The sequence below is a fragment of the Micromonospora sp. LZ37 genome, from assembly GCF_059359015.1.
Window position 1 is genome coordinate 54797 of sequence record NZ_JCADBL010000015.1, and the last position, 57671, is coordinate 112467.

Here is a 57671-nt window from a genome sequence, read left to right on the forward strand (position 1 = left end):
GGTACGGCGAGGCGCAGGTGCTGCGGGAGGTGAGTCTGGACGTCGCCGCCGGCGAGGTGGTCACCCTGGTCGGCCGCAACGGCGCCGGCAAGTCCACGCTGCTGCGCTGCGTGATGGGCCTGCACCCCGGCCGGCGCGGCACGGTGGAGCTGGACGGCCGGGACATCGGCCGGCTGCCGGCGTACAAGCGGGCGCGGCTCGGGCTCGGCTGGGTCCCCGACGACCGCGGCGCGTACGCCACCCTGACCGTCACCGAGAACCTCACCCTGCCGCCCCGGGTCGGCCCCGACCCGTGGCCGCTGGAGCGGGTGTACGAGGCGTTCCCCGCCCTCTGGGAGCGCCGCGACTCGGCGGCGACCATGCTCTCCGGCGGCGAGCAGCAGATGCTCGCGCTGGCCCGGGTGCTGCGGATGGGCGCCCGGCTGCTGCTCTGCGACGAGCCCACCGAGGGGCTCTCCCCACTGCTCGTGCAGCAGGTCGGTGACCTGCTGCGGGAGGCCAAGAAGCACGGGGTGACCGTGCTGCTGGTCGAGCAGAACCTGCACTTCGCCACCGGCGTCGCCGACCGGCACTACCTGCTGGCCGAGGGGCGCGTCGTGGAGGCGATGGCCAACTCCGAGGTGCGCTCCCGGGAGCGCGAGCTGCTGGCGTACCTCGGGATCTGAATCATTTCGACGGCTGACCCGCGCGGTGCCCGCGCGGATGAAGGGGATGGACATGCGTAGGAGCGTGGGTGTGGCCGCCGCGTCGGCGGCGGTGGTCTTCGCGGCCGGTTGCGGCGGCGGTGGTCCGCAGTCCGGCGGCGACCAGAAGCTGACCGGCGACAAGATCGTCCTCGGAGTGCTCAACGACCAGTCCGGGGCCTACTCGGAGCTGTCCGGGAAGAACTCGGTGAAGGCCGTCGAGATGGCCATCGCCGACTTCAAGGCCCGGCACGGCGACAAGGCGGTGACCAAGGACGTCACCGTGGAGACCGTCGACCACCAGAACAAGCCCGACGTCGCCAACAGCAAGGCCGCCGAGATGTACGACCGCAAGGGCGTCGACCTCATCCTCGACGTGCCGACCTCCTCGGCCGCCCTGAAGGTCGCCGACGTGGCGAAGGAGAAGAAGAAGCTCTACTTCAACATCGGCGCGGCGACCACCGACCTGACCGGCAAGAGCTGCAACAAGTACACGTTCCACTACGCGTACGACACGTACATGCTGGCCAACGGCACCGGAAAGACCACCACCGAGCAGATCGGCAAGAACTGGTACATCCTCTACCCGAACTACGCCTTCGGCCAGGACATGGAGAAGAGCTTCTCCGCGGCCATCACCGCCGCCGGCGGGAAGGTCGTCGGCAAGGACGGCGCGCCGTTCCCGAACACCAGCGGGGACTTCTCCACGTTCCTGCTCAAGGCTCCGACGTTGACCCCGAAGCCGGAGGTGCTCGGCACCATGCAGGCCGGCGCCGAGCTGGTCAACGTGGTCAAGCAGTACAACGAGTTCAAGCTCCGGGACAAGGGCGTCGGGCTGGCCGTCGGCCTGATGTTCCTCACCGATATCCACTCGCTCACCCCGGCCGCGCTCGCCGGCACCACCTACACCGACGCCTGGTACTGGAACTTCGACCAGCAGAACCGGGAGTTCGCCGACCGGTTCCAGAAGGAGACCGGCACCCGGCCCACCTTCGCGCACGCGGCCAACTACTCCGCCGCCACCCAGTACCTGGAGGCCGTGCAGGCCGCCGGCACCGACGACGCCGACACCGTCGTCAAGGGGCTGGAGGGCAAGGAGGTCAACGACGTCTTCCTGCGCAACGGCAAGATCCGCGCCGAGGACCACCGGGTGGTGCACGACGCCTACCTGGCCCAGGTGAAGCCGCAGGCCGAGGTCTCCGAGCCGTGGGACTACGTCAAGGTGCTCAAGACCATCCCGGCCGCGGAGGCGTTCCGCGCCCCCTCCCCGGACTGCAAGCTGTGACCGGCTTCCTCCAGAACACGTTCAACGGGTTGGTGAGCGGGGCGTTCTACGCCCTGCTCGCCCTCGGGCTCGCGGTCATCTTCGGCATGCTGCGGGTGGTGAACTTCGCCCACGGAGCGTTCTACATGCTCGGCGCGTTCGGGGCGTACGTGCTGCTCACCGAGGCGGGCGTGCCGTTCTGGGCGGCGCTGGTGATCATGCCGGTGGGGCTGGCCCTGCTCGGCATGGCGCTGGAACGGGCGGTCATCCACCGGCTCACCCGGCTCGACCCGCTGTACAACTTCCTGCTCACCTTCGGCCTGACGCTGATCCTGCAGGACCTGGTGAAGACCCGCTACGGCGTGCAGTCCAGCCCGTACGCCACCCCGTCGGCGCTGAGCGGTTCGGTCGACTTCGGAATCTTCGAGTTCCCCACCTACCGGGTGTTCATCCTGGGCTTCGCGGTGCTGCTCTGCGTCACCGTGTGGTGGGTGCTCAGCCGGACCCGGATCGGCATGGTGGTCCGGGCGGCCACCGAGCGACCCGAGCTGACCCGGGCCTTCGGCATCGACGTCGGACGCTGGGTCACGCCGGTCTTCGGCTTCGGCATCGGACTGGCCGGGCTCGCCGGGGTGCTCGCCGCGCCGATGCGGGCGGTCAACCCGCTGATGGGCGCCGACCTGATCATCGTGGTCTTCGCGGTGGTGGTGATCGGCGGCCTCGGCTCGATCTTCGGGTCGGTCGCCGCCGGCTTCGGCATCGGCCTGGTCCAGGCGTGGGGCGAGGCGTACCTCTCCGACTTCCCGATCGTGTCGCAGACGATCGTCTTCATCGTGATGGCCGTCGTGCTGCTCTGGCGGCCGGCCGGGCTGTTCGGCCGTGAGGAGGCACCGGCATGACCGCAGTGGTGGACACCGAGGCCGCTCCCGGGCCGGCCCGGTCAGGGCTGGTCGCCGTCGCCCGCGCCCCCGGCTGGGTGCGCTACGCGCTGCTCGCCGCCGGCCTGCTCGCCGCGTTCTGGCTGCCCAACGGGCTCTACCCGGCGGTGGCGGTGGACATCCTCTGCTGGGCGCTCTTCGCCGTCGCGGTGGACCTGCTGCTCGGCTTCACCGGGCTGATGTCCTTCGGGCACGCCGCGTTCTGGGGCACCTCCGCGTACGTCACCGGGCTGGTGGCGATCCACGCCGGCCTGCCGTTCCCGCTCGCCGTACTGGCCGGGGCGCTCGCGGCGGCGGTGCTCGCGGTGCCGATCGGCTACCTCGCGGTGAAGCGGACCGGCATCTACTTCGCGATGGTGACCCTGGCGTTCGCGCAGATGGTCTACTACGTGGCCAACGAGTGGCGCTCGGTCACCCGGGGCGAGAACGGCCTGCAGGGCGTGCCGCGCGAGCTGTTCGGCCTGGATCTGACCGACGACTACTACTTCTACTACGCGATCCTGCCGATCGTGCTGCTCGGGCTCGCCGCCGCCTGGCGGATCGTGCACTCGCCCTTCGGCCGGGTGCTGGTGGGCATCCGGGACAACCCGGCCCGCGCGCGGGCGCTCGGCTACCCGGTGCACCGCTACAAGCTCACCGCGTTCGTGCTCTCCGGCTTCATCGCGGGACTCGGTGGTGGGCTCTTCGCCGTCGGCCACCGCTTCGTCTCCCTGGACGTGCTGCACTGGACCACCTCCGGCAAGGCGGTCATCGTGGTGGTGCTCGGCGGCATCGGCACCCTCTGGGGCGGCGTGCTCGGCGCGGCCATCGTGGTCCGGCTGGAGGACTGGCTGTCGTTCTCCGGATTCGAGTCCATCGGCCTGGTCACCGGCGGTATCTTCGTCCTCGTCGTGCTGCTGTTCCGGCGCGGCGTGTGGGGCAGCGTCGCCGCGCTCGCGCTCCGCTGGATGGCCGCCCGGCGCAGATGAATTCCCGCGGCGCTGCATCCGAACCGCGCCGTCCCGACGAACCCCCTGGTAGGTGAACGCATACCTGGGGGTACGTCTGGTGCTGACAGAACCTGTGCCGGCCGGGCCGACGCCGGCCGACCCGATGTCGGCCGAGGCGCAGCCGGCTGGACCGATGTCGGCTGGACCGATGTCGGTCGAGGTCGTCGAGGCGGGCCGCAAGCGGCTCGGCGCGGCAGCCGAGGACCTCGACGCCAACCAGGTCGCCGCGCTGGTGCTGGAGCTGGCCGCCGAAGCCAGCGTGGCGGCCGTCTGGCAGCAGGTCTGCGTACCGCTGCTGGGCGCCTTCCACGGGCGGAGCGCCGCCGAGATCGCCATTGAGCACGCCCTCTCCGAGGGGGTGCGGATCGGCCTGGACGTGCACGGCCGGGAACGCGGTCGGCAGCTGCCGCCGGACGGCGTGCTGCTCGCCGGCGCGGAACACGAGGCGCACTGCCTCGGGCTGCACGCCCTCGCCGCCGCGCTGCGCGAACAGGGCCGGGGCTGCCTGCTGCTCGGGCCGGCACTGCCCTGGGCCGCCCTCGCCTCCGCCGTGGCCCGGGCCCGTCCGCACACCGTCCTGGTCTGGTCGCAGAGCCCGCACACCGGCCGCGCGCACCGCCTGGTCCGCTTCGGCCGGGACCTGCCGGGGGTACGCGTCTTCGGTGCCGGCCCGGGCTGGATCGAACCCATCCCGCCACCCTCGGTCCGCCTCACCACCTTCGCCGCCGCCCTCACCGTCTGCCGCACCCCACCCCGCCTGACCCACCCCACCTGACCCACCCCGGCCCGGCGTTAGCACCCCACCCCGGCCCGGCTCGTCAGCGCGTGCGTCGATCATGAAGTTGGCGCCGGTGTGGATCTCTGTACCTGCCACCAACTTCATGATCAGCATGGTGTGGTGGAGGTTTGGGGAGAGTTGTTGTCGTCCTAGCGACAACAACTGTTCACGATCCGGTTGGCGGGTGGGCAGACGGCGCTGGCCGGCACCCCAGGTTCGGGTGCCGGCCAGCGGTCGGTTCGTGTGCGTCAGTTCCAGTGCTTGGCGACGAGGTCGGCGGCCTGCTGCTCCCACTGTGCGTAGTGGAAGGGGTAGGCCGAGACCTGCACGGTCTGGGCGGCCTCGGTCAGCGGCATGTCCTGCCACCCGTCGACCTGCTTCAGACCCTTCAGGAAGGCGAGGGTCGAGTACTCCGGGTCGGTGATCTGCTCGACCGTGCCCCAACCCGAGCTCGGGCGCTGCTGGAACAGGCCCTGCGAGTCGTGGTCGTTGCGCTCACCCAGGTGACCCAGGTTCTCCAGCTTCGACTCCTGCAGCGCCGTGGCGATCGCCACGACGGCGGCGCGCTCGTCCATGTCGGCCTTCTTCGTCGCGGCGATGATCGCCTTGACATTCTTGGTCTGCTCGTCGCCGAGGTCGATGTGCGACTGCTTGCCCTGCACACCGTGCGGGATCAGCTTGCTCTTGTCGGCCTTGTCGGCCTGCACCACGGCGACGGCCTTGGCCTCGACCGGGGCGGCGTGGGCCTCGGTCACCGGGCCGGCGAAGATGCCACCGGCGAAGGCCAGACCCGCGATGCTCAGCATGCTCTTACGCAGAATGTTCGTGTTCATCAGAGAAGCTCCATTCGGGGGTTGGCGACGCGTCCCAATGGGGGTCGGAACACGACGCAAGCACCACGATCAGGCGCCCAAAGATCAGAGGAAAAGAAAGTCTTCGACCGGCGGGCCAGCAAGCCGGGGGGCTCGCGGCACCGGGACTGTGTGTAACGACTACCGGCCGGGTGTCATTCCGCCCGACGGGCGGAGGCTCTCGCTCGTGCCGGGGATGTAACGACCACCGGCCTGCCGTCATTCCGCCAAGGGGCGGGGCTGCTCGTGCGATCGTCCAGGGGATGTAACGACCGGGGACCTGCGGTCATTCCGCCGGGGGACGGGTCCATCGGGCGGCAGCGCAAGTCACCGACTGCTGCGGTCGTACGGGAGATGTAACGACCCCGGCCCCGCCACGATTCCAGCCTGAGCGTGCCGTCGGTCACCGCGAACCACCCGTGGCGGGTACATCCGGACATTGGACCCACGGGGGCCGCGCCTGCGGAAACGGACACCTCGCGCGAAGAAGCCGAGGTGACGCAAGGCCGCGGGAAGCCGACCGGAGGTGACGGCCGCCACATACGATACGAGCCGGTTCCGTATCGGAATCGGGGGCCGTACGCTCAGCACATTACGAGTCTGCTCCGTATCGTATTTCGCGACGCGGGTGAGCCGGGGGGAGAACCGGACGCATGGAACCGCACGAGAACACCGGGCATCCGAGGCGCTGGGCGATCCTCGGCGTGCTGGTGATCAGCCTGCTGGTGGTCGTCCTCGACAACACCATCCTCAACGTGGCGCTGCGGACCCTCGCCGACCCGGTGCACGGCCTCGGCGCCACCCAGGGTGAGCTGGAGTGGTCCATCAACTCCTACACGCTCGTCTTCGCCGGGCTGCTCTTCACCTTCGGCGTGCTCGGCGACCGCTCCGGGCGGCGCCGGTTCCTGCTGATCGGGCTGGTCCTCTTCGGACTGTCGTCCCTGCTCTCGGCGTACGCGCAGAGCCCCGGCCAGCTGATCGCGGCCCGCGCCCTGATGGGGGTCGGCGGCGCGGCGATCATGCCGGTGACCCTGTCGATCATCTCGAACGTCTTCGACCCGCGTGAGCGGGGCCGGGCGATCGGCGTCTGGGCCGGCGCGGTCGGGCTCGCGGTCGCCATCGGCCCGATCCTCGGTGGCGCGCTGCTGGAGCACTACTGGTGGGGCTCGGTCTTCCTGATCAACGTGCCGGTGGTGGCGCTCGGCGTGGTGCTGGTCGCGCTGCTGGTGCCCGAGTCGCGCGATCCCTCCCCGGGCCGGGTCGACCTGCTCGGCGTGCTGCTCTCGGTCGTCGGCCTGGTGGCCCTGACCTACGGCATCATCGACGGCGGCGAGCACGGCTTCGACCGTCCGGTGGTCTGGGCCGCCGTCGGCGGCGGCCTCGCGGTGCTGGCCTGGTTCGTCCTGCACGAGCTGCGCAGCGACCACCCGTCGCTGGACGTCCGGCTGTTCCGGGTGCCGCGCTTCGCGGCGCCGGTGGCGATGGTCGGTCTCATCTTCTTCGCCGCCATGGGCGTGATGTTCTTCAGCTCGTTCTACCTGCAACTGGTCCGGGACTACAGCCCGCTGCAGACCGGCCTGCTCTTCCTGCCCTTCGCGGGCGCGCAGCTGATCTTCGCCCCGCGCAGCGCGGCGATGGTCCGCCGGTACGGGGGCCGGGCCGTCTCCGTGGTCGGCCTCGTGCTGACCGTCGCCGCCCTCGGCGCCTTCGTCTTCGTCGACGCCACCACCCCGATCTGGGTGGTGCTGGTCTTCTTCTTCCTCCAGGGCGCCGGCATGGCCAACATCATGCCGCCGGCCACCGAGTCGATCATGTCCGCGCTGCCCCGGGAGAAGGCGGGCGTGGGCTCCGCGGTCAGCAACACGGTGCGCCAGGTGGCCGGCGCGCTCGGGGTGGCCGTCCTGGGCTCGATCCTCTCCGCCGTCTACCGGGCCGACGTCGCCGCCGCCGTCGACCGCCTGCCGCCGCCGGCCCGCGAGGCGGCCACCGAGTCCGTCTCCGGCGCGTACGCCGCGGCGGGTCAGCTTGGTCCGGCGGGGCCGCAGCTGATCGCGGCGGCCAACGACGCCTTCGTCTCGGCCATGCACTGGGCGGCGGCCTTCGCCACGGTGGTGGCCGCCCTCGGCATCCTGGTGGTGCTGCGGTGGATGCCCGGCCGGGACGCCGCCGACCCCGTCGCCCCGGCGGTGGGCGAGCCCGAACTGGCCGGCACCGCCTGACCTCGGCGACAATGTCCGACGTGACTTCCACCGCCGACGCCCCGCGGTCGCCCGGCCGGCCGCGGAGCGTCCGCGCCGACGAGGCGATCATCGAGGCCACCCTCGACCTGCTCGCCGAGGGCAGCACCGTCGAAGCCCTCTCGATCGAGGCGATCGCCACCCGGGCCGGCGTCGGCAAGGCGACCATCTACCGTCGCTGGTCCGGCAAGGACGCGCTGCTGCTGGACGCGCTGCGCCGGCTCAAGGGCGTGCAGCCGCAGCCGGCCGGCCACTCCGTCCGGGACGACCTGGTGCTGCTGGTCGGGGCGGTGGGGCGCAACATCGACCCGCGCGCGGCCCGGATCATGCCCTGCCTCGTGCCGGAGGTGAACCGCAGCCCGGACCACTACCAGCTCTACCAGAACATCATCGAGCCCCGCCGGAAACTGATGCGCGAGGTGCTCCAGCGCGGCATCCGCGACGGCGAACTCCGGGCCGACCTCGACGTCGAGGTGGCGATGGCGCTGCTCACCGGGCCGATGCTGATGCAGCGGATGCTGCGCTGGCACCCCGAGCTGGACGACCAACTCCTTCCCGAGCGGGTCGTCGACGGCGTGCTGGACGGCATCCGGGCCCGCTGACGCTCGGCCCGCCGACGCTCGGCCCGCTGACGCTCGGCCCGCCGGCGCTCAGCCCGCCGACGTGCGCAGCCGGTGCAGGCGCAGCGCCAGCTGCACCTCCAACGCCCGCTCCGGCTTCTGCCAGTCCGCGCCGAGCAGCTGACCGACCCGTTCCAGCCGCTGGGTCACCGTGTTGACGTGCACGTGCAGCTGCTCGGCGGCCCGGGCCAGGCTGCCGCCCACCCCGAAGTACGCCTCCAACGTCCTCACCAGCGCGGTGCCGCGCCGGGCGTCGTAGTCGACCACCGGCCCGACCGTCGCGGACAGGAACCGGGCGACGTCCTGCTCGCCCTGGTCACCGACGGTGCCGAGGAGCAGCCCGACGAAGCCCAGCTCGGCGGTGCTGGCCCCCTGGCCGGCCCGGCCCAGCGCACCCAGCGCGGTCAGGCAGCGGTCCGCCTCGGTGAACGTGGTGGCCAGCGCCGCCGGCCCCGACGCCGGACCGCTCGCCCCGGCGGTCACCGGGCGGCCGGTCACCCGGGACAGGTCCCGGGCCACCGCGCGGGCGCTGCCACCGGCGTCCCGGCCCGGCAGCATCAGCACCACCCGACCGTCGCGGGCCGCGGCCAGTCCGCCGCGGGTCGAGGCGTACGTGGTGGCCCAGGAGAGCACCCGCTGCCGGGCGGACCCGGTCGCGGCGATCGCGTCCTCGCCGACCGCCACGAGCACGTGCGGGGCGTTCAGGTCGACCCCGAGCCGGCGGGCCCGGCTGCGCAGCGCGTCGGTGTCGCGCAGCGGCCGGGCGATCAGGTCGTCGAGCAGCTCGCCCCGGACCCGCCCCTCGGCCTCGGCGACGGTCCGCCGGAACAGCAGCAGCAGCGCGGTCACCAGCGCCGCCCGCTCCAGGATCCGCTGGTCGGCGTCGACCAGCTCGTCGTCCGGGCGCAGCACCAGCGCGCCCAGGTTCTCCGCCCCGGCCACCACCGCGGCGTACCAGAGCGCGCCGCGCCGTACGCTGCGTCCCTCGGTGCGCGAGGCCGCCACCGCCTCCACCAGGTCCGCCCGGTCCGGCTCGCCGATCTCACCGACCCGGGCCAGCAGCCGACCCTCGGCGTCCAGCGCCAGCAGCGCCCCGCCCAGCACCTCGGTGACCGCCGCGGCGACGTCCTCCATGCCGCCGCCGCGCAGCACCAGCGCGGTCATCCGGTCGTGCGCCGCCGCGGCCCGCTCCACCGAGGTGCTGTGCGCCCGGATGGTGGTGTTGGCCGCGGAGAGCTCGGCCAGCGCCGAGCGGGTCTCGGCCAGCAGCCGGGCGGTGTCGATCGCCACCGCCGCGTGCGCGGCCAGGGACACCAGCAGCGACACCTCCTCGCGGGCGAACGGCCGGGCCGACCGGTTCGCCGCGTAGAGCACCCCGATCACGCTCGACCCGAGCCGCAGCGGCACCCCGAGGATCGCCACCAGGCCCTCCTCACCGACCCCGGCGTCGATGTCGCCGGTGTGGTGGAAGCGCTCGTCCTCCTGGTAGTTCGCGGTGACGTACGGGGTGCCCGACTGGGCCACCAGGCCGCCCAGCCCGTCGCCCATCTCCAGCCGCAGGCGCTGGAACTTCGCCGAGATCGAACCGTCGGTCACCCGCATGTAGGTGTCGCCGCGCTCGTCGTCGTTGAGGGTCATGTAGGCCACGTCGGCGCCGAGCAGGTGCCGGGCGCGGTGCACGATGGCGCGCAGCACGTCGTCCAGGTCGCGCAGGCCGGCCAGGTCGCTGGCCGTGTCGTACAGGCCGGAGAGCTCGGTCTCCCGGCGGCGGCGCCGCTCCAGCAGTCCGCGCACCCGCAGCGCGACGAGCTTGGCCTGCTCCAGCTCGGCCAGCCGGTCGGGGGGCAGCCCGGCGGCCCGCGCGGCCACCAACGGGCCCTCGAACTCGACCGCCGCCGCCTCCCGGGCGAGCAGCTCCAGAAACTCGACCGGCGACGACATGAGGCTCATTGTGCGGGCAGCCACTAGTTCGCCGTCCAGCCCCCGTCGAGGGCGATCGAGGCGCCGGTGATGAAGGCCGCGGGCGGGGAGCAGAGGTACGCCAGCAGCTCGGCGACCTCCTCCGGCTCGATCAGCCGCTTGATCGCGGCCCGGGCCAGCATGATCTTCTCGATCACCTCGTCCTCGCCGATGCCGTGGGTGGCGGCCTGGTCGGCGATCTGGGCCTCCACCAGCGCGGTGCGCACGTACGCCGGGTTGATGCAGTTGGCGGTGACGCCGTGCGCGGCGCCCTCCAGCGCGACCACCTTGGAGAGCCCCTCCAGGGCGTGCTTGGCCGACACGTACGCCACCTTGTACGGCGAGGCGCGCAGCCCGTGCACCGAGGAGATGTTGACGATCCGGCCCCAGCCCTGGGCGTACATGTGCGGCAGCGCCCGCCGGATGATCTGGAACGGCGCCTCCACCATCACCTTGTGCAGGTGGGAGAAGCGCTCGGTGGGGAAGTCCTGCACCGGCGCGACGTGCTGGAGCCCGGCGTTGTTGACCACGATGTCCACGTCCGCGTCGAGCCGCTGCACCGCGGCCAGGTCGGACAGGTCCACCCCCTCGGCCCGGGCGCCGGCCTCGGCGGCCACCGCCTTGGCCGCCTCGACGTTGCGGTCCACCACCAGCACCGCCGCACCGGCCGCGGCCAACCGCAGCGCGCAGGCCCGGCCGATGCCGCTGCCACCACCGGTCACCAGGGCGCTACGACCGGAGAGGTCGACGCGTACGACGTGGGGGACCGCCACGGGTTCTGCCGTCATGGCGCAAGAAGTTACGAGCTGTGTGGCCGGCGGCACATGGGGCGGCGACACATACTCGACCGCCGGTCTGTGTGGGAGCACCCGGACCGGCCGGTGTCACCGTGGACGGCCGCAGCGGGTCCACCAGCGTGCGGCGGGCGGTGTGGCCGGCGGCACGCGCCGCGCCGGCAGGGCCCGGCGTGTCCCCCGGGGCGGCGTGCCGGGCCGACCAGTAGGGTGTCGAACACACGTACTGCTGGCGGCTGGGGGAGGAGGCGGCGTGCGGGTGCTCGGCGTCGACCCGGGGCTGACCCGGTGCGGAGTCGGCGTGGTCGAGGGCGTGCCGGGGAGGCCCTGCACCCTGGTCGCCTACTACGTCGTCTACACCGACCCGGCCGACGACCTGCCGCTGCGCCTGCTGCACCTGGACCGGTCGCTCACCGACCTGGTCGCCGAGCACCGGCCGGACGCCGTCGCCGTCGAGCGGGTCTTCAGCCAGCACAACGTTCGCACGGTGATGGGCACCGCCCAGGCCAGCGGGATCGCCGTGCTCGCCGGGGCGCGCGCCGGGCTGCCGGTGCAGACCTACACGCCGAGCGAGGTGAAGGCGGCGGTGACCGGTTCCGGTCAGGCCGACAAGAAGCAGATGACCAGCATGGTGACCCGCCTGCTGCGGCTGCCCGAGCCACCCAGACCGGCCGACGCGGCCGACGCACTCGCCCTGGCCATCTGCCACATCTGGCGGGGCGGCACCCGCTCGAAGCTCGCCGCCGCGGCCGAGCGGGTACGACGAGGAGGAGCACGATGATCGCCAGCGTGCGCGGCACGGTGACCGCGACCGGCCCGGACCACGCGGTGGTGGAGGTGGGCGGGATCGGCCTGGCGGTGCAGTGCGCCCCGGGCACGCTCGCCGACCTGCGGGTCGGTCAGCCGGCCCGGCTCGCCACCAGCCTGGTCGTGCGGGAGGACTCCCTCACCCTCTACGGCTTCGCCGACGACGACGCCAAGCAGCTCTTCGAGCTGCTCCAGACGGCCAGCGGGGTGGGTCCCCGGCTGGCCCAGGCGGTGCTCGCCGTGCACACCCCGGACGCGGTCCGCAAGGCCATCGCCAACGCCGACACGGCCGCGCTGACGCGGGTGCCGGGCATCGGCAAGAAGGGCGCCGAACGACTGGTCCTGGAGCTGCGCGACCGGATCGGCCCGGTGCCCGTCGGCGCCGACGGCGCGGCCGGGATCACCGCCGGCGCCTGGCCCGAGCAGGTCCGCCAGGCGCTGGTCGGGCTCGGCTGGACGGCCGGGCAGGCCGACCAGGCGGTGGCGGCGGTCGCGGAGACCGTCGACGGACCGACCCCGCCCGTGCCCGTCCTGCTGAAGCAGGCGATCCGACTGCTGGGCCGCACCCGATGACGGCTCCGGACGGCGGTCTGGTCTCGGCGTACGTCAGCGACGCGGAGCTGGACGCGGAGGCCAGCGTCCGGCCGAAGCGGCTGGCGGAGTTCATCGCCCAGCACCGGGTCCGCGACCAGCTCGACCTGCTGTTGCAGGGCGCGATGCGGCGCGGCTCCCCGCCGGACCACATCCTCCTGTCAGGGCCGCCAGGCCTCGGGAAGACGACGCTCGCCAACATCGTCGCCGCGGAGCTGGGCGCCGGCATCCGGGTGACCAGCGGCCCGGCGATCGAGCGCTCCGGCGACCTGGCGGCGATCCTGACCAGCCTGGCCGAGGGCGACGTGCTCTTCATCGACGAGATCCACCGGATCGCCAAGCCGGCGGAGGAGCTGCTCTACAGCGCGATGGAGGACTTCCGGGTCGACGTGGTGGTCGGCAAGGGTCCCGGCGCGACCGCCATCCCGCTGGACGTCGAGCCGTTCACCCTGGTCGGCGCGACCACCCGGTCCGGCCTGCTGACCGGCCCGATGCGGGACCGGTTCGGCTTCGTCGCGCACCTGGACTTCTACGCCCCGGCCGACCTGGAGGCGCTGCTGCACCGGTCGGCGCGGATCCTCGGCGTGCCGATCACCGACGACGGGGCGGTGGAGATCGCCGGCCGATCCCGGGGCACGCCCCGGATCGCCAACCGGCTGCTGCGCCGGGTCCGCGACTTCGCCGAGGTCCGGGCGGACGGCGTGGTCAACCTGGAGACCGCCCGCGCCGCCCTGACGGTGTACGACGTCGACGCGCTCGGCCTGGACCGGCTGGACCGGGCGGTGCTGACCGCGCTGGTCGACTCGTTCCGGGGCGGGCCGGTCGGCCTCTCCACCCTGGCGGTGGCGGTGGGGGAGCAGCCGGACACGGTGGAGGAGGTCTGCGAGCCCTTCCTGGTCCGGGCCGGTCTGCTGGCGCGTACCCCGCGGGGACGGGTGGCCACGGAGGCTGCCTGGCGTCACCTGGGTCGCACGCCACCAAATGGTACATTTGGCACGGAGGTGGCTTCGGTGCCCGATCTGTTCTCCGGTACGCCGGATCAGCCGTGATCCGAACGTGATCTGTACCGCATTCGGCGTTCTCAGGTGCAGGGATTAGACTCGCCGCGGTCTGTACAGGACGTGAGAATCTGCCTCCGCTCCGGCACATCATGCCGAATCGGAGGCCAATGGGAAGGTCACACACCGTGCTTTACGCAGCAGCGGGCGGCGGGGGAGCCGGCGGTCTCACGCCGATCCTCATGATCGCCCTGCTCTTCGGCGTCATGTACTTCATGATGATCCGGCCGCAGCAGAAGCGTCGCAAGGAGGCGGAGGCGATGCAGTCCGCGCTCGCCCCGGGCGACGAGGTGGTCACCATCGGCGGGCTCTACGGCACGGTCACCGGCGTGGCCGACGACACCGTGCTGCTGGAGGTGGCCCCCGGCGTGCAGACCCGCTACGCCCGGCCGGCCATCGCCCGGGTGGTCACCCAGGCCCCGCGCGCCGAGTCGACCGAGCCGGTCACCGAGGACGCCGACGCCGTCAAGGAGTAGGAGCCGGGTCCCGGCCTCGTCCGTGAGGTCGGTGTCCGACAGGACGACAACAACTGGATAGCTGGACCGGCCGCCTCGGCCGGCACGCCTCCGTACCGACCGGCGCCCGCGCCGGCGGCGACAGACCGTGCCGGACCGTGGGCGCCGGTCCGTGGAGAGCACGTCGGCCCCGGACCCCGGGTCCGACCTCGCCGCCGCTGCGCCGGCGGCGCGACCGTCACAGGGAGACAGGACAGCCGTGGCACCACCTCAGGGACAGATGCGCCCCGGGCGGCAGCTCGCCGTACTCGGGCTCATCTTCGTCGTCCTCTATTCTTTGGTGTTCTTCTCCGACGCCAGCGGCAGCTGGAAGGACCGGCTGGAGCCGCGGCTCGGCCTGGACCTGATCGGCGGCACCCGGCTGACGTTGGAGGCCACGAACAACATCGACGGTAAGCCCCCGACGGCGGAGAACCTCGAGGAGGCCCGTCAGATCATCGAGAACCGGGTCAACGCCTACGGCGTCGCCGAGGCCGAGGTGGTCACCGAGGGCAACCGGAACATCGTCGTCTCCCTGCCCGGTGAGAACCGTGAGCTGACCGACGTCGGCAGCGCGGCCGAGCTGCGCTTCCGCAAGGTGCTCAAGGCCGCCGACGGCAGCGGGACGGTCGCCGCCCCCGCCGCGACCCCGTCCGCCCCCGCCTCCCCGGCGCCCTCGGGCAGCGCCGCGCCGAAGCCGTCCGGCAGCGCGTCGCCGAAGCCGTCCGGCAGCGCCGCGCCCAAGGTGACCGCGTCGCCGAACGCCGGCGGTCAGGGCGGCGGCGCCCCCGCGCCGAGCGCCAGCGCCACCCCGTCCGCGCCGGCCTCGCCGAGCGCCCCGGCCGCCTCGCCGAGCGCCGCCCCGGTGCCACAGAGCGTCGCCGACCAGCGCAAGGCCGTCGAGCAGAAGGTCAAGGCGCCGGCCTGGGCCGCCGCGAACGCCCTGCAGGGCCCGGCCGACGTGGCCGCCGACCCCTCGCTGGCGGAGAAGCTCAAGCCGTTCGGCGAGCTCTCCCCGCAGGAGATCGCGGTGCTGACGCCGCAGATGCAGTTCAACGTCCCGACGATCAGCTGCGCCCAGCTCGACAAGCGGCCCGCCGCGTCGATCAAGGACGAGAAACAGCCGGCGGTCGCCTGTGAGGACGGGGCGGTCAAGTACCTGCTCGACGTGGCGAAGGTGGTCGGCACCGACATCGCCGACGCCAACGCCGTGCTCGACCAGACCAGCGCCTGGGTGGTCAGCCTGGACTTCACCGGCGACGGTCAGGACAAGTGGACCGCGCTGACCCGTGAGGCGTTCAACAACGAGGGCGGCGCCTGCGACCCGAGCGCGCTCGGCCAGGACGGCAAGTGCCGGGTGGCGGTCGTGCTGGACAACGAGATCGTCTCCTCGCCGGAGATCCAGGGCGTGCTGACCGGCGACTCGCAGATCACCGGCAACTTCACCAGCAAGGACGCCAACGACCTCGCCAGCGACCTGCGCTACGGCGCGCTGCCGGTGACCTTCGTCCCGCAGACCCAGCAGAACGTCACCGCGACCCTCGGCGACAGCCAGCTGCGCGCCGGTCTGCTCGCCGCCGGGATCGGCCTGCTGCTGGTCGTGGTCTACTCGTTCTTCTACTACCGGCTGCTCGGCTCGGTCATCTTCCTCAGCCTGGTCCTCTCCGCGCTGCTGGTCTTCGGCGCGCTGGTGGTGCTCGGCCGGCAGATCGGGTTCACCCTCACCCTCGCCGGCATCGCCGGCATGATCGTCTCACTCGGTGTGGCGGCGGACTCGTTCGTCATCTACTTCGAGCGGCTCAAGGACGAGATCCGCGAGGGACGCAGCCCGCGCAGCGCGGTGCCGCGGGCCTGGATCCGGGCCCGCCGGACGATCATCTCGGCCAACGCGATCACGCTGATGTCCGCCGTGGTGCTCTACATCGTCTCGGTCGGCACGGTGAAGGGCTTCGCCTTCGCCCTCGGCCTGGCGACCGTGCTCGACCTGGTCGTGGTCTTCCTCTTCCGGCACCCGATCATGACGATGTTCGCCCGGACCCGGGCGTTCCTCTCCCCGCGGGTCAGCGGTCTCGGCCGGGCCCTGCCGTCCCGGGCGGCCGAGCAGGCCAACCCCCGCAACACGCGCGTGAAGGAGGCCTGAGATGGCGAAGGATGGTCTGGCGTCCCGGCTCTACCGGGGCGAGGCCGGTCTCAACATCGTCGGCCGGCGCAAGCTCTGGTTCGGCGTCGCCGCCGGCCTGGTGCTGCTCGCGGTGCTCAGCTTCGCGGCCAACGGCTTCAAACTGGGCATCGAGTTCGCCGGCGGCAACTCGTTCCAGGTGCCGGCCAGCGTCGGCACCCTCGACGGCGCCCGGGAGCAGGTCGACGAGGCCCTCGCCGCCGAGAACACCGGCGCCGAGGTGGTCACCGCGCAGAAGGTGGGCGGCACCGGCGGCGACTTCTACGAGATGCGGACCACGCAGCTCAGCCCGGAGCAGGCCAACGCCGTCAAGGGTGAGATCGCCGAGCGCTTCGGCATCCAGCCCGGCCAGATCAGCGGCGACCAGGTCTCCGAGGCGTGGGGCAAGCAGGTCACCGAGCGCGCGCTGCTCGGTCTGGTGCTCTTCGTCGCGGTGGTGTCGCTCTACCTGATCCTGCGCTTCGAGTGGCGGATGGCGGTCGCCGCGATCGCCTCGCTGTTCATGAACCTGATCCTCACCGCCGGCATCTACTCGCTGGTCGGCTTCGAGGTCACCCCGTCGACGATCATCGGCTTCCTGACGATCCTGGGCTTCGCGCTCTACGACGTGGTGGTGGTCTTCGACAAGGTCCAGGAGAACACCCGGGGCATCACCGCGAACAACAACCTGACCTACGGCGAGGCGTCCAACCTGGCGCTGAACCAGAGCCTGATGCGGTCGCTGAACACCTCGGTGGTCGCCCTGCTCCCGGTCGGTGGCCTGCTCTTCATCGGTGCCGGCCTGCTGGGCGCGGGCACCCTGAAGGACCTGGGTCTGGTGCTCTTCGTCGGCATGGCGGTGGCCTTCCTGACCTCGATCCTGCTGGCCACCCCGCTGCTGGTGCTGCTGAAGAACTACGACCCGCGGATCCAGGCGCACACCAAGCGGGTGCTGGCCCGTCGTGGCGCCGTCGCCCGGGGCGAGGTCGCCCCGAAGAACGCCGCGCGGTCGGCCGAGGAGGCCGGCGAGGAGTCGATCGACGACGCGGAGGCGGGCGCCCTGGCCGGCGCGGCGCCGAAGGTCGGCGCCCGCCCCGCGGCCAAGCGCTCCACCGGCACCCGGGGCGGTCGCCCCAGCGGTGGCGGGGGCAACCGGCCGGGCGGCGCCAAGCGGCGCTGACCGGAGGGGACACCCGGTAGGAATCGACCCGACGGCGTCCGCCATGCTGTGCGAGCAGCATGACGGACGCCGTCGTCGTTGGAAGGGGAACGGAACCGCCGTGACGGAGACCCACAGCACCGTGGTACGGGGAGACAGCGGCCCGGAGGTCGCCCGGTTGGTGGCCAGCCGGGTGCTGGACGTGCCGGACTTCCCGAAGCCCGGCGTCATGTTCAAGGACCTGATGCCGCTCTTCGCCGACGGCGAGGTCTTCCGCGAGGTGATCGACGGCATCGTCGCGCACCACGGGCGTGACTCGTTCGACATCGTGGTCGGCATCGAGGCGCGCGGCTTCGTGATCGCCGCCGCCATCGCGTACGCCACCGGGGTGGGGGTGGTGCCGGTGCGCAAGGCGGGCAAGCTGCCGCGGGCCGCGTACTCCGCCTCCTACGCGCTGGAGTACGGCGAGGCGACCCTGGAGGTGCACCAGGACGCCTTCACCGCCGGGCACCGGGTGCTGGTGGTCGACGACGTGCTGGCCACCGGGGGCACGGCGGAGGCCACCCTCGACCTGGTCGAGCGGGCCGGCGGCACGGTCACCGGCTTCACCGTCCTGCTGGAGCTGGGCTTCCTCGGCGGCCGCGAGAAGCTGGCCGGTCGTCCGGTCCATGCCCTGCTGACCGTTTGAGGCCAGGTCGCCCCGGGGGATCCGGCGGGGACCGTCCGGCGGAGCAGCAGCGCACCCACCGTACGGGTAGCATTGCCCTTTGCTGACCGGACGGGTGACCGTCCGGCGGCGGCAGCACCGCCGGTGTGAGGCCGGCGTGGAACAAGACCGGCCCGGTGGCCGGTTGCAGACAACGTCGGCCGCACGGTCGGCGCGTTCCCGGCGAGCGGTGAGGAGGCCGGTGTCCCACGATGTCGTCCCTCCGGTGGAGGGCACGGTGCACCCGACAGGCGACGCTGACGGTTCGGTGACCGATCGGATGAGCAGTCCGCCGGCCCGGGTGGCGGGCGATGGCGCTGTTCCCGAGGCCGGCCCGGCCGACGGCGGCGCGGTGGTGGTGCCGTTCCCGGCCGACGGCGATTCCCCGTCGAGCGGCGGTTTCGCCCTGTCCAACGCGCCCACCGGTCGACGGGTGCGGGCCCGCCTGGCGCGGTTCAACGCGCCCTGGCAGAGCTCCCAGGTCAGCGAGGTGCTCGAGCCGCTGATCTCCACCCATCGGGAGAACCACCCGAAGGCGGACGCCCGGCTGCTGCAGCGCGCGTTCGACACCGCCGCGCGCTGGCACTCCGGTCAGTACCGCAAGTCCGGCGACCCGTACATCACCCACCCCTTGGCGGTGGCGACCATCCTGGCCAACCTCGGGATGGACACCACCACCCTGGTGGCGGCGCTGCTGCACGACACGATCGAGGACACCGAGTACACCCTCGACCAGATGCGCGCCGACTTCGGCGGCGAGGTCACTCTCCTGGTCGACGGCGTGACGAAGCTCGACAAGGTCAAGCTCGGCGACGCGGCCAAGGCGGAGACGATCCGCAAGATGGTCGTGGCGATGGCCAAGGACCCGCGGGTGCTGGTGATCAAGCTGGCCGACCGGCTGCACAACATGCGTACCCTGACCTTCCTGCCCCGCCCCAAGCAGGAGCAGAAGGCGAAGGAGACGCTGGAGATCCTGGCGCCGCTGGCGCACCGCCTCGGTATGAACACGATCAAGTGGGAGCTGGAGGATCTCGCCTTCGGCACGCTGTTCCCGAAGCGGTTCGAGGAGATCAACCGCCTGATCGGGGAGCACCAGCCGCAGCGCGAGGCGCTGCTGCGCCAGGTCACCCAGAAGGTGCAGACCGACCTCAAGGCCGCCAAGATCAAGGCGGAGACCACCGGTCGGCCGAAGCACCTCTACTCGATCTACCAGAAGATGATCGTGCGGGGGCGCGACTTCAACGACATCTACGACTTGGTCGGGGTGCGGATCCTGGTCGACACGGTGCGGGACTGCTACGCGGCGCTGGGGGTCATCCACGCCAACTGGCAGCCGGTGCCGGGCCGGTTCAAGGACTACATCGCCATGCCCAAGTTCAACATGTACCAGTCGTTGCACACGACGGTCATCGGGCCCACCGGCAAGCCGGTGGAGATGCAGATCCGCACGTACGCCATGCACCGCACCGCCGAGTTCGGCATCGCCGCGCACTGGAAGTACAAGGAGCACAAGGGCACCCAGATCGTCGGGCCGCCGGCGCACATCGACGAGATGACCTGGCTGCGCCAGCTGCTGGACTGGCAGCGGGAGGCGGCGGACCCGAGCGAGTTCCTCGACGCGCTGCGCTTCGACCTGTCCAGCCAGGAGGTGTACGTCTTCACCCCGAAGGGTGACGTCATCCCGCTGCCGACCGGCTCGACGCCGGTGGACTTCGCGTACGCGGTGCACACCGAGGTCGGGCACAAGTGCATCGGGGCGCGGGTCAACGGCAAGCTGGTGCCGCTGGAGTCGACGCTCTCCAACGGTGACGTGATCGAGATCTTCACCTCGAAGTCCGACACGGCCGGCCCGACCCAGGACTGGCTCGGCTTCGTCAAGAGCCCGCGCGCCCGCACCAAGATCCGCCAGTACTTCAACAAGGAGCGGCGCGAGGAGGCGATCGAGGCCGGCAAGGACGCGATCGTCAAGGCGATGCGCAAGCAGGGCATGCCGTTGCAGCGGATGCTCACCTCGGACGCGCTGATGGCGATCGCCCGGGACCTGCACCTGGCCGACGTGGCCTCGCTCTACGCCGCGGTCGGCGACAGCCAGGTCTCCGCCCAGTCGGTGGTGCAGAAGCTGATGGCCGCCTACGGCGGCGAGGAGGGCGCGGCGGAGGACATCGCCGAGACCGCCGTCGCCACCCGGCCGCCGCGCAGCCGGCAGAGCAGCAGTGACCCCGGCGTGGTGGTCCGCGGCGTCAGCGACGTCTGGATCAAGCTGGCCCGCTGCTGCACCCCGGTGCCGCCGGACTCGGTCTTCGGTTTCGTCACCCGCTCCGGCGGGGTCAGCGTGCACCGTGACGACTGCGCCAACGCCGAGGACCTGCGGGCCCAGCCCGAGCGGGTGGTCGAGGTGAGCTGGAAGCTCACCTCCGCCTCGACGTTCCTGGTCGCCATCCAGGTCGAGGCGCTGGACCGGCACAAGCTGCTGGCCGACGTCACCCGGGTGCTCTCCGACGAGCGGGTCAACATCCTCTCCGCCACCGTCACCACCACCCGCGACCGGGTGGCGGTGAGCCGGTTCAGCTTCGAGATGGCCGACCCGAAGCACCTGGGACACCTGCTGGCCGCGGTCCGTAAGGTCGACGGGGTCTTCGACGCGTACCGGGTCACCTCGGGCGCCTGAGCGCACACGCGAAAGCGCCCGCCGGCTTGCCGGCGGGCGCTTCGTCGTACGGGTGGGTCAGCCCTGGATGTCGCTCATCGTCAGCTTGCTGATGACGACCTCCTTCTTGGGGTGGCCACCCCCGGACTGCTTCGCGAACGCCTTGTCGTCGCCGGCCGCCGCGGCCTGCTTGACCAGGTCCATGCCGCCGGTGACCGTGCCGACCACGGTGTAGTTCGGGGGCAGCTGCGAGTCGCCCCAGACGATGAAGAACTGGCTGCCGGTGCTGGCCGGCTGGCCGGAGTTGGCCATCGCGATGACGCCCTCCGGGTAGGCCGGACGCTTGTCCGTGGGCAGGTTCTCCTCGGCCAGGTTGTAGTTCGGGCCGCCGGTGCCGTCGGTCTCCCGCCAGCCCTTGCCCGTGGCGCTCGGGTCACCGCACTGGAGCACCTTGATGCCCTCGGTGACCAGCCGGTGGCACTTGGTGTTGTCGAAGAAGCCCTTGCTGGCCAGGTGGGTGAAGCTACCGGCGGTGCAGGGCACCGCGGCGCGGTCGACCTTGGCGGTGATCGGACCCAGGTTGGTGTCGATCGTCATGGTCTGGGTGCCGGTGTTCTTCTGCTGGGCGGTGGGCAGCCCGACGTCCTTGATCTGCGCGGGCCGGCCCTCCTTCGGCACCTCCGGGTACGCGCACTGGGCGAACCCGGCGGGGGCGCCGGCGGTGTCCGGCTTCTTCTCGTCGTCACCGCCGAGGCTGGTGGCCAGCCAGGCCGTGCCGGCGACCACGAGCAGCAGGACCGCTGCGGCCCCGACGATCGCCTGCGTCTGCCGGCGCTTGCGGGCCCTGGCCGCGCGCTCGGCCATCTCCCGCTCGAGTCGGGCCCGCGCCGCCGCGCGCTGCCGCTCTCTCGTGGACGTCACGGTCACTCCTCCTGGACTTTCTGGCGCGGTCGCTGCCGCAGGGTACGGGTGGACTTGTCCGGCTCAGCCGGCGCTCGGGCTGGCCGACGGAGCGCCGGAGGCCGAGCTCGGGGCCGGGGCGGGGGCCTCTGTGGGCTCGCCGACGGTGAGCTTGCGCACCACCACGTCGGTCTTGGGCTTGACCTTGGCCCCGGTCCCATTGTCCACGGTCGGCAGGGCGCCGATCTTCTCGACCACGTCCAATCCCCCGGTGACCCGACCGATGATCGGGTACGCCGGCTTGGCGGGGTTGAAGTCCTTGAAGAAGACGAGGAACTGGCTGCCGTTGGCGCCCGGCGGGTTGGCCACCATGGCGACCGTGCCCTTCGGGTACGCCGGGGCCTGCCCGGGGGCGGGGCTCGCGGCTGGCGCCGCCGGGACGTTCTCGTCGTAGAACGAGTAGGTGGGGCCGCCCACCCCGGTGCCGCTCGGGTCGCCGCAGCGCAGCGCGCCCTCGGCGGTGATCTCGTGGCACTTGGTGTTGTCGTAGAACGACCGGCCCGCCAGGTGGGCGATGCTCGCCCCGGCACAGGGCGCCCCGGCGAGGTCCAGCTCGGCGGTGATCGGGCCGCCCTGGTCGGTGGTGATCGTCATCGGCCGGGTGCCGGAGGTGGGCAGTCCGGTGGTGGCCGGGGTGCCGACGTCCTTGAGGTTGGTGTTGGCGCCGGCGTCCTGCGGCGTCCAGAGGCAGACCTCCTCGGCGGCCGTCGGCTTCCGGTCGCGGTCGAACGCGCCCAGGCCCCAGGCGGAGCCGAGCACGATCAGCGCCAGCACGACCGTGGCGCCCACACCGGCCTGGATCTGCCGGCGGCGCCGTATCGAGGCGGCCCGGCGGGCGAGCTGCCGGTCGAGCTTGGCCCGCGCCAGTTTGCGCTGCCGGTCCCTGCTGGAAGCCACTCGTGCTCCCCTTCCTCTACCCTGGTCGTCACCGGCGGTCGGGCCGCTCGCGCCCGCCGTACCGCGGGGTGCGCCACGCCACACGCCCGCCAGAGTGTACGGGTAGCCGCTGTGAATGTGGTGTACGAGGCCCGGGCTGCGTTTATCGGAGTGCGTCACTGTGCCGGGCGGGGCCGGCGGGACCGATGGGTCCGCGAATTCCGCTCGGCGCTGCGACTAGGCTGCGAAGGGGACGACGACTCGACGGAAGGGGAGCGGACGTGCTCGTGGCCGGCTTTCCCGCGGACGCCTTCGGCACCAACTGCTACGTGGTGGCGACCGCGCCGGGGGAGCAGTGCGTGGTGGTCGACCCCGGTATCGGGGTGCTCGACCGGCTCGACGCCGTGCTCGCCGAACACCGCCTGCACCCGGCCGCCGTGCTGCTCACCCACGGCCACCTCGACCACACCTTCTCCGTGGCGCCGGTCTGCGGCGCCCGGGGCATCCCCGCCTACGTCCACCCGGACGACCGGGAGTTGCTCGCCGACCCGGCCAAGGGGCTCTCCGCGGACCTCGCCCAGCTCTTCGGCGGCCGGCTGCCGTACACCGAGCCCGACGACGTGGCCGAGCTGACCGACGGCGCGACCCTGGCCCTGGCCGGGTTGGAGATCACCGTCGACCACGCACCGGGCCATACCGGCGGGTCGGTGCTCTTCCGGCTGCCCGGCGCCGGCTCGCCCTGGGAGGCGGAGCAGCTCTGCCTCTCCGGTGACGTGCTCTTCGCCGGCTCGATCGGCCGCACCGACCTGCCGGGCGGCAGCATGCCCCGGATGCTGACCAGCCTGCGGGAGAAGGTCCTCCCGCTGGCCGACGACACCGTCGTCCTGCCCGGCCACGGCCCCGTCACCACCATCGGCCGCGAGCGCGCGAGCAACCCGTACCTCGTCGAGGTGGCGGGCGACGCCGACGCGCGCCCGGCCGCGCCCGCCCGCGGTCTGTAGACCCACCGCGCCCACGACCTGACCGCGCCGCCCGCGCGGGACCGCAAGGAGTACGCCATGAGCAAGCCCACGCCCATCTCCGGCTTCCCGGAGTGGACGCCCGCGCAGCGGATGATCGAGCAGTTCGTCCTCGACCGGATCCGCGCCACCTTCGAGCTGTACGGCTTCGCGCCGCTGGAGACCCGCTCGGTGGAGCCGCTGGACCAGCTGCTGCGCAAGGGAGAGACCTCCAAGGAGGTCTACGTGCTGCGCCGGCTCCAGGCCGACACCGACGGCCCGGCCGGGGACGACTCGCTCGGTCTGCACTTCGACCTGACCGTGCCGTTCGCCCGGTACGTGCTGGAGAACGCCGGCAAGTTGCAGTTCCCGTTCCGCCGCTACCAGATCCAGAAGGTGTGGCGGGGTGAGCGCCCGCAGGAGGGGCGTTACCGGGAGTTCCTCCAGGCCGACATCGACATCGTCGACCGGGACACCCTGCCGGCGCACTACGAGGCGGAGATGCCGCTGGTCATCGGCGACGCGCTGCGCTCGCTGCCGATCCCGCCGGTGCGGATCCAGGTCAACAACCGCAAGATCTGCGAGGGCTTCTACCGGGGGGTCGGGATCGGCGACCCGGAGGCGGCGCTGCGCGCGGTGGACAAGCTCGACAAGATCGGCCCGGCGCGGGTGGCCGAGCTGCTGGCCGAGACGGCCGGGGCGAGCGAGGCGCAGGCCAAGGCGGCGTTGGCGCTGGCCGAGATCTCGGCGCCGGACGCCTCCTTCGCCGACGCGGTGCGCGCCCTCGGGGTCAGCGACCCGCTGCTCGACGAGGGGATCGCGGAGCTGGTCGCCGTGATGGAGACCGCCACCGCGCACTCGCCCGGGCTCTGCGTCGCCGACCTGCGGATCGCCCGTGGGCTGGACTACTACACCGGCACCGTGTACGAGACGCAGCTGGTCGGCTACGAGCGGTTCGGCTCGATCTGCTCCGGCGGTCGGTACGACAACCTGGCCAGCTCCGGCAACGTCCGCTTCCCCGGGGTGGGCATCTCCATCGGGGTGACCCGCCTGCTCGGCCTGCTCTTCGGCGCCGACGCGCTCACGGTGTCCCGCAGCGTGCCGACCTGCGTCCTGGTGGCGGTGACGAACGAGGACGACCGGGCGGCGAGCAACCGGGTCGCCGAGGCGCTGCGCTCCCGGGGCGTGCCCACCGAGGTGTCGCCGAGCGCGGCCAAGTTCGGCAAGCAGATCCGGTACGCCGAGCGGCGCGGCATTCCGTACGTCTGGTTCCCGGGCGCCGAGGGCGCGCCCGACGAGGTGAAGGACATCCGCTCGGGTGAGCAGGTCACCGCCGCGACGGGGGAGTGGACCCCGCCCCGCGAGGACCTGAAACCCCTGGTCGGCTGAGTGGATTACTCGCGCGTACGTCGGGAAAGACCTACGGTGGCGTAAGTTACGCCACCGTAGGGAGATCGTCATGACCGCCTCGCTGAGCCAGACCGCGCTGCTCCTCGAACTCGAACCCGTGGTCGAGAAGAACCTCGACCGGCACCTGTCGATGGCCAAGGAGTGGTTCCCGCACGAGTACGTGCCGTGGAGCGAGGGCCGCACCTTCGACGGGCCGCTCGGCGGCGAGCCGTGGTCGGCGTCGGACTCGACGATCCCGGACGTGGCCCGGACCGCGCTGATCGTCAACCTGCTCACCGAGGACAACCTGCCCTCGTACCACCACGAGATCGCGACCCTCTTCGGGCGGGACGGCGCGTGGGGCACCTGGGTGCACCGGTGGACCGCCGAGGAGGGGCGGCACGGCACGGCGATCCGTGACTACCTGACGGTGACCCGGGCCGTGGACCCGGTGGCCCTGGAGCGGGCCCGGATGACCCACATGTCGGCCGGCTACGAGAACGTGCACGGCGACGAGGTGCTGCACTCGCTGGCGTACGTCTCCTTCCAGGAGCTGGCCACCCGGATCTCGCACCGCAACACCGGTCGGGCCACGGGTGACCCGGCCTGCGAGGCGCTGCTCGCCCGGGTGGCCGCGGACGAGAACCTGCACATGGTCTTCTACCGCAACCTGCTCGGCGCGGCCTTCGAGCTGGCCCCCGGCCAGGCCATGCGGGCGGTCGCCGACGTGCTGGCGAACTTCCAGATGCCCGGCGTGGGGATCGAGGGCTTCGCCCGCAAGTCGGTGGCGATCGCCCTGGCCGGCATCTACGACCTGCGCCAGCACCGCGACGAGGTGGTGGTCCCGGTGCTGCGTCAGTGGGACGTCCTCAACGTCACCGGCCTGGACGCCGACGGCGAGGCCGCCCGCGAGGAGATCGCCGCCCACCTCGACGCCCTGGAGCAGTCCGCCTCCCGCTTCGAGGAGAAGCGCGCCGCCCGCGAATCCCGCCTCGCCACCCGCCCCTGACCCCCCGTTCCACTCCGCTGATCATGAAGTTGACGGCAGGCACGGAGATCCACATCGCCGCCAACTTCATGATCAGCGCGCCGCGGTGGGGGGTGGGGTCAGGCGGGGGAGTCGAGGGGGAACAGCAGGCAGGTGGAGGTGGCGTGGGCGATGAGGCGGGACCGGGTGTCGGTCAGCCTCGCCTCGGCCAGCGCGGTGCGGCGGCCGCGCTGCAGGACGGTGCCTTCGCAGCGCAGGACGCCGCTGGCGACGGTGACCGGGCGGAGGAACTTCACGTTCAGGTCCAGCGAGGTGTAGCCGACCCCGGCCGGCAGGGTGGTGTGCACCGCGCAGCCCGCGGCCGTGTCCAGCAGGGTGGAGATGACCCCGCCGTGCACCGTACCGAGCGGGTTGTAGTGGAACTCCTGCGGGACCAGCTCCACGGCGACCCGGCCCTCGTCGGCCTCCATCCGGCCGATGTCGATCAGGTGCATGATCGGCGGCGCGGCCAGTTCACCGGCGATCATCGCGCGGAGCAGTTCCAGGCCGCCGCGCCGGCCCACGTGGGCGGCGCCGGCCACCGGGTCGGACCAGGAGAAGGTGCGGCTGCGCGCCGGGTCCTGCTGCGTCTGGGTCATGGACTCAGCCTGGCAGCACGTTGCTGAGTCTGTCAATCAGACCTAGCCTGGTCCCATGAGACCCGCGGCGCTGGACTGGTCGGTGGAGAACTGCACCATCGCCCGGGCGATGGAGGTCCTCGGTGAGCGCTGGACCCTGGTGGTGCTCCGTGAGGTGTTCAACGGCATCCGCCGCTTCGACGACATGCGGGTGCGCACCGGCATCCCCCGCCAGGTGCTCACCAACCGGCTCGCCACCCTGGTCGCGCAGGGTGTGCTGCGCCGCGAGCCGTACCGGGAGCCGGGCAGTCGGGTGCGTCACGAGTACCGGCTGACCGACAAGGGACTCGACCTCTGGCCGGTGCTGGTGGCGGTGCTCGGCTGGGGCGACCGTCACCTGGCCGACCCGGACGGCTCCCCGCTCAGCGTGGGACACCGCGACTGCGGCGCCGAGGTGCGGGTCCAGTTGCGCTGCGCCGACGGGCACGACCTGACCGAGCCGCGCGAGGTGGTGCCCCGGCCGGGCCCCGGGGCCCGCCGTCGGGCCGACTGAGCCCACCGCCCGCCGGGGGTGCACCCCGGCGACCTCCACCGCCCGCCCCGCGCGTCCTGCGCCGTGGCGGCCCGGTCGCCGGCTCGCCGCGGTCCCGCGCGTCGCGGCCCCGCCGCGTCCCACCCGTCCCGCCGTCGGGTTCGAGGCCACCCGGCCCCGGGTGTCGGCACCGGGCCGTAGCGCCGGGCATCGATGTCGGCGCACGGGTGACCCGCCGCGGGTGTGACGGCAGGCGTCCGCGATGTGTCCACAGTGTTGCACAGGTGTGTCGGCGGAAGCTCCCCCCAATCCGGACGAATCCAGGTCTTGCCGATGATCTTAAGGATGTGAATACTTCAGTTGATCCGGCCGGTTCCCCCAGTTCGGCCGGGTGGAACACAGGCCCCGTCACCCCCGACGCGGGCTGTCGCCCCCTCCCAGGAGGTTGTTACATGCGACCCACGAGGTCATCGTTCCGCCGCGCCGCCACCCTCGTCGCGGCCGGAGCTCTGGTCGCCGGCTCGCTCATCGGCGCGCCCGCGCAGGCCGCCCCCGCCGCTTCCCCCGACGCCGCCGCCGGTCTGGCCGAGCGCCTCGGCGACCGGGCCGCCGGCACGTACGCCGACGCCAGCGGCAAGATGGTCGTCGCCGTGACCGACGACGCCGCCGCCCGTCAGGTCCGCGCCGCCGGCGCCACCCCGAAGCTCGTCACCCGGGGCGCCGCCGCCCTCCAGGCCGCCACGGCCGAGCTGGAGCGCTCCGCGAAGATCCCGGGCACCGCCTGGTGGACCGACCCCGCCACCAACCAGGTCGTGGTCTCCGTCGACAGCACCGTCACCGGCGCCAAGCTGGACAAGGTCAAGGCCGCCGCCGCCCGCGCGAACGGCGCCATCCGCATCGAGGCCGAGGCCGGCGTGCTGAGCACCCGCATCTCCGGCGGCGAGGCCATCTACGCCGGTGGCGGCGGTCGCTGCTCGCTCGGCTTCAACGTGCGCAACAGCGCCGGCACCCAGTTCTTCATCACCGCCGGTCACTGCACGAACATCTCCGCCAGCTGGTACAGCAACTCCGCGCAGACCACCTACCTGGGCGCGCGGACCGGCACCAGCTTCCCGGGCAACGACTACGGGATCGTGCAGTACAACAGCAGCGTCTCCCGCCCGGGCAACGTCTACCTCTACAACGGCAGCTACCGGGACATCACCGGCTCCGGCAACGCCTTCGTCGGCCAGAGCGTGCAGCGCTCCGGCAGCACCACCGGCCTGCGCAGCGGCTCGGTGACCGCGCTGAACGCCACCGTCAACTACGCCGAGGGCTCGGTCTCCGGCCTGATCCGCACCAACGTCTGCGCCGAGCCGGGCGACAGCGGCGGCTCGCTGTTCAGCGGCAGCACCGCGCTGGGCCTCACCTCCGGTGGCAGTGGCAACTGCCGCACCGGCGGCACGACGTTCTTCCAGCCGGTCCCCGAGGTGCTGAGCCGCTACGGCGTCAGCGTCTACTGACCGACCTTCCGCGAGCGGGCCGCTGGGTGACCGGCGGCCCGCTCCGCTGTGCGGGTGCGAAAGGGCCGCTCCTCGGTGGAGCCGGGCGCCGAAGCTCACCGCGGGTCGCGTCGGGGTCGCGTCAGCGCCACGAGCAGCGGACAGAGCGCCTCCGCGCCGGCGGTCACCCGCTCGGCCAGCCCGATCCTCGGCCCGCCGGCGACCAGCTCGACCACGAACCAGCCGACCAGGACGAGCAGGACCGCCGCGGCGGTCGTACCCCACAAGGGCGGGAGCCCGACGGCGCGGTCGGGCGCGCGGCGGTGACCGGCGGCGAGCGCCGGCCAGAGCGCCAGCGCGCCGAAGGCGATGGCGGCGGCCAGCCCGTGCGGGCCCGACGAGCCCCGCTCGGCCGGCAGCGGGAACACCGCTACGGCGACCGTGGCCAGCCCACCCAGCGCCAGCGTCAGCCGGCCGGCGACGCGCAGCGGGCGCAGCCCGGCCGCGGTCACGCAGTGACAGACACCGAGGCCGACCAGGGCCACCGTCATGATCCAGCGGTCGTCGGCGTCGCGCGCCGCGAGCGCGCTGATCGTGCCGGCGACCTGGTCGAAGCCGCCCGGCTGCCGGGCCGCGGCGAGCGTCCAGCCGCCGATCAGCAGCACCGGGGCGGCGGCGGAGGAGACGAGGGCCCAACGGGGTACGGCGTGCACCCGGCACACCGTACGGGAGCGGGCCCGGCGCGCCCGGTGTCGACCGGGGCCGGCTCCACCGGCGTCGACGGGCAAGCCCTTCCTTCCGGTGAACCGCGCCCGGTGGCGGCCGGGGCGCGGCGGTGCTGACAGAATGCGGAGGGCAGAGATGTACCGCAGATGAGGAGACGCAAGTCGTGATCCGTACCCATGACGCCGGCAGCCTGCGCGCGACGGACGCCGGCACCACGGTGACGCTCGCCGGGTGGGTGGCCCGCCGGCGCGACCACGGCGGTGTCATCTTCGTCGACCTGCGCGACGGCTCCGGCGTGGTCCAGGTGGTGTTCCGCGAGGAGGACGCGCACGCGCTGCGCAACGAGTTCTGCGTCAAGGTGACCGGCGAGGTGACCCGCCGCCCCGAGGGCAACGAGAACCCGGAGCTGCCCACCGGCGAGATCGAGGTGACCGCGGCCGAGCTGGAGGTGCTCTCCGAGGCGGCGCCGCTGCCGCTGCCGGTCGACGACCAGGTCGAGGCCGGCGACGACATCCGGCTCAAGTACCGCTACCTGGACCTGCGCCGCAGCGGCCCGGCCAATGCGATGCGGCTGCGCTCGCGCGCCAACCAGCTCGCCCGGGGCGTGCTGCACCAGCGGGACTTCCTGGAGATCGAGACCCCGACGCTGACCCGGTCCACCCCGGAGGGCGCCCGCGACTTCCTGGTCCCGGTCCGGCTCCAGCCCGGCAGCTGGTACGCGCTGCCGCAGTCGCCGCAGCTGTTCAAGCAGCTGCTGATGGTCGGCGGCATGGAGCGGTACTACCAGATCGCCCGCTGCTACCGCGACGAGGACTTCCGCGCCGACCGGCAGCCGGAGTTCACCCAGCTCGACATCGAGATGTCCTTCGTCACCGAGGACGACGTGATCGACCTCGGCGAGGCGATCGTCGCCACGCTGTGGAAGGACCTGGCCGGCCACGAGATCTCCCGGCCGATCCCGCGGATCACCTGGCACGACGCGATGGCCCGGTACGGCTCCGACAAGCCCGACCTGCGCTACGGCGTCGAGCTGACCGAGCTGACCGACTACCTGCGCGGCACCGAGTTCCGCGTCTTCGCCGGCGCGATCGACGCCGGTGGGTACGTCGGCGCGGTGGTCATGCCCGGCGGCGCGGCGCAGAGCCGCAAGGAGCTGGACGGCTGGCAGGACTGGGCCAAGGCGCGCGGCGCGCGCGGCCTGGCGTACGTGGTGCTCGACGCCGAGACCGGTGAGGCGCGCGGCCCGGTGGCGAAGAACCTCTCCGCCGAGCACCTCGGCGGGCTCGCCGACGCGGTCGGCGCCAAGCCGGGCGACGCGGTCTTCTTCGCCGCCAGCACCAACACCCGCGAGGCACAGGAGCTGCTCGGCGCGGCGCGGATCGAGATCGCCAAGCGGGCCGGCCTGATCGACGAGAGCGCCTGGGCGTTCTGCTGGGTGGTCGACGCGCCGATGTTCGAACGTACCGACGAGGGCGGCTGGACGGCCGTGCACCACCCGTTCACCTCGCCGAACGCCGAGTGGGTGGACCGCTTCGAGGAGGCGCCGGACCGGGCGCTGGCCTACGCGTACGACATCGTCTGCAACGGCAACGAGATCGGCGGCGGCTCGATCCGTATCCACCGGGGTGACGTGCAGAAGCGGGTCTTCGACCTGCTCGGCATCACCGCGGAGGAGGCGCAGGACAAGTTCGGCTTCCTGCTGGAGGCGTTCAAGTACGGCGCCCCGCCGCACGGCGGCATCGCCTTCGGCTGGGACCGGGTCTGCATGCTGCTCGCCGGCGCGGACTCGATCCGCGAGGTCATCGCCTTCCCGAAGACCCGGGGCGGCTTCGACCCGCTGACCGGCGCGCCGACGCCGATCACCGTCCAGCAGCGCACCGAGGCCGGCATCGACGCCAAGCCCAAGGCGCCGACGGGCGCGCACGCCGGCACCGCCGGCCCGGCCGCCCCGGTGGCCGACCCGGTCTGACCCGACCCCGTCACCGAGAGGTCTGCGCCATGATGGCGTGGACCTCTCGGTCGTTTCGTCCCCGCAACGGGTGACGGTCGGCCGAGCCGTGGGACGGAGGACGCGATGACGCTGCTCGTGGTGGGAGCCGGTGGTTTCCTGGGCGGGGAGATCTGCCGGCGCGCGGTCGCGGCGGGCCGGCCGGTGACCGGGACCTGGCACGCCAAGCCGGTGGAGTTGCCGGGTCTGGCGACCCGGCAGCTCGACGTGACCGACCGGGAGGCGGTGCGCCGGCTGGTCGCGGAGGTACGGCCGACCGCCGTGGTCGGCACCCCGTACCGCAACGACGACTGGGCGGTCACCGCCGACGGCGCGGCGCACATCGCGTACGCGGCGGCCGAGGCGGGGGCGCGGCTGGTGCACGTGTCCAGCGACGCGCTGCACGCCGGGCGCCCGACGCCCTACCTGGACGACGACGCGCCCACCCCGATCCACCCGTACGGGGCGGCGAAGGCGGCGGCGGAGACGGCCGTGCGGGCGATCGACCCGACCGCCGTGCTGGTGCGGACCTCGCTGATCGTGGGGGAGGGGAGCAAGCAGATCGAGCTCTGCCGGGACGCCCTCGCCGGCCGGACCACCCTCTTCACCGACGAACTCCGGTGCCCGGTCGACGTCACCGACCTGGCCGACGCCGTGCTCGAACTGGTCGACGGCGACCACGCCGGCCCGCTCAACGTGGCCGGCCCGGAGCCGGTCAGCCGGGCCGGGCTCGGGCTGCTGGTGGCCCGCCGGTTCGGGCTGGACCCGGCCGGCCTGAAGACCACCACGAGCGCGGCGACCGGGCTGGTCCGCCCCACCGACGTGCGGCTGGACTCCTCGCGCGCCGCCGGGCTGTTGCGAACGCGGCTGCGCGGCGTCACCGAACTCTTCACGCCCTGACCCCGGCGCTTCCGTGCACACTTTCTCTGCACAACTATTGTGCAGAGAAAGTGTGCACAAGTATTGTGCGTACATGGGGAGCGACGAGAAGGCCACGCCGCCGCGTGAGGTGCGGCTCGACCACCGACAGGTCCGGGTGCTCGCGCACCCGCTGCGGATGCGCCTGCTCGGCGCGCTGCGCACGAACGGACCCGCCACCGCCACCACGCTGGCCGAGCTGCTCGACACCAACACCGGCGCGACCAGCTACCACCTGCGCCAACTCGCCGAGGTCGGGCTGGTCGCCGAGGACCCCGACCGGGGCAGCGGTCGGCAGCGCTGGTGGCAGGCCGCGCACGACGTGACCAGCTGGGAACCGACCGACTTCGACGACGACCCGGACGCCCGGGCGGCCATCCAGTGGATCCACGGCGACCAAGTACGCCTGCTGGTCGAGCGGGCCGAGCGCTGGCTGGCCGTCGAGCACGAGTGGTCACCGGCCTGGCGGGACGCCTTCGGCATGGGCGACATCTTCCTGAGCATCCCGGCGCACCGGATGGAGGCGCTCAAGGCCGAGGTGTGGCAGGTGCTGGAGCGGTACCACGACGAGGCGGACCCGGCCGAGCCCGGCGCCGAGCCGGTGCACGTCTTCCTCGCCGGCTACCCGATGCTGGAGGGCCGGCGGTGAGCGCGCTGTCCGTACGCCAGATCCGGTTCCGCTACCTCGCCCTCTACGGACTGCGCTGGCTGCCGACCGGTCTGATGATCCCCGTGATGATCCTGCTGATGCAGGAGCGCGGCCTGTCGCTGTCCCAGATCGGCCTGGTCGCCACCGCGCAGGCACTGGTGGTGCTCGCGCTGGAGCTGCCCACCGGCGGCCTGGCCGACGCCCTCGGCCGCAAGCCGGTCCTGGTCGTCGCCGCGGCGGTGAGCCTGCTCTCCCTCTCCCTCTTCGCGGTGGCCGACTCCTTCGCGCTGTTCTTCCTGGTCTGGGCCTTGCAAGGCCTCTACCGGGCACTCGACAGCGGCCCCCTCGAATCCTGGTACGTCGACGCCAGCCTCGCCGCCGACCCGAAGGCCGGGTACGAGGCCGGCCTCGGCTACGCGGGCACCGTCGCGGGCGTCGCCATCGCCGCCGGCGCGCTGCTCAGCAGTGCCCTGGTCGCCCTCGGCCCGGTCGGCCCGGTCAGCGCGCTCACCCTGCCCGTACTGGTCGCCATCGCCCTGCAGGCGGTGGGCCTGGTCGCCCTGCTCACGCTGCTGGTGGAGACCCGCCCGGCGCGGGGCGCGGGCGCGTTGCGCGCCTCCGTCGTCGAGGCGCCCCGGATGGTGGGCCAGGCGATCGGCCTGCTGCGCCGGTCCCGGGTGCTGCTCGCCCTGGTCGCCGTCGAGCTGTTCTGGGGCTTCGGCATGGTCACCTTCGAGTCGCTGCTCCCGGTCCGCCTCGGCGAGGTGGTCGGCGGCGCCGAGCGGGCGGCGACGCTGCTCGGGCCGGCCAACTCGGCGGCCTGGCTCGCCTCGGCGGCGGGCGCTGCGCTGACGCCGCTGCTGCTGCGCTGGTTGGGCGCCGCGCCGGGCGCCGCGCTGATGCTCCTCGTCCAGGCCGGGACGGTGATCGCCATGGGGCTGCTCGCCGGGCCGGTCGGGGTGCTGGTCGCCTACCTGGCCTGCTACACCGTGCACGGCGCGGCCAACCCGCTGCACGCCGGCCTGCTGCACCGGCAGGTCGAGGGGCCGTACCGGACCAGCGTGCTCTCGCTGAACTCGATGATGGGGCAGCCGGGCTTCGCCCTCGGCGCGGTGCTGCTCACCGCGCTCGCCGACACCAGCAGCGTCACCACGGCGATGCTGGTGGGCGCGGCGGTGCTGGCCGCGGCGGCCCCGCTTTACCTGCCGGCCTGGCGGGCCGGGCGCGGCGTCTCCGCGGCCGGCGAACCGGCCGGCGATGCCGCGGTGGCGGCCGACCCCGACGGTGCCGCGCCGGCCACCGGCCCCGGGGCCGGCCCGGGCGTCGCCGAGGCGGCCCCGCTCCGGTGACCGAGCGGCGCGGGCCGGCCGTCCCGGCCATGGCGGTGGGTGTGGTCTGCCTGCGGCCCGGCCAGGCGGACCTCCGTACGAGCGTGATACCTCAGAGGCATATTGATGCCGCTGAGGTATCACGCTGACAGGGGCGTCACTCTGTTCTGCCGTGCCGGCGACACCCCGGCACGGCGGTCACGGGCCGGGCCGGCGCTCAGGCCAGGCGCACCGCGCTGCGGGCGCTGGTGCCGGTGAAGCCGAGCCGCCGGTAGAGCCGCGCCGCCCCCTCGTTGTGGGTGTAGACGCCGAGCGCGACGTGGTCGTACCGGGCGGCCAGCGCCCGGGTCATCCCGACGGTCAGGGCGGCGCCGAGACCCCGGCCCCGCCGGTCGGGCGCCACGGTCAGCCCGGCCAGGAAGCCGACGTCCCCCCGACTGCGGTCCGCGCCGCAGGCGACGAGCCGGTCGCCGTCGCGGATGCCGTACCAGGCGACGATCCCCGGGTCGCCGGGGCGGGAGGTGCTGGTGGGGAAGGCCGCGTCGATCAACGCGCCCAGGGCCGGGTGGTCGGTCTCGTCGAGGCGGACCACCCGGTCCTCTTCGGGCCGGCGGGGCCCGACGGTGCTGGTCCAGAGAAAGTCCCAGTCGTCGTGACGAGCCACGGCCAGCCGGGCGGCGAGCGTCTCCGGGCTGGCCCGGGGCAGGTTCAGCCACTGTCCGGGGCCGACCATCCCGGCGGCGGCGAGGTCGGCGAAGACGTCCAGCGCCGGCGCCGCCGCCCCGATCGCGCCACCCGCCGCCGGGCCCGACCCGGGCGGCAGCAGCCAGGCCACCGCCCCGTCGCGCCGCCAGCCGCGCGGCTGTTCACCGGGCCGGAGCATGTGTCGCACGTACGGATGCTGGTCGGCGGCGGCGAGCAGGGCCGGCCGGCCGGTCAACTCCTGGTCGGCCATGATCACCCGATGAGGGTAGACCGCGACGGCGCGCCGGGCCCACTCCACGGTGGAGATTGACGAGTCGACCGATTGGGTACATCCCGCGCCGACCTACTGGGAACCCCCACCGGAGGAACGACATGCTCGCCATACTCGCGGCCATCGTGTTCGGCTTCGCGCTCCTGATCGATCTGCTCGACACCAACTTCGGGGCGCCGGACCTGTTCAACTGGAACACCCTCGTCCTCATCGGCCTGCTGCTGCTCTCCCTCTACCTGGCCGGCGTCGGCCGCGGCCCGCGCGGCGGGGGCGGCGGTGGCGGAGGCCGCTGGTACCGGGGTCGTCGCCCCGGTCGCGGCTGACCGCAACGGATCACGGTGGGTCCGGCCGCGGCGCGATTCCGGCGTCGCGGACCGGGCCGGTACTGTCTTCGTGATGGATTCCGACGCCCTCTTCTCCCTCGGCGAACCCGCCGCGGCGCCCAGCGCCACCGCGGGCCCCGGTGGCGTGGACGGCTTCACGGCGGTCGGCGACGATTCGCCCCTGCCCGTCCGAATGCGCCCGGCGAGCATCGACGAGCTGGTCGGCCAGGACCACCTGCTCGCGCCCGGTGCGCCGCTGCGTCAGCTGGTCGGGGGCGGAGCCGCGCTGTCGGTCATCCTCTGGGGGCCGCCGGGCAGCGGCAAGACCACCATCGCGCACCTGGTGGCCCGGGCCACCGACCGCCGGTTCGTCGCCATGTCGGCCCTCAACGCCGGGGTCAAGGACGTCCGAGCGGTGATCGACACCGCTCGCCGGCAGCGCCGTGCGGGCGGGCCGCAGACGGTGCTCTTCATCGACGAGGTGCACCGGTTCAGCAAGACCCAGCAGGACTCGCTGCTCGCCGCCGTGGAGGACCGCACGGTCACCCTGCTCGCCGCGACCACCGAGAACCCGTACTTCTCGGTCATCTCGCCGCTGTTGTCGCGGTGCGTGCTGCTCACCCTCCAGCCGTTGGACGACGCGGCCGTGCGCGGCCTGCTCCGTCGCGCGGTCACCGACCAGCGCGGCCTGGGTGGCGCGCTCACCCTGGAGACCGACGCCGAGGACCATCTCGTACGCCTCGCCGGCGGCGACGTCCGCAAGGCGCTGACCGCGTTGGAGGCCGCGGCGGCCTCCGCCGTGGCGGTCGGCACCGGTCGGATCGACCTGGCCACGGCCGAGCAGGCGGTGGACGTGGCGGCGGTCCGCTACGACCGGGACGGCGACGCCCACTACGACGTCACCAGCGCCTTCATCAAGAGCATGCGGGGCTCGGACGTGGACGCCGCACTGCACTGGCTGGCCCGGATGCTGGTCGCCGGTGAGGACGCCCGGTTCATCGCCCGCCGACTGGTGATCTTCGCCAGCGAGGACGTCGGCATGGCCGACCCGACGGCGCTGAGCGTGGCCACCGCCGCCGCGCACGCCGTCGAGTACGTCGGCCTGCCCGAGGCCCAGCTCAACCTCGCCCAGGCCGTGATCCACCTGGCCACCGCACCCAAGTCGAACTCGGCCACCAGCGCGATCGGCGCGGCGATCGCCGACGTCCGGGCCGGCCGGGGCGGGTCGGTGCCGCGCGGGCTGCGGGACGCCCACTACGCCGGCGCCCGCGGCCTGGGGCACGGCACCGGCTACCGCTACCCGCACGACGACCAGCGCGGAGTGGTCACTCAGCAGTACGCTCCCGACGACCTCGTCGGGACCGACTACTACCGGCCCAGCGGGCACGGTGCCGAGCGGTCGGTGGCCGCCCGGCTGCCCCTGCTGCGCCGGATCGTCCGGGGGCTGTCCGCCCCGGCGCCCCGCCCGGACGGGCCGGCGCCGGCGGTGAACGGCCGTCACCCGTCGGGCACGGGGCACACCGGTGGGGCGGATGAGGGCGGCATCGATGCCGCCGAGGAGGGTCAGCAGTGACATCGCGTGGTGGGGAGCGACCGCAGGACGGTCCCGACGAGGGGCGCGACCCTCGCGCCAAGGGGCGGCGCTGGGGCCGGGGCCGGAGCGAGGAGACGCCGCAGGAGCCGGTCGGTGAGGAGTTCGGCTGGATCGACGACCTGCGCAGCGCCAAGCAGCAGCGCGGCGAGCTCGGCCCGGACGGCGAACCGGCCCGCCCGGCGCCCGGCCCGGCCACCCCGCCCGGCGGGTTCCGGCCCGGCGCGGCGGCGGGCCCGCCCGCCGCCGCGCCGCCGCCCGGTGTCGCGCGTCCCGGTGCCACACCTCGTCCCGATGGTCCGCCGTCGGGCGTGGCGCGTCCGGGTGCTCCTCGTCCCGATGGTCCGCCGTCGGGCGTGGCGCGTCCGGGTGCTCCTCGTCCCGATGGTCCGCCGTCCGGTGTGGCGCGTCCGGGTGCTCCTCGTCCCGATGGTCCGCCGTCGGGTGTGGCGCGTCCGGGTGCTCCTCGTCCCGATGGTCCGCCGTCCGGTGTGGCGCGTCCCGGTGGCCCTCGTCCCGATGGTCCGCCGTCGCCCGTAGCTCCTGGTGGTCCTCGTCCGGACGGTCCGCCGTCGGGCGTGGCGCGTCCGGGTGCTCCCCGTCCCGATGGTCCGCCGTCGGGTGTCGCGCGTCCCGGTGGGGGTGGCGCGCGTCCCGACGCCGCCGCTCGTCCCGCCCCCGGCGGACCGGGGCCGGAGGCCGGCCGTGCGACCCGGCCGACGCCCGGCCCCGAGGGGCCTCCGCACGGCCGGTCGGCCGGCCCGCAGGCCGCCCCGCCGGTGCGCGGCGGCTGGCCGGCCGCTCCCGAACAACGCCCCCGTCCCGGTGAGGGCGCCTGGCCCGGTCCGGCGGTGGCCGGGCGACCCGCTACTCCCGGCACCGATCGTCCGGAGGGGGACCGGCCCCGTCCCGACGGCCCGGCCGCCCCGGTCTCCGGACCGGGCGGCACCCCGTCCGGGCGGGCCCGGGCCCGGGCCTCGGCCCGCCCCGCCGGGCCCGGCCAGCCGCCGACGTCCGGTTGGCCGACCACCGACGGTGACCCGCCGCCGGTGGCGGGCCCGCCCGACGGCCCGTCCGGTCGCCGTGCCCCGGAGCGTCCCGGCGGTCGCCGCCGGGCCGCCGAGCCCGACGAGCCCGCGGTGCCGAGGACGGGCAACGCACCCCCCGTGCCGCGCACCGGCCCGAACCCGTCCGACCCCGACGCCGGTGCCGGCGTCCCCGGGCGGGACGGGAGCGGACGGCGTCGGGCCCGGCCCGAACCCGAGGGCGAGGAGCGCGCCGGGCGCCGGGCGGCACCGCCGGAGCCGGCGGGAAAGCCGCGCGGCGACCGTCCGGAGCGGCCCGCCGACTGGCTCCGCCAGGCGGGACGCGCCCACCACACCGATCCCGCGCTGCCGACCATCGACCGCCGCCCCGCCGGCGGCCCCCCGGCCGACGTGCCGCCCGCCGCGGAGGCCCCGGGCCGGGGCGGCCCGGCCGGTCGGGCCCGCGCCGGCGCCCCCGCGGTCCCACCGGGTGAGCCGCGTCCCGGGTCGACCGGTCGGGCGCCGGCCCGGCCCGGCGCCGTGCCGCCCGCCGAGCCGGGCCCCGGCCGGCCCGACGGTCCGGCTCCGTCCCGGGGCGCGACCGGCGACGTCCCCCGCGTCGCCCGCCCCGGCCGCGCCGCTGCCCGTGCCGACGGTCCCGGTTCCCGGCCGGACCTGCCCGCCGCCCGGACCGCCGGCGCCGACAGTGGCACGAACGCGCCCGCCGCCCGGCCCGCCGGTCCCGGCCCCGACGACTCCCGCGGCCGGGCCGTCGTGCCTGGCCGCCCCGCAGCGGACGGCCCCCGGCCCGACGGCCCCGGCTCCCGTTCCGCCGGCTCCGCCCCACGTCCCGACGGCACGCCCCCGGCGCCGGGCCGGCGGGTCGACGGCGGGGAGCGGGCGGCCGGGCCCCGCCCCGGCGGCCCCGAGCCGGTGGTCGGTCAGCGCTCCGGCGGCCCGCGGGTCGACGGTCCCGCCACCGGACCCGGCGTCCGCCCCGGCGCGGGCCGGGGTCCGCGTCCGGACGGTGCGGCCGTGCCCCCCGGCGCCGGGCCGGCCCCGGGCCCCCGTGCCGGCGCCGCGGACGCCCCGCCCGCCCCCCGTCCCGGCGCCCCGGTCCCCGGCGCCCGGGGCGCGGCGCGCCCGAACGGTCCCGCGACCGGCGCCGCGCGCCCGCCCGCCCCGACCGACGCCCCGCGACGTCCCCGGCCCGACGGTGGCCCCCAGCCCGGTGCCCCGGCCGGGCCGCCCGCCGCGGCCGTCGCCCGGGCCGCCGCGCCGGCGGTCCGCCCCGGCGCCGGCCCCGACGGGCCGCCGGGCCGCGCCGCCGCGCCGCCCCGGCAGCCCGGTGGCCCGGCCACCGGAGTCGGACCGGCGCCGACGCCCGGCCGGGCCGGCGAGGCGCCGGCCGTGGCCCGGGCGGCGGCGGTCGTGCCGGCCGCCGGGCCCCGGCCGGGACCGGAGCCGGCGGAGCCGGTCAGCGGTCCACCGCTGCGCCGGGCCGCCGAGGAGGGCGCGGCCGAGGAGGCCGCCGGCCCGGGTGGGCTGCGCGGCGCGCGTTCGGAGCTGCGCCAGCGGGTCCGGGAGCGTCGCCGGCTGCGGCTCGGCATCCTGGTGCTGGTCAGCGTGGTGCTGCTCGGCGCGATCCCGCTCTTCTTCGGTATCCGTACGCTCAGCCGCGACCCGGTCTTCGACGCCCTCGACCAGCTGGACGTGCCCGGCTGGGCGACCGCGGAGACGGTGGACAACGTCAGCGGCAGCCGCTGGTGTCTGCAGGACTGCCGGCTGCGGGAACGCACCGCGGAGTCGGAGCGGGCGCCGGAGGAGACCGCCCGGGTCTACGAGCGGGCGCTGACCGCCGACGGATGGCAGCCGTGGAAGGTGACCCGCTGCCCGGAACGACCGGCCAAGGGCAGCTACACCTGCTGGCGCCGCGACGAGCTCACCCTCGACCTGTGGGTGCGGGCGCCGACCTGCGTACCGCCGCCGGTCGACGGGGAGCCGGCGGTCCCGCCGTCCCCGGCCGCTCCGTCCGCCCCGGCCGCTGCGGGAGAGTGCGCCGGATCGTTGGTGTCGGTGAAGGTGCGCAACGCGATCGACGACGAGCGGACCCGACCACAGCCGAGCACCGACCCGTCACTGACCGGTGAGGATCCGTACCCGACGTTCAGCGGTGACCCGCTCGGCGAGTTGACACGCTCACCGTCCTGAGCCGGTTTCCATCACGGACGGTAGGGTCTGGGGCTGGCGGGCCCGCCCGCGCCCGCTGACCGCCGGCGGGTCGGCGGGTGCCGGAGTGGGCGGGACGGTCGCGCGTTCCGGGGCATCGGGCCCCGGAGCGCCTGCTTGAGGAGGACATGCGCGTGGATGGTGGACAGATCGCTGCGCTGATCGCGGCCGGCGCGTTCCTGATGCTGGTGCTCGTGCTGGCGGTGCCGATCCTGCGGCTGCGGCACACCGTGGACGCCACGACCCGGATGATCAACGACCTGAACGAGCAGACCACCCCGCTGCTGGGCGACGTCAACGTCACCGTCAAGAACGTCAACACGGCGCTGGAGCAGGTGCAGACCTCGCTGGACGGGGTGAACCTCCAGCTCGCCAAGGTCGACACCATGACCAGCCACGCGCAGAACGTCACCGCGAACGTGGCGAACCTGGCGACCGTCGTCTCCGCCGCGGCGGCCAACCCGTTGGTCAAGGTGGCCGCCTTCGGCTACGGCGTCCGCCGGGCCGCCTCGGCCCGCCGGCACGCCGAGACCGAGCGCGAGGTGCGCGACACCATCAAGCAGCAGCGTCGCGCCGCCAAGCGCGGCAACCGCTGAGCCGGCCGGCGACGAGCGGGAGGAACTGAGACATGAGGCGACTGTTCTGGCTGGGCATCGGCCTGGCCGTGGGCGTGGTGGTGGTCCGCAAGGCCACCCGCACCGCGCAGGCGTACACGCCGGCCGGGATCGCGAGCGGGCTGTCCGAATCCGCTGGCAGCCTGGTCGAGTCGCTGCGCAACTTCGTTGAGGACGTACGGGTCGGGATGGCCGAGCGCGAGCAGGAGATCCACGAGGCGTTCGCCCGGGGCGAAGCGTTCGACGACCAGTTCGCCGAGCTGCGGGAGGACCCGCGCATCGGTGACCGAGAGATCTTTCCGGAGGAACACCAGCGATGAAGACGGCGGAGATCAAGCGGCGGTACCTCGCCCACTTCGAGGCGAACGGCCACGCCGTGGTGCCGTCCGCTCCGCTGCCCGCCATCAGCGACCCGAACCTGCTGTTCGTCAACGCCGGCATGGTGCAGTTCGTCCCCTACTTCCTCGGGCAGCAGACCCCGCCGTACCGGCGGGCGGTCAGCGTCCAGAAGTGCATCCGCACCCCGGACATCGACGAGGTCGGCAAGACCAGCCGGCACGGCACGTTCTTCCAGATGAACGGCAACTTCTCCTTCGGTGACTACTTCAAGGACGGGGCGATCCCGCTCGCCTGGGACCTGGTCACCAAGCCGGTCGCCGAGGGCGGCTACGGGCTGGACCCGGAGCGGATCTGGCCGACGGTCTACCTCGACGACGACGAGGCGTTCCAGATCTGGCGCTCGGTCGGCGTCCCCGCCGAGCGGATCGTGCGGCGCGGCAAGGCCGACAACTTCTGGTCGATGGGCATCCCCGGCCCGTGCGGCCCCTGCTCGGAGCTCTTCTACGACCGTGGCCCGGAGTACGGCCGCGAGGGCGGTCCGGCGGTCGACGAGGACCGCTACATGGAGTTCTGGAACCTCGTCTTCATGCAGTTCGAGCGGGGCCCGGGCACCGGCAAGGAGAACTTCCCGATCCTGGGCGACCTGCCGGCGAAGAACATCGACACCGGCATGGGCCTGGAGCGGATGGCCTCCATCCTCCAGGGCGTCGACAACCTGTACGAGATCGACGAGGTCCGGCCGATCCTGGACCGGGCCGCCGAGCTGACCGGCAAGCGGTACGGCGCGCACTCCGGGCACGTGGCCAGCGAGTCGCACCCGGACGACGTACGGCTGCGGGTGGTCGCCGACCACGTCCGCACCGCGCTGATGCTGATCGGCGACGGGGTCACCCCGTCGAACGAGGGCCGTGGCTACGTGCTGCGCCGGATCATGCGCCGCGCCATCCGGGCGGTGCGGCTGCTGGGCTGGCAGGAGCGGGCGCTGCCCGAGCTGCTGCCGGTGGCCCGCGACTGCATGGCCCCCTCGTACCCGGAGCTGGCCGAGGAGTTCGACCGGATCTCGCAGTACGCGTACGCCGAGGAGGACGCCTTCCTCTCCACGCTGCGGGCCGGCACCACGATCCTGGACACCGCGATCGCCGAGACCAAGTCGGCCGGTCGGCCGGCGCTCTCCGGTGACAAGGCGTTCCAGCTGCACGACACCTACGGCTTCCCGATCGACCTGACCCTGGAGATCGCGGCCGAGCAGGGCCTGAAGGTCGACGCCGAGGGCTTCCGCCGGCTGATGGCCGACCAGCGCAACCGGGCCAAGGCCGACGCGCAGGCGCGCAAGACCGGGCACACCGACGTGTCGGCGTACCGGTCGGTGCTGGACGCGGGCGGGGCCGTCGAGTTCACCGGCTACACCGAGCTGAACCGGGAGTCCCGGGTGCGCGCGGTGCTCGCCGGCGGCGCCGAGGTCGGCGCGGCGGTCGAGGGCGACACGATCGAGCTGGTGCTGGACACCACCCCGTTCTACGCCGAGGGCGGCGGCCAGCAGCCCGACCAGGGTCTGATCACCGTGGGCGGCGGCCAGGTCGAGGTCTTCGACGTGCAGCAGCCGGTGCCCGGGCTGATCGTGCACCGGGCCCGGGTGCTCCGCGGCGAGGTCCGCGCCGGCGAGACCGGGTACGCCGAGATCGACGTGACCCGGCGCCGGGCCATCTCCCGCTCGCACACGGCGACGCACCTGGTGCACCAGACGATGCGCAACTTCCTCGGTGAGTCGGCGACCCAGGCGGGTTCGCTGAACGCGCCGGGCCGGTTGCGGTTCGACTTCAACACCCCCACCGGGGTGGCGGCGAGCGTGCTGCACGACGTGGAGCAGCAGGTCAACGAGGTGCTCCTGGCCGACCTCGAGGTGCACGCCTTCATCACCACGCAGGAGGAGGCGCGTCGGATCGGCGCGATGGCGCTCTTCGGCGAGAAGTACGGCGAGCGGGTCCGGGTCGTCGAGGTCGGCGACTACGCCCGCGAGCTGTGCGGCGGCACCCACGTGGCCCGGTCGGCCCAGCTGGGCCTGGTGAAGATCCTCTCCGAGGCGTCGGTGGGTTCGGGGGTACGCCGGATCGAGGCGCTGGTCGGCATGGACGCCTTCGGCTTCCTGGCCCGCGAGCACCTGCTGGTCTCCCGCCTCGCCGAGCTGTTCCGGGTGCCCGGCGACCAGGTCGCCGACCGGGTCGAGCAGACCGTGACCCAGTTGCGGGACGCGGAGAAGGAGCTGGAGAAGCTCCGCGCGCAGCTGGTGCTGGGCGGCGCGGCGGCGCTGGCCGGGCAGGCGAAGGACGTCCGGGGCGTCGCGTACGTCGGCACGGAGGCGCCGGAGGGCGCGGCCGGCAACGACGTGCGTACCCTCGCGCAGGAGATCCGCGGCAAGATCGACCCGGCGCGGCCGGCGGTGGTCGCCGTGGCGGCCCGGTCTAACGGCAAGGCGTCCCTGGTGGTGGCCGTGAACGGGGCGGCCCGGGCTCGTGGCCTCGCGGCGAACGACCTGGTGAAGGCCGCCTTCTCCGGCCGGGGTGGGGGTAGCCCCGACGTGGCCCAGGGTGGTGGCCTGCCGGCGGCGGAGGCCCCGAACCTGCTCCGGACGGTCGAGAAGGCGATCGCCGAGGCGTGAGCACGCATCGTGGCAGCCAGGGCGGACCGACCCGGTCCGCCCTGGCCCGTCAGGCCGGGGGAGTGTCCGGTGGCGGGTGAGTCGAGCAGGGGCGTCCGCCTGGGGGTGGACGTCGGGCAGGTCCGGGTCGGGGTGGCCCGGTCGGACCCGCACGGCGTGCTCGCCACCCCGCTGGTCACCCTCGCCCGGGATCTGACGGCCGCGCCGGACGAGGTGCCGAGCGACATGGCCGAACTCGCTCAGCTCGTCGCCGAGCACGAGGCGGTGGAGGTTGTCGTCGGCCTTCCGGTCAATCTCGCCGGCAAGCACGGCCCGGCGGCCCAACACGTGACGGTGTACGCGAACCGTTTGGCCGATGTAATAGCGCCAGTTCCGATAGCGCTCACCGACGAGAGGATGTCGACTGTCGTCGCGTCTCGTAGGCTGGCGGAGCGAGGCGTCCGGGGAAAGCGCCAACGCGCGGTGGTCGACCAGGCCGCCGCGGTCGAGATCCTGCAGAGCTGGCTAGACGCGCAGCGGAGGCGGACACAATGATCGACGATCTGGACCTGGGGTTCGACGAGCCGGAGAGGGGTGAGAAGGGCCGGCACCGGCGCGGTTTCGTCAACCGCCGCAGCGGCGGCGGTTCGGGCGGCCGGGGCAAGACGGTCTTCGCCCTGCTGATGGCCCTGGTCCTGTTGGGCGGCATCGGTGGCGGGGCCTTCTACGGCTTCGACCGGGTCCAGAACTACTTCGTCACCCCCGACTACGACGGTGCCGGCACCGGCGAGGCGATGGTCGAGGTGAAGCAGGGCGCGCTGATCGCCGACATCGGCGACGCGCTGGTCGCCGCGGACGTGGTGAAGAGCACCAAGGCCTTCATCGAAGCGGCCGAGGAGAACGCGCTCAGCAAGAACATCCAGCCGGGGCTCTACAAGGTCCGCAAGCAGATGAGCGCGGAGAAGGCGCTCGCCATGCTGCTGGACCGGAAGAACAAGATCACCAACCAGGTGACCATCCCCGAGGGCCGCACCGCCAAGGGCATCTACGAGCTGCTCTCCAAGAAGACCAAGATCCCGGTCAAGGATTTCGAAACGGCGGCCAAGGACCCGAAGAAGCTCGGGGTGCCGGACTCCTGGTTCGTCCGCAAGGACGGCAAGAAGGTCACCAGGTCGATCGAGGGCTTCCTCTACCCGGACACCTACGAGATGCCGCCGAACGCGACCGCCGAGACCATCCTCAAGAAGATGGTCGCGACCTTCCTCGCGGTCACCACCGACATCAAGTTCGTCGAGTCGGTCGAGGCCAACCTGGGCGGTGTCTCGCCGTACGAGGCGCTGATCGTGGCGTCGCTCGCGCAGGCCGAGGCGGGTAACAAGGCCGACCTTGGCAAGGTCGCGCGGGTGGCGTACAACCGGGTGTACAAGACGTTCCCCTGCAACTGCCTGGAAATGGACGTGACGGTCAACTACTACTTGGAGTTGACCGGGCAGAAGACCAAGACCTCCTCGGAGATGACGACGGACGAGCTGCTCGACGTCAAGAGCCCGTACAGCCGGAAGCTCAAGGGTCTCGTCCCCACTCCGATCAACAACCCCGGGAAGCAGGCGCTGGAGGGGGCGATGGCTCCCCCGCCCGGCAAGTGGTTCTACTTCGTGGCGGTCGACAAGGAGGGGCGTTCCGAGTTCGCCGAGACCTACGCGGAGCAGTTGCGCAACGAGGCCAAGGCTCGCCAGGCCGGCGTCATTCAATGACGGACGGCCGCCGCGTGGCGGTGGTGGGCAAGCCGATCGCGCACTCCCTCTCCCCGGTGATCCACAATGCCGGCTACGCCGCCGCCGGGCTCACCGGGTGGTCGTACACCCGGATCGAGTGCGCGGCGGCGGAGCTGCCGGACCTGGTCGCCGGCCTCGGCCCGGAGTGGGCCGGGCTGTCGGTGACCATGCCCGGCAAGGAGGCGGCGCTCGCGGTGGCCGACGAGGCCGCGCCGGTCGCCGCCGCCGTCGGCGCCGCGAACACCCTGGTACGTCGCCCCGACGGCTCCTGGTACGCCGACAACACCGACGTCGCCGGCATGGTCGAGGTGCTCGCCGCGGCCGGGGTGAGCGCCGGCGCCACGGTGACCGTGCTCGGCGCCGGTGGCACCGCCCGCGCGGCCCTGGCCGCCGCCGCCCGGCTCGGCGCGACCTCGGTGGCCGTGGTGGCCCGGCGGGCGGTGGCGGTCGACGAGCTGCGCCCGGTGGCGACGGCGGTCGGGGTGGAGCTGACTCCGGTGGCCTGGGAGCACGCGGCCGCGTGCGCCGGGGCCGACGTCGTGGTCTCGACCGTGCCGAAGGGGGTTGCCGACCCGCTCGCCGGCACGGTCCACTGGCGACCGTCCACCGTGCTCTTCGACGCGCTCTACGACCCGTGGCCGACGCCGCTGGCCGCGTCGGCGTCCGCCGCCGGCTGCCGGGTGGCCTCCGGGCTCGACCTGCTGCTCGCCCAGGCGGTGGGCCAGTTCGAGCGGTTCACCGGGGCGCCCGCGCCGGTCGAGGCGATGCGGACGGCGCTCGCCGCGGCCCGGCGCTGAGGTGGGCGGCGCCGGCGCGGTCCGTCCATGGATGGGCGTAACCGGCGTCGCGCCAGGTCGTTTGCCGGCCCCACGGCCCCGTACCGGACCTCTCTTATCCTTTGGTTAAGTCGGGTCGTGGGTCTGGTTTCCTGCCGACCACGAGTGTCGCCGGTCGATACGCTGCTGCCGGTAATCGCCGCCTAGACAGGGAGTGTTCCTTGAGCAGGCACGGAATTCACCGCGCCGCACCGGGTGCAGGAAAGCGACGCAAGGCCGTCGTCCTCAGTGTCCTGAGTGCCGGCGTGGTCGCCGGCGTGGTCGCCACGATGATGCCGCTGACGGCGGCCGAGGTGCCACCGATCGTGCTGAGCGCGGCGGCGGACACCACCGCCACGCAGGTCCCGCAGGACGGCGACAACGGCGCCAAGACGACGCTGGCCAGCTGCCCGCGACTCTGCGACGGCAACCGCAACGGCCAGCGCGACGCGCTGCTGGAGTTCGCCGTGCGCGGCCTGCCCGCCGACGCCGTGAACGTCCGGGCCACCCTGCGGGTGTACGCCTGGCAGCAGTTCGCCTCCCGGGTGCGGGCGCACCCGGCGCAGGGCAGCGCCGCCGGGGCGGGGGGCTGGGCCGAGCGGCCTCCGATCGGCGCGCCGCTGGCCACCGCCGAGGAGGTCCGGCAGGGCTTCAACGAGTGGGACGTGTCCCGCGCGGTGACCGGCAACGGCTCGGTCTCCTTCGCGCTGACCCAGGAGAACTGGAACACCCGCATCTACTGGGCGTCGCGGGAGAACAGCCGGGCGGCCATCCGGCCGCAGCTGCTGCTCACCTACGAGCGGAGCGGAAAGCCGCCGGCGCGGCCCTCGACCCCGCCGCCGCCCCCGCCGACCACCACCGCGCCCGCGCCGGTGCCGTCGCCGACCCGTACCGCGTCGCCGACCCCGACCCGGACCGTCACCACGGCCCCGCCGACCACCACCCCGCCCGCCCCCTCGCCGACGTCGACCGTGCCCCCCGGCACGCAGGTCCCCGGCTGGCGGCTGGTCTGGGCGGACGAGTTCGACGGACCGTCGGTCGACCTGTCCCGGTGGAACCTGCGCGACAACGAGGGCCGCAGCATCGACCGCGGCTGCAACGTCGACGACGCGGAGAACACCTTCGTCTCCGGCGGCGTGCTCACCCTGCGCGCCCTGCGAGAGACCGCGGTGTGCAGCTCGCAGACCCGGCAGTACACGCAGAGCTACCTGGACACCATCGGAAAGAAGTCGTTCCAGTACGGCCGCTTCGAGATGCGGGCCCAGTCGCCCAACGGGCCGACCGACTCCCGCGGGCTGTGGCCGGCGTTCTGGCTGCGCCCGGACGACGGCGGCAAGGGTGAGATCGACGTGGTGGAGCTGCCCGGCGGCAGCCAGTACCACCACGCGGCCACCCAGGCGATCTTCTACGACTACTCCCCGGTCAAGCAGGACCAGCGCTGGGACCTGCCGACCGGTTACCCGGGGGACGGCTTCCACACGTACACCACGGAGTGGGAGCCGGGCGTGATCCGCTGGTACATCGACGGGCGGCAGGTCTGGCAGCGCGACCGGAGCACCACGCCCTGGTTCGACGAGGCGTTCAGCAAGCCCTACAACCTGCGGCTGAACTTCCAGGTCGGTGGCTGGTTGGGTGACCCGGACGCGGCCACCCGTTTCCCGGCCGACTTCCGGGTCGACTACGTCCGCGTCTGGCAGCGCTGAGGCGTCCCGCGACGACGAAATGCCCGGCGGGCCTCGGCCCGCCGGGCGTTTCCTTGCCCGCTGCCCCTATCGTGTCCGCCAGCGCGGGCGGGCGGATGGGGGCGGTATGACGGTGGCGGATCCACGGGAACGCCAGGACGGGCTGGGCTGGGTGAGCCGGGCCATCTTTGGCGACCCCCGGCTGTGGCTGCACGTCGGCGCCGGGCCCGCCGCGGTGCCGCCGGGTCACCGCCCCGCCGCCCGGTACGCCGTGGTGCCCTCGGTGGAGCGGGCGAAGTTCCTGCTGCCGTTGGCGTCGCGCCGGGTGGGGGCCGCGTCGACGCTGGCGTACAACGCGCTGCGCCCGCCCCGGGTGCGGGTCAACCGGCTCGCCGTCGGCCTGCTGGCCGGTTTCGGCGCCACCGGCCGGGCCCGGATGCCGGTGCTGACCGTCGCCGTGCCGGACGGCGTCGAGCCGGAGGAGCTGCTCCTCGCCGAGCACCTGGGCCGGGTCGAGGGCCGCCGGTTGCACGCCGCGATCGGCATCCGCCCGCCGGACCCGCACCACAAGCCGACGTTGCAGCTCTTCGACGACGGGGGCGTCGCCCGGGCGTACGCGAAGATCGGATGGAACGACGCGACCCGGGCGATGGTCGTGGCGGAGGCTGACGCGCTGCGGGAGCTGCCCCGCGACGGCGGCGATTTCCCCGACGTGCCGCGGCTGCTGCGCCGGCTGCGCTGGGGTGACCTGGCGGTGACGCTGGTGGAGCCGATGCCGGCCCGGGTGCGCCGACTGCCCCGGCCGGACCGGCCGCGGGTGGCGGCGATGCTGGCGGTGGCCCGCCGCGGCGGCCCGGCCCGGCCGCCGCGCCCGCTGGCCGGTTCGCCCTTCCTGGCCGACCTGACCGCCCGGGCCGAGCGGGCCGGCGGCCCGGTGGTCGCGGCGGTGGCGGCGTTGGCCGCCCGGGACGGCGCCACGGCGCTGGAGTTCGGCCACTGGCACGGCGACTGGGTGCCGTGGAACCTGGGCACCCACCGCGGGCGGCTGGTCGCCTGGGACTGGGAGAACAGCGGCACCGACCGTCCGGTCGGCTTCGACCTCGCCCACCAGGGCTTCCAGAGCGCGCTGTCGCTGCGCGGGCGGCCGGTGCCGGAGGCGACCGGTGAGCTGGTCGCGGCGCTGGACCGGCACGGCGAGGCGTTCGGCCTGGACGGGGCCCGGCGGCGGCTCGTCGCCGACGCCTACCTCGTCGAGCTGTGGCTGCGCACCGCGGAGCTGGCCGCCGGGGGCGGCGGCTGGAGCGCGAAGCTGCATCCCGCCCTGTTGCACGTGCTCGCCGACCGGCTGCCGCCGGCCTGATCCCGCCCCCGCCGACCGCCGCGGCGGTGGGGGTGACGTGTCGGGGTGCCGACTGGGAAAAGCGGGGAAAAGCGGCAGGCCAGACACGGCCGCTACCGCCGTGGCCTGCCCTTCCACTAAGGTGTCCCCACTCGATCACCATCTGCCGGCGACGGCGGGAGCGAGCCGGTCCGGGACGGCGTGGCGGCACCTCCGGGCCCAACTTGTGGGCAGGTCCGGCCGGTGGCCGGCGGGTCAGGGGAGAACGATGACATCGTCAGGCAGCACCGCGCGGCCGGCCGCCGGGTGTGACGGGGCCATCCGGCGACGTGACCTCGGTTGCCGGCGGTGACCCTCATCTACGCGCTCGGCGCGTTCTCGGTGCTGCTGCCGGCCGTCCTGGTGCCCGTGGCGGCGACCCGCTGGGTGCCCCGGCTCCGGACCGGCCGGGCGGCCGAGCGGCTCCGCGTGGCCGTCGCCGGTCTCACCGCCGCTCTCGGCCGGGTGGGCGCCGCGCTCGTGGTGCTGCTCGCCGGGTCGGCGGCCGTGGTCGCGATCTGCTGGCCGCTCGGCGAGGCGCTGTCCCGGCTCGAACCGTCCGTGGACCACCCGATCTTCGACTACGTCCACGCCCGACGCGTCGAGGCCTGGGCCGACCTCAACTCGTTCTACACCGCGATCGGTGACCGGTACCCGCTCAAGTGGGTCACCGTGGTCGCCGCCGGATTCTTCGCCGTCCTCTGGCGGCGTCGCCAGTGGTGGATCCCGCTGGCCGCGATGCCCCTGCAGTTCGTCGTCGAGCAGTACACCCAGGCGATCCTCGCGACCATGGTGGACCGTGGCCACCCGCCCACCGACCTCGGCACCTACCCCTCCGGCGGCTGCGCCCGGGTGCTGCTGACCTTCGGCACCATCGCGGTGCTCGCCGCGCTGACCTGGCGGATCCCGCGGCCCGGCCGGATCGCGATGGCGACGGTGGTCGTGGTCATGGTGTCGCTGGAGGGCTACACCCGCATCTACGCGGAGAAGCACTGGTTCACCGACGTGATCGGTGGATGGATCTTCGGCCCGCTCCTCTTCGGGGTGCTGGCGCTGACCGTGCTGGTCGCGGCCGGCCGGGTCCGGCCGCCGATCGGGTCGGCCGCCGCGCCGGCCGACGACCGGGTGCTGACCCGCACCTGAGCCCCTCCCGGACGCCGAGCCCGCCGCGGCGGCCGGCCGCCCACGAACGGAAGTAGGCAACGACGTGACGACCCTTCTCGTCGCCTCCACCGGTGGACACCTCGCGGAGCTGCACGATCTGGTCCCGCGGCTGGGCGTGCAGGACGACTGCGTCTGGGTCACCTTCGACTCGCCGCAGAGCCGGTCCCTGCTGGACGGGCAGGAGGTCATCCACGTTCCGCCGGCCACCACGCGGGACGCGGTCGGCGCGCTGCGCGACCTGGTCGCCGCCCGGCGGGTGCTGCGCGGCGGGCGGTTCCGGCAGGTCGTCAGCACCGGGGCGAGCGTGGCCATGTCGTTCTTCCTGCCGGCGGCGCGGCACGGGCTGAGCTGCCACTACATCGAGAGCGCCACCCGCACCGAGGGGCCCTCGCTGACCGGCCGGCTGGTCGCCCGGCTGCCCCGGACCCGGCTCTACACCCAGTACCCGGGCTGGGCCCGCGGCCGGTGGCGCTACGGCGGCTCCATCTTCGACGGATACCGCGCCAACCGGCTGCCGGCGCCCCCGCCGGTGACCCGGATCGTCGTGGCCCTCGGCACCCACGAGCGGTTCGGCTTTCCCCGCCTGCTCTCCCGCCTGGTGGAGGTCCTGCCGCCGACGGCGGAGATCCTCTGGCAGGTCGGCTCGACCGAGATCCCCCGGATGCCGTCCGGCGCCCGGCGGCAGGTGCCGTACGCCGAGATGCAGCAGGCGATGCGGGAGGCCGACGTCGTCGTGACGCACGCCGGGGTCGGCTCCGCGCTGGCCGCGATGCGGGCCGGCCGGCGGGCCATCTACGTGCCACGCCGCAGCGGGCACGGCGAGCACGTCGACGACCACCAGGTCGAGATGGCCAGGGAACTGGACCGGCGGGGGCTGGTGCTGGCCCGCGAGGCCGACGCGGTCACCGCCGAGGACCTGACCGAGGCGGCATCGTGGACGGTCACCGGTAGCGGTACCGTCACCCCGTTCCAATGGGGGACCTGACCCCGCACCCGGCGGATCCGTCCACCGGACGATGCGCCATCCTCATCCTCCACGGGCCGTCCGGATGCGACCGTACGGCCGGACCGGACCGAGGCGCCGACCGAGCGGACCGGTCGGTCGATGGTGCGAAATGTCCGCACGCAGCAAGCTACGCCTGATTCCACTTCTTTTTGGGGGCGCCAGTGCTTCACAGAACGTCGTCTCGACCGGTGTGGAGGCGGTGGTCCGCCGCGCTCGCCGCGTCGGTGCTCGCCGTCGGCCTTCTCGCCGCGCCCGCCCGCGCGGTGAACCTTCAGCCGGTCACCAGCACCCTGACCTCGCCGAACCCGGCCGACACCACCCCGCACGCGCAGAACGGCGACACCAAGGCGTTCGCGGAGATCGGGAACACGGTCTACGTCGGCGGCACCTTCACCTCCGTCAAGGCCGCCGGCGCCGCGAGCTGGACCCCCCGCAACTACCTCTTCGCGTACGACAAGACCAGCGGTGCGTTGAAGACCGGCTTCACCCCCGTGGTCGACGGCGCGGTGCACGCCCTCGCGGTCAGCCCCGACGGCAAGCTGATCGTCGGCGGCGCCTTCGTCAACGTGAACGGGGTGAGCCGCAAGAACCTGGTGCAGCTCGACCCGACCACCGGCGCGACGGTGGCCGGCTGGGTCGGCCGCAGCGACGGCGGCCTGGTCCGGCGGACCGTCGTGGTGGGCGCCAAGCTCTACATCGCGGGCGCCTTCCACTGGGTCAACGGCACCCAGCACTCCCTGCTCGCCCGCCTCGACGCCACCACCGGCGCGATCGACCCGACCTTCCAGATCGACGCGAGCGTCGCCCGGGCCAGCAGCGAGCTGGTCTGGGGCCTGGCGGTCTCGCCGGACGGGAAGACGCTGGTCGCGGTCGGCAACTTCACCCAGGTGAACGGGCAGCCCCGCAACCAGGTCGTGGTCGTGGACCTCGCCGGCACGCCGGCGGTCGCCGACTGGAGCACCCAGCGCTACGTGGCGCCCTGCTACAACTGGTCCTTCCCGTTCTACGCCCGCGACGTCGACTTCTCCGACGACGGCAGCTACTTCGTCATCATCGCCGACGGGGGCCGGGGCGACGGGGCGTACTGCGACGCGATCGCCCGGTTCGAGACCGCGACCCGCGGCGCCGGCCTCGACGCCACCTGGGTCAACTACACCGGCAGCGACTCGGTGACCTCCGTCGAGGTGGCCGACAACGTGGTCTACGTCGGCGGGCACTTCCGCTGGCTGAGCAACACCAACGGCAACGACTCCGCCGGCGCGGGCGCGATCAACCGGTTCGGCCTGGGCGCGCTCGACCCGATCAACGGCATGCCGCTGAACTGGAACCCGACCCGCTCGGGCGCCCCGGCGGGCACCACCAGCTGGGGCCCGATCATGTGGGAGCTGTGGCGCGGCAGCAACGGCCTGCTCGCCGGCTTCGACTCCGACGGCCTCGGCAACGAGTACCACGGCCGGATGGGGCTGTTCCCGCTGGCCGGTGGCCGTACGGTCCCGGCGGTCAACGCTCCGTCGGCCGCCTCCGGCTACCTCTATCTCGGCACCGCCAACGGGCAGGCGACCAAGGTGCCGTTCAACGGCACCACGCTGGGCACCCCGGTGGCCAGCAGCCAGCCGAACCTCACCTCCGCCGGCGCGTCGTTCTCCATCGGCAACAAGCTCTACTGGTCCAAGACCGACGCGACCGCGCCGAGCGGCAGCTACCTCGACGTGTCGATCTTCTCGGGCGGCTCGGTGGGCGCGCCCTGGGTCAGCAGCGGCTACAACAACTGGTTCAACGCCGCGTCGATGAGCGGGGCGTTCTACCTCAACGGTCGGATGTACTACACCAAGGCCGGCACGAACGGGCTCTTCTACCGCTACCTGGAGCCGGACGGCTACCTCGTCGGCTGCACCGAGTTCACGCTCCCCAGCCAGGGTGTCGCCTGGGGCAGCGTGCGGGGTATGGCCTGGGTGAACGGCAAGATCGTGTTCGGGCACACGGACGGGGCGCTGCGCGCGGTCCCGTTCGACGAGGCCGCCGTCGACGGCGCCGCGGTGGTCCAGGTCGCGGCGGCCAGTGCCGGCGCCACCTGGTCGAGCCGGACGCTCTTCTTCGCCACCTCCTGATCCGCACCCTCGTCCGGGCGGTCCGCCGGTGTTCCCGTGACACCGGCGGACCGCCCGTACGCAGGGGGCCGGTCGGCTGTCGACCGCAGGTCAACGGTCGGCGACAATGGGACCACCATCCGGGGTGTCCCGGCCGTCGTCCGGCCCGCGCCGTCCCGCCGAGCTCGCATCGCAAGAGGACCTGACTGATGGACGTGACCGACGTCGCTTCCGCCCGGCAACGGCCGGTCGGCCTGGCCGAGCTGGCCCGCATTCCGCTGCGGCGGTGGCGCACGGTGCTCGCCAGCACAGGGCTCGTGCTGCTCGCGGTGGTCGGCTACCTGGTGCTGCTGCCGGCCACCTACACGGCGACGACCGCCGTGGTGGTCCGGCCGGTGGTCACCGACCCCTTCTCGGTGCCCTCCGGCGGCGCCGACCGGGCGGTCAACATGACCGCCGAGAGCGGCATCGCGACCAGCAACGACGTCATCGACAAGATCGCCGCGATCACCGGCCGGGACACCGAGGGCGTGACCGACGCGCTCGTCGTCGAGACGCCGGTCGGCGGCCAGGTGATGCGCTTCAGCTACGCCGGCCAGAGCGAGAGCGAGGCGGTCGCCGGCGCCAACGGCGCCGCGGAGTCGTACCTGCAACTGCGCAAGGGCATGTACGAGAACCAGCGCGCCGCCGTGCTCAAGTCGTACGACGACACCATCGCCCTGGTCACCACGCAGCGCACCACCACCCAGAGGTCGCTGCCGGCCAACCAGAGCACCAGCAACCCGTCGCCGCGCACCAGCGCGCTGCTGGACCAGCTGCGGGCGCTCAACGACCAGCTCGCCACCCTCGCCGAGCAGCGTTCCAAGATCGCCTCGGCGGACCTGAGCCCCGGCTCGGTGACCAGCGCCGCCCGCGCGCCGGTGCCCTCCAGCCGCGACGCGGCGCCGCTGATCCTCGCCGCGGGGCTGCTCGGCGGCCTGCTGCTCGGGGGGCTGGTGGCCTTCGTCCGGGAGTCCCTGGACCGTCGGGTCCGCACGGCCGAGGAGGCCAGCGCGCTGGTGGGCGCCCCGCTGCTCGGCACCATCGGTTGGGAGCGGGCCGGGCGGCCCGCCGAGTCGGACCTGCGCTACCTCGTGCTGGCCCTCGGCAAGTGGGTCGACGGGCCGCAGCGCGCCCCGCTGGTGCTGCTCTCCACCTCGACCGACGAGGGACGCGAACAGCTCAGCGCCGGTCTCGCCGCCGTGCTGGCGCAGGCCGGCCACCACGTACGCCTCGGCACCACCCCGGAGAGCCGGGACCGGATCCGCCCGCTGCTGCAGGACGCCCAGCGCCGGCATCCCGCCGTCGAGCCGGCCCGCCCCCCCGTGCCGCGACCCCGGCCGCTGCCGAACCTCGCGGCCACGCCCGACCGGGCGGCCACCGCCAGCCCCGACGAGACCATGGTCATCCAGGCGGTACGCAAGCCCCGCCCGTTCCCCACCCAGGATGCGAAGAACGGCGTGTACCGGTCCACCACCACGGAGGCGGACAAGACCGAGATCATTCCGCGTGTCCCGCCGTCGACCGCTGCGGTCTCCGGCGGGGAGCAGTTGCGGATCGGCTCCGGGTCGGTGCGCCTGGTCGAGCTGGACGCGCCGGCCGACGGACTCACCGTCCTCGACGCGCCCCCCGCCCTGCACGACGAGCGCGGCGTCCGGGCCGCCCGTGAGGGCCGGGCGGTGCTGGTGACGGCCCGGGACCGCACCCACACGGGTCGGCTGGGCCAGTTGGTGGAGCGGCTGCGCGCCGTCGGGGTGGAGCCGGTCGGTTTCGTGGTGACGGGAGAGAAGCGTGACTGACCGGGGCCGGCCGGAGCACCCGCCGGTGACCGTCGTGGTGGCCACCCGGGACCGGCCCGGGCTGCTGGAGCGGGCGGTCCGGGCGGTGCTCGACCAGGACTATCCCGGGCCGGTCGAGTGCGTGGTGGTGTACGACCACACCGACATCCGGCCCCTCGACCTCGAGGTGCCCGCCGGTCGTAGCCTGCGCTACGTCAACAACACCCACCGGCGGGGCCTGCCGGGGGGCCGCAACACCGGGGCGGACGAGGCGACCGCCGACCTGATCGCGTTCTGCGACGACGACGACTTCTGGCTGCCGGCGAAGCTGCGCCGCCAGGTGGAGCTGCTGGCCTCCCGCCCCGACGCGGCCGCCGCGAGCTGCGGCATCCGGTTGGAGGGCCCGGGCATCGCCAAGGAGCGCCGGCTCGACCGGACCGAGGTGGGCCTGCCCGACTTCGTCGAGGACCGGGTCATGGAGGTGCACTCCAGCACCGTCCTGGTCCGGCGCTCCACCTGGGAAGCGATCGGCCCGGTCGACGAGGAGCTGCCCGGCGGCTACGGCGAGGACTACGAGTGGCTGCTGCGGGTGGCGGCGCACGGCCCCGTGGTGATCGTGCCCGAGGTGCTGGTCGTGGTGGACTGGCACGGCGGGTCGTTCTTCTTCGGCCGCTGGGCGATGATCGTCGAGGCGACCCGCTACCTGCTGGACAAGCATCCCGAGCTGGCCGGCAGCCGGACGGGCCTGGCCCGGCTGCACGGCCAGATCGCCTTCGCGCTCGCCTCCGGCCGCCGACGCCGGGAGGCGGTGCGCGAGCTGGGCCGGGTGCTCCGGCTCAACCCGCGCGAGAAGCGGGTGCTGGTCACCGTGCCGGTGGTGCTGGGCCTGCTCTCCGGGGAGCGCGTGCTGCGCCTGGCCCAGCGCCGGGGGCGGGGTGTCTGACCGGCGGCCCGGGGTGCGCACCGCGCCGACCGGGCCGCCGCCGCTGCCCACCTGGCCGTTGCTGGCCATGTTCGGCCTGGTGCCGCTCTGGTGGGCGCTCGGCGCGTTCTATCTCGGTTGGACGGTCTTCGGGGTCGTGCTGCTGGCGCTGCTGGTCACCCGGGGACGGGTGGCGTTGCCGGCGGGCACCGCGACGTGGCTGGTCTTCCTCGCCCTGGTGCTGCTCAGCGTCACCCGACTGGACCGGGCCACCGCCTACCTCACCTTCGGCCTGCGCTTCGGCTTCCTGCTCACCGCCCTGATCGTGTGCGTGTACGTGTACACCCTGGTCCGCGAGGGTGTCCCGTGGGACAAGGTGCTGCGCCCGCTGGGCTGGTACTGGCTGGCGGTGGTCGCGCTCGGCTGGCTGGGCGTGCTGATGCCCACGTTCGCCCTGACCACGCCGGTGGAGATGCTGCTGCCGGGGAACATCTCCGGGGAGCGGTTCATCCAGGCGCTCACCCACGTCCGGGCCAACGAGTTCAACCCGGTGTCCCGCAACCCGATCTACCGGACGGCGGCGCCCTACCCGTACACCAACAACTGGGGAACGGCGTACGCGCTGCTGGTGCCCTGCGTCCTGGCGTACCTGACCTCGGTGCGGACCGGGCGGTTCCGGGTGGTGCTGATCATGTCTCTGCCGCTGTCGATGGTGCCGGCGTTCATGACCCTCAACCGGGGCATGTTCCTCGGCCTCGGCGCCGGCCTGTTCTACCTCGGCCTGCGCGCCCTGATCCGGGGCAACGCCCGGCTGATCGCCTCGATCGTCGGGCTGGTGCTGCTGGTCTGGGTGGTCAGCCTGGTGGTGCCGGTGCAGGAGCTGATCGACGCCCGGGTCAGCAGCACCGACACCAACGTCGACCGGATGGACCTCTACGTCCGTACCTGGCAGGCGGTGGAGCGCTCACCGCTGCTCGGGTACGGCGCCCCGAACAGCGTCGACACCACCCTCGCCGAGGAGCCGCTGGGCACCCAAGGCATGGTCTGGCAGGTGCTGTACAGCCACGGCATCCCGGCGCTGCTGGCGTTCCTGCTCTGGATGGTGCTGGTC

Annotated in this window: 50 protein-coding genes (2 of these 50 running past the window's edge); 42 read left to right on the forward strand and 8 right to left on the reverse strand. The window is 73.5% G+C overall.

Annotation, left to right across the window (positions count from 1 at the left end; translation table 11 throughout):
* From AC5L3Z_RS26010 to AC5L3Z_RS26030, 5 genes are all read left to right on the forward strand, one after another.
* Positions 1 to 665: the 3' portion of an ABC transporter ATP-binding protein gene (locus AC5L3Z_RS26010; protein ID WP_494845720.1), read on the forward strand. It extends 28 nt beyond the left edge of the window; only the last 665 of its 693 coding nucleotides appear in the window; its start codon lies off the left edge, out of view; it ends in the stop codon at positions 663 to 665.
* A 46-nt stretch (positions 666 to 711) separates the two neighbouring features.
* Complete coding sequence (locus tag AC5L3Z_RS26015) at positions 712 to 1968, forward strand: ABC transporter substrate-binding protein (protein WP_494845721.1); 1257 nt, start codon at positions 712 to 714, stop codon at positions 1966 to 1968.
* Entirely contained in the window at positions 1965 to 2846 is an 882-nt protein-coding gene (locus AC5L3Z_RS26020; protein ID WP_494845722.1) for a branched-chain amino acid ABC transporter permease, read from the forward strand. The genes AC5L3Z_RS26015 and AC5L3Z_RS26020 overlap by 4 nt, the downstream gene beginning before the upstream one ends.
* Positions 2843 to 3853 (forward strand): branched-chain amino acid ABC transporter permease, encoded by a 1011-nt coding sequence (locus AC5L3Z_RS26025; RefSeq protein ID WP_494845723.1) that lies wholly within the window; start codon positions 2843 to 2845, stop codon positions 3851 to 3853. The genes AC5L3Z_RS26020 and AC5L3Z_RS26025 overlap by 4 nt, the downstream gene beginning before the upstream one ends.
* Before the next feature lie 169 nt (positions 3854 to 4022).
* Entirely contained in the window at positions 4023 to 4649 is a 627-nt protein-coding gene (locus tag AC5L3Z_RS26030) for a transcriptional regulator (protein ID WP_494845725.1), read from the forward strand.
* Positions 4650 to 4900: 251 nt separating this feature from the next.
* Here the strand turns inward: AC5L3Z_RS26030 and AC5L3Z_RS26035 are convergent, their stop codons facing one another.
* Positions 4901 to 5485: a hypothetical protein gene (locus AC5L3Z_RS26035; RefSeq protein ID WP_494845726.1), complete on the reverse strand. Its 585-nt coding sequence runs from the start codon at positions 5483 to 5485 to the stop codon at positions 4901 to 4903.
* A gap of 671 nt (positions 5486 to 6156) precedes the next feature.
* Between AC5L3Z_RS26035 and AC5L3Z_RS26040 the strand changes: the two genes are divergently transcribed.
* A complete protein-coding gene (locus AC5L3Z_RS26040; protein WP_494845727.1) occupies positions 6157 to 7722 on the forward strand; it encodes an MFS transporter in 1566 nt (521 codons plus the stop codon).
* 11 nt (positions 7723 to 7733) lie between these two features.
* Positions 7734 to 8342, forward strand: a complete 609-nt coding sequence (locus tag AC5L3Z_RS26045; RefSeq protein WP_494845729.1) for a TetR/AcrR family transcriptional regulator — start codon at positions 7734 to 7736, stop codon at positions 8340 to 8342.
* A gap of 48 nt (positions 8343 to 8390) precedes the next feature.
* On the opposite strand, the gene AC5L3Z_RS26050 is transcribed toward AC5L3Z_RS26045, so the two are convergent.
* Entirely contained in the window at positions 8391 to 10310 is a 1920-nt protein-coding gene (locus AC5L3Z_RS26050) for a helix-turn-helix domain-containing protein (protein ID WP_494845730.1), read from the reverse strand.
* Positions 10311 to 10324: 14 nt separating this feature from the next.
* The gene (locus tag AC5L3Z_RS26055; RefSeq protein WP_494845731.1) at positions 10325 to 11107 is read right to left on the reverse strand and encodes a 3-hydroxybutyrate dehydrogenase; all 783 of its coding nucleotides are present in this window, start codon (positions 11105 to 11107) and stop codon (positions 10325 to 10327) included.
* A gap of 259 nt (positions 11108 to 11366) precedes the next feature.
* Here AC5L3Z_RS26055 and ruvC point away from each other — a divergent pair, with 259 nt between their 5' ends.
* The 8 genes from ruvC to AC5L3Z_RS26095 all read left to right on the forward strand — a co-directional run bounded on the left by ruvC (position 11367) and on the right by AC5L3Z_RS26095 (position 20754).
* Positions 11367 to 11894, forward strand: coding sequence for a crossover junction endodeoxyribonuclease RuvC (gene ruvC, locus AC5L3Z_RS26060; protein ID WP_494845733.1), 528 nt, complete (start codon positions 11367 to 11369; stop codon positions 11892 to 11894).
* A complete protein-coding gene (gene ruvA, locus AC5L3Z_RS26065) occupies positions 11891 to 12493 on the forward strand; it encodes a Holliday junction branch migration protein RuvA (protein WP_334527219.1) in 603 nt (200 codons plus the stop codon). Before ruvC ends, ruvA begins: the two co-directional genes overlap by 4 nt.
* The gene (ruvB, locus tag AC5L3Z_RS26070) at positions 12490 to 13560 is read left to right on the forward strand and encodes a Holliday junction branch migration DNA helicase RuvB (protein ID WP_494845734.1); all 1071 of its coding nucleotides are present in this window, start codon (positions 12490 to 12492) and stop codon (positions 13558 to 13560) included. Before ruvA ends, ruvB begins: the two co-directional genes overlap by 4 nt.
* 137 nt (positions 13561 to 13697) lie before the next feature.
* Positions 13698 to 14045 carry a preprotein translocase subunit YajC gene (gene yajC, locus AC5L3Z_RS26075; protein ID WP_494845736.1) on the forward strand — a complete coding sequence of 116 codons (348 nt, stop codon included), beginning with the start codon at positions 13698 to 13700 and terminating at the stop codon, positions 14043 to 14045.
* 238 nt (positions 14046 to 14283) lie between these two features.
* Positions 14284 to 16203, forward strand: a complete 1920-nt coding sequence (secD, locus tag AC5L3Z_RS26080) for a protein translocase subunit SecD (protein WP_494845738.1) — start codon at positions 14284 to 14286, stop codon at positions 16201 to 16203.
* A gap of 1 nt (position 16204) precedes the next feature.
* Positions 16205 to 17401, forward strand: coding sequence for a protein translocase subunit SecF (gene secF / locus AC5L3Z_RS26085; RefSeq protein ID WP_494845740.1), 1197 nt, complete (start codon positions 16205 to 16207; stop codon positions 17399 to 17401).
* 100 nt (positions 17402 to 17501) lie between these two features.
* Positions 17502 to 18068 (forward strand): adenine phosphoribosyltransferase, encoded by a 567-nt coding sequence (locus AC5L3Z_RS26090; protein WP_334527236.1) that lies wholly within the window; start codon positions 17502 to 17504, stop codon positions 18066 to 18068.
* Between the two features lie 220 nt (positions 18069 to 18288).
* Positions 18289 to 20754, forward strand: a complete 2466-nt coding sequence (locus AC5L3Z_RS26095) for a RelA/SpoT family protein (protein WP_494845742.1) — start codon at positions 18289 to 18291, stop codon at positions 20752 to 20754.
* A 57-nt stretch (positions 20755 to 20811) separates the two neighbouring features.
* On the opposite strand, the gene AC5L3Z_RS26100 is transcribed toward AC5L3Z_RS26095, so the two are convergent.
* Positions 20812 to 21654: a peptidylprolyl isomerase gene (locus AC5L3Z_RS26100; protein WP_494845744.1), complete on the reverse strand. Its 843-nt coding sequence runs from the start codon at positions 21652 to 21654 to the stop codon at positions 20812 to 20814.
* A gap of 63 nt (positions 21655 to 21717) precedes the next feature.
* Positions 21718 to 22590, reverse strand: coding sequence for a peptidylprolyl isomerase (locus AC5L3Z_RS26105; RefSeq protein ID WP_494845746.1), 873 nt, complete (start codon positions 22588 to 22590; stop codon positions 21718 to 21720).
* Positions 22591 to 22850: 260 nt separating this feature from the next.
* Between AC5L3Z_RS26105 and AC5L3Z_RS26110 the strand changes: the two genes are divergently transcribed.
* The 3 genes from AC5L3Z_RS26110 (at position 22851) to AC5L3Z_RS26120 (ending at position 25965) form a co-directional block, all read left to right on the forward strand.
* The gene (locus AC5L3Z_RS26110) at positions 22851 to 23570 is read left to right on the forward strand and encodes an MBL fold metallo-hydrolase (protein WP_494845748.1); all 720 of its coding nucleotides are present in this window, start codon (positions 22851 to 22853) and stop codon (positions 23568 to 23570) included.
* Between the two features lie 57 nt (positions 23571 to 23627).
* On the forward strand, positions 23628 to 24956 hold the full coding sequence (gene hisS, locus AC5L3Z_RS26115; protein ID WP_494845750.1) for a histidine--tRNA ligase: 1329 nt from the start codon (positions 23628 to 23630) through the stop codon (positions 24954 to 24956).
* Positions 24957 to 25026: 70 nt separating this feature from the next.
* Entirely contained in the window at positions 25027 to 25965 is a 939-nt protein-coding gene (locus tag AC5L3Z_RS26120) for an acyl-ACP desaturase (protein ID WP_494845751.1), read from the forward strand.
* A 98-nt stretch (positions 25966 to 26063) separates the two neighbouring features.
* Here AC5L3Z_RS26120 and AC5L3Z_RS26125 read toward each other — a convergent pair whose 3' ends face one another.
* Entirely contained in the window at positions 26064 to 26582 is a 519-nt protein-coding gene (locus AC5L3Z_RS26125; RefSeq protein ID WP_494845752.1) for a PaaI family thioesterase, read from the reverse strand.
* A gap of 55 nt (positions 26583 to 26637) precedes the next feature.
* On the opposite strand from AC5L3Z_RS26125, the gene AC5L3Z_RS26130 reads away from it, so the two are divergent.
* Together AC5L3Z_RS26130 and AC5L3Z_RS26135 are read left to right on the forward strand one after the other, a co-directional pair.
* Entirely contained in the window at positions 26638 to 27114 is a 477-nt protein-coding gene (locus AC5L3Z_RS26130) for a winged helix-turn-helix transcriptional regulator (protein WP_494845753.1), read from the forward strand.
* Positions 27115 to 27545: 431 nt separating this feature from the next.
* Positions 27546 to 28595 carry a S1 family peptidase gene (locus AC5L3Z_RS26135; RefSeq protein WP_494845755.1) on the forward strand — a complete coding sequence of 350 codons (1050 nt, stop codon included), beginning with the start codon at positions 27546 to 27548 and terminating at the stop codon, positions 28593 to 28595.
* Positions 28596 to 28690: 95 nt separating this feature from the next.
* On the opposite strand, the gene AC5L3Z_RS26140 is transcribed toward AC5L3Z_RS26135, so the two are convergent.
* Positions 28691 to 29287 carry a DUF998 domain-containing protein gene (locus tag AC5L3Z_RS26140; RefSeq protein WP_494845756.1) on the reverse strand — a complete coding sequence of 199 codons (597 nt, stop codon included), beginning with the start codon at positions 29285 to 29287 and terminating at the stop codon, positions 28691 to 28693.
* A gap of 176 nt (positions 29288 to 29463) precedes the next feature.
* Here AC5L3Z_RS26140 and aspS point away from each other — a divergent pair, with 176 nt between their 5' ends.
* The 4 genes from aspS to AC5L3Z_RS26160 all read left to right on the forward strand — a co-directional run bounded on the left by aspS (position 29464) and on the right by AC5L3Z_RS26160 (position 34203).
* Complete coding sequence (gene aspS / locus AC5L3Z_RS26145) at positions 29464 to 31269, forward strand: aspartate--tRNA ligase (protein ID WP_494845757.1); 1806 nt, start codon at positions 29464 to 29466, stop codon at positions 31267 to 31269.
* A gap of 105 nt (positions 31270 to 31374) precedes the next feature.
* Complete coding sequence (locus AC5L3Z_RS26150; protein ID WP_494845759.1) at positions 31375 to 32187, forward strand: SDR family oxidoreductase; 813 nt, start codon at positions 31375 to 31377, stop codon at positions 32185 to 32187.
* 73 nt (positions 32188 to 32260) lie between these two features.
* Positions 32261 to 32854, forward strand: a complete 594-nt coding sequence (locus AC5L3Z_RS26155; protein ID WP_494845760.1) for a helix-turn-helix domain-containing protein — start codon at positions 32261 to 32263, stop codon at positions 32852 to 32854.
* Entirely contained in the window at positions 32851 to 34203 is a 1353-nt protein-coding gene (locus tag AC5L3Z_RS26160) for an MFS transporter (RefSeq protein WP_494845761.1), read from the forward strand. The genes AC5L3Z_RS26155 and AC5L3Z_RS26160 overlap by 4 nt, the downstream gene beginning before the upstream one ends.
* Before the next feature lie 196 nt (positions 34204 to 34399).
* Here the strand turns inward: AC5L3Z_RS26160 and AC5L3Z_RS26165 are convergent, their stop codons facing one another.
* Positions 34400 to 35137 (reverse strand): GNAT family N-acetyltransferase, encoded by a 738-nt coding sequence (locus AC5L3Z_RS26165; protein WP_494845866.1) that lies wholly within the window; start codon positions 35135 to 35137, stop codon positions 34400 to 34402.
* Between the two features lie 122 nt (positions 35138 to 35259).
* On the opposite strand from AC5L3Z_RS26165, the gene AC5L3Z_RS26170 reads away from it, so the two are divergent.
* The 18 genes from AC5L3Z_RS26170 to AC5L3Z_RS26255 form a co-directional block, all read left to right on the forward strand.
* Positions 35260 to 35481, forward strand: coding sequence for a hypothetical protein (locus AC5L3Z_RS26170; RefSeq protein ID WP_210834577.1), 222 nt, complete (start codon positions 35260 to 35262; stop codon positions 35479 to 35481).
* A gap of 73 nt (positions 35482 to 35554) precedes the next feature.
* On the forward strand, positions 35555 to 37054 hold the full coding sequence (locus AC5L3Z_RS26175) for a replication-associated recombination protein A (RefSeq protein WP_494845763.1): 1500 nt from the start codon (positions 35555 to 35557) through the stop codon (positions 37052 to 37054).
* A 294-nt stretch (positions 37055 to 37348) separates the two neighbouring features.
* Positions 37349 to 37612, forward strand: a complete 264-nt coding sequence (locus tag AC5L3Z_RS26180) for a hypothetical protein (RefSeq protein WP_494845765.1) — start codon at positions 37349 to 37351, stop codon at positions 37610 to 37612.
* Positions 37613 to 39588: 1976 nt separating this feature from the next.
* The gene (locus AC5L3Z_RS26185) at positions 39589 to 40308 is read left to right on the forward strand and encodes a hypothetical protein (protein ID WP_494845867.1); all 720 of its coding nucleotides are present in this window, start codon (positions 39589 to 39591) and stop codon (positions 40306 to 40308) included.
* Positions 40309 to 40460: 152 nt separating this feature from the next.
* On the forward strand, positions 40461 to 40922 hold the full coding sequence (locus tag AC5L3Z_RS26190) for a DUF948 domain-containing protein (protein ID WP_494845766.1): 462 nt from the start codon (positions 40461 to 40463) through the stop codon (positions 40920 to 40922).
* Between the two features lie 32 nt (positions 40923 to 40954).
* Positions 40955 to 41260 carry a hypothetical protein gene (locus tag AC5L3Z_RS26195; RefSeq protein WP_494845767.1) on the forward strand — a complete coding sequence of 102 codons (306 nt, stop codon included), beginning with the start codon at positions 40955 to 40957 and terminating at the stop codon, positions 41258 to 41260.
* Entirely contained in the window at positions 41257 to 43935 is a 2679-nt protein-coding gene (gene alaS, locus AC5L3Z_RS26200) for an alanine--tRNA ligase (protein WP_494845768.1), read from the forward strand. The genes AC5L3Z_RS26195 and alaS overlap by 4 nt, the downstream gene beginning before the upstream one ends.
* 69 nt (positions 43936 to 44004) lie before the next feature.
* On the forward strand, positions 44005 to 44469 hold the full coding sequence (ruvX, locus tag AC5L3Z_RS26205; protein WP_494845770.1) for a Holliday junction resolvase RuvX: 465 nt from the start codon (positions 44005 to 44007) through the stop codon (positions 44467 to 44469).
* Positions 44466 to 45668 (forward strand): endolytic transglycosylase MltG, encoded by a 1203-nt coding sequence (gene mltG / locus AC5L3Z_RS26210; RefSeq protein WP_494845771.1) that lies wholly within the window; start codon positions 44466 to 44468, stop codon positions 45666 to 45668. The genes ruvX and mltG overlap by 4 nt, the downstream gene beginning before the upstream one ends.
* Positions 45665 to 46486, forward strand: a complete 822-nt coding sequence (locus AC5L3Z_RS26215) for a shikimate dehydrogenase (RefSeq protein ID WP_494845772.1) — start codon at positions 45665 to 45667, stop codon at positions 46484 to 46486. Before mltG ends, AC5L3Z_RS26215 begins: the two co-directional genes overlap by 4 nt.
* Before the next feature lie 200 nt (positions 46487 to 46686).
* Positions 46687 to 48207 carry a family 16 glycosylhydrolase gene (locus AC5L3Z_RS26220; protein ID WP_494845773.1) on the forward strand — a complete coding sequence of 507 codons (1521 nt, stop codon included), beginning with the start codon at positions 46687 to 46689 and terminating at the stop codon, positions 48205 to 48207.
* Positions 48208 to 48313: 106 nt separating this feature from the next.
* Positions 48314 to 49546, forward strand: coding sequence for a hypothetical protein (locus tag AC5L3Z_RS26225; RefSeq protein ID WP_494845775.1), 1233 nt, complete (start codon positions 48314 to 48316; stop codon positions 49544 to 49546).
* A gap of 327 nt (positions 49547 to 49873) precedes the next feature.
* Positions 49874 to 50707 carry a phosphatase PAP2 family protein gene (locus AC5L3Z_RS26230; protein WP_494845776.1) on the forward strand — a complete coding sequence of 278 codons (834 nt, stop codon included), beginning with the start codon at positions 49874 to 49876 and terminating at the stop codon, positions 50705 to 50707.
* A gap of 64 nt (positions 50708 to 50771) precedes the next feature.
* Positions 50772 to 51713: a glycosyltransferase gene (locus AC5L3Z_RS26235; protein ID WP_494845778.1), complete on the forward strand. Its 942-nt coding sequence runs from the start codon at positions 50772 to 50774 to the stop codon at positions 51711 to 51713.
* Positions 51714 to 51922: 209 nt separating this feature from the next.
* Positions 51923 to 53842, forward strand: a complete 1920-nt coding sequence (locus AC5L3Z_RS26240; protein ID WP_494845779.1) for a delta-60 repeat domain-containing protein — start codon at positions 51923 to 51925, stop codon at positions 53840 to 53842.
* Positions 53843 to 54030: 188 nt separating this feature from the next.
* Positions 54031 to 55659, forward strand: coding sequence for a lipopolysaccharide biosynthesis protein (locus AC5L3Z_RS26245; RefSeq protein WP_494845780.1), 1629 nt, complete (start codon positions 54031 to 54033; stop codon positions 55657 to 55659).
* Positions 55652 to 56581 carry a glycosyltransferase family 2 protein gene (locus AC5L3Z_RS26250; protein WP_494845781.1) on the forward strand — a complete coding sequence of 310 codons (930 nt, stop codon included), beginning with the start codon at positions 55652 to 55654 and terminating at the stop codon, positions 56579 to 56581. The genes AC5L3Z_RS26245 and AC5L3Z_RS26250 overlap by 8 nt, the downstream gene beginning before the upstream one ends.
* Positions 56574 to 57671 carry the 5' portion of an O-antigen ligase family protein gene (locus AC5L3Z_RS26255; protein WP_494845783.1) on the forward strand. The gene runs 933 nt beyond the window's last position, so only the first 1098 of its 2031 coding nucleotides appear in the window; the start codon lies at positions 56574 to 56576; its stop codon lies beyond the right edge, outside the window. The genes AC5L3Z_RS26250 and AC5L3Z_RS26255 overlap by 8 nt, the downstream gene beginning before the upstream one ends.

Coding starts and splice junctions, on each gene's coding strand:
- AC5L3Z_RS26170 (WP_210834577.1), top strand. CDS start 35,260: ATGCTCGCCATACTCGCGGCCATCGTGTTCGGCTTCGCGCTCCTGATC.
- mltG (WP_494845771.1), top strand. CDS start 44,466: ATGATCGACGATCTGGACCTGGGGTTCGACGAGCCGGAGAGGGGTGAG.
- AC5L3Z_RS26195 (WP_494845767.1), top strand. CDS start 40,955: ATGAGGCGACTGTTCTGGCTGGGCATCGGCCTGGCCGTGGGCGTGGTG.
- AC5L3Z_RS26130 (WP_494845753.1), top strand. CDS start 26,638: ATGAGACCCGCGGCGCTGGACTGGTCGGTGGAGAACTGCACCATCGCC.
- AC5L3Z_RS26215 (WP_494845772.1), top strand. CDS start 45,665: ATGACGGACGGCCGCCGCGTGGCGGTGGTGGGCAAGCCGATCGCGCAC.
- AC5L3Z_RS26225 (WP_494845775.1), top strand. CDS start 48,314: ATGACGGTGGCGGATCCACGGGAACGCCAGGACGGGCTGGGCTGGGTG.
- AC5L3Z_RS26025 (WP_494845723.1), top strand. CDS start 2,843: ATGACCGCAGTGGTGGACACCGAGGCCGCTCCCGGGCCGGCCCGGTCA.
- AC5L3Z_RS26030 (WP_494845725.1), top strand. CDS start 4,023: ATGTCGGTCGAGGTCGTCGAGGCGGGCCGCAAGCGGCTCGGCGCGGCA.
- AC5L3Z_RS26015 (WP_494845721.1), top strand. CDS start 712: ATGGACATGCGTAGGAGCGTGGGTGTGGCCGCCGCGTCGGCGGCGGTG.
- ruvB (WP_494845734.1), top strand. CDS start 12,490: ATGACGGCTCCGGACGGCGGTCTGGTCTCGGCGTACGTCAGCGACGCG.
- AC5L3Z_RS26135 (WP_494845755.1), top strand. CDS start 27,546: ATGCGACCCACGAGGTCATCGTTCCGCCGCGCCGCCACCCTCGTCGCG.
- secF (WP_494845740.1), top strand. CDS start 16,205: ATGGCGAAGGATGGTCTGGCGTCCCGGCTCTACCGGGGCGAGGCCGGT.
- AC5L3Z_RS26150 (WP_494845759.1), top strand. CDS start 31,375: ATGACGCTGCTCGTGGTGGGAGCCGGTGGTTTCCTGGGCGGGGAGATC.
- AC5L3Z_RS26055 (WP_494845731.1), bottom strand. CDS start 11,107: ATGACGGCAGAACCCGTGGCGGTCCCCCACGTCGTACGCGTCGACCTC.
- AC5L3Z_RS26120 (WP_494845751.1), top strand. CDS start 25,027: ATGACCGCCTCGCTGAGCCAGACCGCGCTGCTCCTCGAACTCGAACCC.
- AC5L3Z_RS26035 (WP_494845726.1), bottom strand. CDS start 5,485: ATGAACACGAACATTCTGCGTAAGAGCATGCTGAGCATCGCGGGTCTG.
- ruvA (WP_334527219.1), top strand. CDS start 11,891: ATGATCGCCAGCGTGCGCGGCACGGTGACCGCGACCGGCCCGGACCAC.
- AC5L3Z_RS26165 (WP_494845866.1), bottom strand. CDS start 35,137: ATGGCCGACCAGGAGTTGACCGGCCGGCCGGCCCTGCTCGCCGCCGCC.
- AC5L3Z_RS26050 (WP_494845730.1), bottom strand. CDS start 10,310: ATGAGCCTCATGTCGTCGCCGGTCGAGTTTCTGGAGCTGCTCGCCCGG.
- AC5L3Z_RS26245 (WP_494845780.1), top strand. CDS start 54,031: ATGGACGTGACCGACGTCGCTTCCGCCCGGCAACGGCCGGTCGGCCTG.
- AC5L3Z_RS26045 (WP_494845729.1), top strand. CDS start 7,734: ATGTCCGACGTGACTTCCACCGCCGACGCCCCGCGGTCGCCCGGCCGG.
- AC5L3Z_RS26125 (WP_494845752.1), bottom strand. CDS start 26,582: ATGACCCAGACGCAGCAGGACCCGGCGCGCAGCCGCACCTTCTCCTGG.
- AC5L3Z_RS26040 (WP_494845727.1), top strand. CDS start 6,157: ATGGAACCGCACGAGAACACCGGGCATCCGAGGCGCTGGGCGATCCTC.
- alaS (WP_494845768.1), top strand. CDS start 41,257: ATGAAGACGGCGGAGATCAAGCGGCGGTACCTCGCCCACTTCGAGGCG.
- AC5L3Z_RS26175 (WP_494845763.1), top strand. CDS start 35,555: ATGGATTCCGACGCCCTCTTCTCCCTCGGCGAACCCGCCGCGGCGCCC.
- hisS (WP_494845750.1), top strand. CDS start 23,628: ATGAGCAAGCCCACGCCCATCTCCGGCTTCCCGGAGTGGACGCCCGCG.
- AC5L3Z_RS26155 (WP_494845760.1), top strand. CDS start 32,261: ATGGGGAGCGACGAGAAGGCCACGCCGCCGCGTGAGGTGCGGCTCGAC.